Origin of the sequence: Glutamicibacter sp. NPDC088483, assembly GCF_044753145.1 — a bacterium.
Classification (GTDB): Bacteria; Actinomycetota; Actinomycetes; order Actinomycetales; family Micrococcaceae; genus Glutamicibacter.
The window spans coordinates 344,677-398,581 of record NZ_JBIVMP010000002.1 but is presented as its reverse complement, the minus strand read 5'-3'; the positions used below and the strand labels follow the sequence as shown (position 1 = coordinate 398,581).

The following is a 53,905-nucleotide window of genomic DNA, read 5'->3' as shown; positions in this document are numbered from 1 at the left end:
TCAGGGCATCCACGAACCAACTAGTAGGAGTCAAACATCATGAAGGTCATCAGCCTAACCACCACCAACTACAAGCGCGCCAAGCACGTCGAGATCAAGCCAGACCCGGACAGCAACCTGGTCATCGTTGCTGGCAAGAACGGCCAGGGCAAGTCCAGCGTTTTGGACAGCATCGCTGCAGCCTTAGGCGGCGCCAACTCCAAGACCACCCCGAAGCCGATCCGCGACGGTGAGGACCGTGCCGAGATTGTTCTCGAAACCGAGGAACTGACCGTCACCCGGGTCTTCACCCCATCCGGTTCCCGCCTGACGCTTACCTCGAAGGACGGGGCCAAGTACCCGAAGGCACAGGCGAAGCTCGACGAATTGGTCGGGAACCTGTCCATGGATCCCCTCGCGTTCACTTTGCTGGATGACAAGAAGCAGTTGGCCCAGTTGCTGGACCTCGTGGATCTGCCGTTCAATCCTGACCAGCTGGAAGCCGAACGCAAGCAGGTGTTCGAAGAACGCACTGCGGTGAACCGGCGGGTAAAGGAATTCGAATCCGCACTCGCCCAGTTCGGCGAGCTCCCAGCAGATCTGCCATCCGCGGAAGTTTCCGTTTCCGGGTTGCTCAGCGAATACCACGAGGCACGAAACGAGAACGAAGTTCTTCAGCGGAGCCAGCAGTTCGTCGAATCTTTGCAAGCGCAGATCGAGCAGCTGGAAGAACAGCTGGCCAAGGCCAAGAACGATCTATCTGAAGCACTGGCAAGCGTGGACCCGAACGCCAAGCCAATCGACCTCACTGCGATCCAAGCCCAGATCGATGGTGCGGAGGAAACGAACCGGCTTGTGCGCAAGGCTCACGAACGCGGTGCACTGTCCTTCCAGTTCGAGGCGGCCAAGGGTCAAGCAAACCAGCTCACCGCGAAGCTCGACCAGATCGCCAAGACCAAAGCCGACGGACTCGCATCAGCACAATTCCCGGTCGACGGGCTGGGCTTCACGGAGGAAGGAGTCACCTACCAGGGCGTCCCATTCAAGCAAGCATCCAGTGCAGAACAGATCCGCGTGAGCATGGCCATGGCCATCGCGTTGAACCCGAAGCTGAAAGTCATCCGCATCCAAGACGGATCCCTTTTGGATTCAGACAGCCTCGCACTGATCGAGGAAACCGCGCAGGAGCACGGTTACCAGATCTGGCTCGAAGTAGTCGGAGACGACATCGAAGACGCATACACCATCATCGACGGAGAGGTGGCCTAACCATGGCTGGCGAAACTCAGATCACTGTAATTGGGAACCTGACCGCGGATCCCGAACTGCGCTTCACCCCAGCCGGCGCGGCGGTTGCGAACTTCACGATCGCTTCGACCCCGCGGGAGTTTGACCGGCAGGCCAACGAGTGGAAGGACGGCGAAGCCCTGTTCCTCCGGGTTAGCGTCTGGCGTGAAGCCGCGGAGAACGTCGCCGAATCGCTCACCAAGGGCACACGGGTCATCGCCCAGGGCCGCCTGCGTTCACGTTCTTATGACACCAAGGAAGGGGAACGGCGCACCGTCATGGAACTGGAGGTCGACGAGATCGGCCCGTCACTGCGCTTCGCTTCGGCCAAGGTCACCCGAACTCAGCGGGGCAACGGTGAAGGCGCCGCCGGCCGCGCACCAAACAGCAGCTCGGGGGCCGGCTGGAACAACAGCACCGGTGGCGGGGGATGGGGCAACCCACCCGCCAACGAACCACCGTTCTAATCCCATGGCAACGCTAATCGTCTGCCCACGCTGTAAACGACCTGCAGTAAACCATTCAATCCCGCATTGCAGGAAGCGTTTATGCGGGTGGCTTGTCTGCAAGAAGTGCTCTCTCACCTATGAGATCCCGCCAAAGCAGTAACCCTCAGTAAACACCCCGGGTGGCCTGGCCAGCAGTCGGACCAGGCCACCCCGCACCACACCACACCACACCAATCTTCAGGAGAAAAAATGCCTATCGTCACCGTCTACACCACCGAGAACTGCCAGCAATGCCGAGGAACCAAGCGCGTCCTGGACAAAGCCGGGGTCGAATACGAAACCGTCCAAGCCGATGCAGCCGACAAGGTCCAGCTTGCAGATGCGATCCGCGAACGAGCAGCCGAACTCGGTGTGTCAGCGACTATGCCGTACGTGACCGTTTACGACATCCACAACACGCTGATCGCTGACTGGTTCGGCTTCCAGCCCGGCAAGATCACCGACTACGCATTGGTACGAGACGCGGAGGATGCTGCGTAATGAGTGTCTTTCATGCAGTGTGGCCGGTCTTGGATACGGATATCCCGTACGAGGACTTGAAAGCCGAAGCTATAGAGGATCTGCCGAAAGTAGCACGACGGCACGGAGTCATCACCATTGGTTCACCTACCGTGATGATTCGCCTGGGCAGGGAAGTTCCAGGTGCTGGCGAGGCTGAGTTCGTTGTTTTTGCTGAATCTTCCGTCGTTGAATTCAAACCAGTCCAAGTTGTCGAAGCGAGCGCGGTTCGTTCGTGTGAGCGGTGCGGTTTGGAAGGTGCGAAGCGTTCGGGCGTAGACGAGTGGTATTGCAAGGACTGCAAAAAGTTCGCTCGGGCTGACGGCTGGTTGGAGAACGCATCATGAGCGCGTGCAAGAAGTCGTGCTGCTGGTCGCCATGGGATGTATGTGCGAAGAAGAAAGAATGCGGTTGCCACACGAGCGACCAACCGATCTACCAGCGACTAACCCAATCCGAAATCGACCGGGCCAACTCGGTACTGCAGCTGAAAGGACAAAGACGATGACCATCCAAGGCCAGCTGAGCATCTTTGACCTGCTGGAATCCCGACCAAAGGTCGACGTCACTCACTTGATGCAGGAGACCAGCGGGGCTGGGACGTTCTTCAATCCTGGAACGCCCGAAGCGCTCCAAGAAGCGCTCGAAGCTTTCCGTGTTGATCATCAAAGTCGCGGGTTCAGATGGAAAACCTATGTCGGGTGGTCTACCTACTACGAATCATCAGGCGCCGGATCGGCGCATCACTCGGCGATGTATCACTCTGGGCTTCGCTGCCATCACAGTGTGGGGGACTGGTGCTCATGCGTGAGGTGGTACATCACTCGCATGTACTGCGACGGGTGCAAATGGTGGTCAGGAATCCATGTGAACACGAACGACGCAGTACACGAGTACTTGGATCACTGTTGGCCAGGGTGGCGCGACCTGCCCGTAATGGAGGGCAAGCAAGTCGGGTACGAAACCAAATTCGAGTTCCCGCAAGACTACCCGAAGAAGTTCATGGTCACCGGCGCGCCGATGCTCGACTGTCGGGGCAACAGCCGACACGCTACGCGAGACATTCCAGGCGCGAACGAGTTCGGCGGCTACCGGGTGTCAATCACTCGGGATTGCCAGATCCACAACCAAAAGGGGGAGAAGTGAACCTGAATCATGAACTACGCAGATATGAATCCAAGCCAAAGGCAAGCCAGCTATCGAATTCTCGGCGCTCTTGCCCGCAAGGTAGCCGACTTGGATCGATCCGGCGCAGGTCAGCACAACATCCTTGCACTGACTTTTGCTTATTCGCAGGTCGAATCACTGATCGAGCAGGAACAGATCGACTTGTTCGACAGTTATCCGCCCGAAACCGACTGAGCTGCGATAGCGAGCTGAGCCAGAGCAATCGCGTTTGCTGGCATAGAAGCCGCCAGACTACCTCGCGTTTCCTTCCAAAAATCCGAGGAACGTTCCCGCCAGCTCTTCCGGAGATCTTCGTCAGTACTTGCACCTGCGGCGGCATTCGTTGCAATCCACAGGTTATAGAGGGCCTCAGAAAAATCGGCACCGGCAACAAACTCTTCGTCGTCGATGAACCGACGCAGCACCTGAACTGTCCGATAGACATGTCCGCGGATATCGGCATTCAATGTTGTATCTCGGCGCAGGAGCTCAACGACTTCGTCCAGGGCGTTACGCACAGTCGATACAGTAGCGTTCAGCGAAGAGTAATTCATGGTGCTTATGAACGATTCGACGCCTTCCACGGAGTCCCTCAGATGGTCTGTGAATGGTTTCGAAGTGTCAGTTCCGCCCCAGTTATATGGGAAATTCAAAACTGCCTGGCCAGCCAGCATCATCGCACGTCTATGGACGGCAACCTTCTTGCCTTGTGTTTCTGCTATATCGAGAATCTTGTTGCAGTCGGTGATATGTCGCATCGCGTCAATATGATGCTGCATGCCAGCATTTCCCATGTCTCTTGCGTGGTAAGGCGTTTGCCCCTTTTTCCACGAATCAAAAAGTTCAATAAGAGCAGTGGCCGGATTATGCATAACACTACGATAGCCAATGACCTTCGGTGGTGGTGAATATGACCTCGCAGGCACATCCGCACCGTTCGCCAAGGCCGCACTGCCCGGACCCTCATTGTGAGAAAGTCTGGGCGCCAGACAAACGCACAGCCAAACAGCTACGTGCAGAAATTATCGCCGAAAAAGGAACAACCGCCGCACATGTTCGATACTACGAACACGCCGGCGGCTGGCACTGGACACGACAAACCAGGATGGGCAAGGAGGACAAATGAGCGCCAAAGATGAACGGCCCTGGATCAAGCTCTCCATCGACTATCTCGACAACCCGAAAATCGACGGACTCAGCGACCAAGCAATCCTCCTGCACCTCGCCCTCATGCTCCGAGCAGCCCAACAACGCTCCGGAGGCAAAGTATCAGCACGCATCGCAGAGCAACGCGGAAAGGCCGCACTGAAGGAACTCACCGACGGGAAACTACTCGTCAAGGAAGACCCCAAAACCTACCGAATCCATGACTATGAGAAGCACCAAACCGTCCACGAACTATCCAAAAAACGAGCCATTTCAGGAGCTCGCGGAGGGCACACGAAGAACCACAAAAACAAGGGCATTTTTGCTACAGATTGCACCTACTGCCAAGAAGACCAAGCAGAACCACAGAACGACCAAGTCATCCCAGAAGAACCACCATTCTGACCACCTAGCAAAAGTAGCAAAATCCTAGCAAATGCCACCCTGGCTAGACACAAAACCCCAAGTCGCCAAGTAGCAAACACAGTGGCAGAACTTAAGAAGTTAAGAACCTACATACGTAGGTGGCAAAACCAACGGACACTCTTGGTTCAGTTTTAAAAGAAATGGCTAAAGAAAAGCAGCATTCGTTCAGGAACGTAACGCACGCGAACGCAACGATGCTGATGCAAAATCCACCAAGGAGAAACCATGATCCTCACCCAAAGCCAAGGCGAACGACTCACCCGCATGATCGCCGCCATGCGACCAGACTTCGACAGCAACGGCATCGCCCGCATCCTTCAAAAAGCCAACCAAACCGACGGGCTCCCAGCCCACGACATGGGCCACGCAATCCGAGCCGCAGCCCACTACACCACCCAGCTCGCCCCAGACGGATCACATGCCAAGCACACGCCGGCCATGTACCCAGCCACCGGGCAACACTGGGACCAAACCGCGCCCGCCGGCTCCCGGCACAAGCGCCACCAGGAACCACCCTGCGAAGAACACCCGACCTACGATGCTCGCACCTGCGCCTGCTGCTGGGCAGACATCAAACTCGGTGAACGACCTGAAGAAATGCTTGGGAAGCGGATCGGCAAGCAAGGCAAGCCCAACGCGTTCGGCGCACAAGCCGTCAAGCAAGCACTCCAAGCACTCAAAAGCCCCGAGAGCGATGTCCAAGCATCCGAAACAACCCGGGGCGTAGCCCCATTCTAATTCTCTTTGCGCCAACCATTGCATCCAGCAATAGCAGAAACTACTACGAACAGTACAAAAACGTGGTTACGGCTGACGCATACCATCCGGGCGGGTGTTTCCCCGTTCAACCTCCTGAAAGGCTCTCAAAATGGATTCTGTGCCCTCCGGCGTATTCCGGTTAGAACTTCCCAAGCTCGCTGACTGGCTCAACCTCAATGTGAATCTCCATTGGGCGCCTCGGAACAGGCGTGCCCAGGCTTGGCGTCACGGAGCGCACATTTACGCACGGCAAGCGAAGCTGCCGAAAGGGTTGCAGCGGGTCCAAGTTGACGCGTACGTGTGGAAGAAGACCCGGGTGCGGTATGACCCGCACAACCTCATGCCGACGTTGAAGCCTGTGATTGATGGGCTGGTCACGGACTATGGGCTTATCCCTGACGATTCCAGCGAGTATCTGGCCGGCCCATTCATCCACCACGGCGGGTACGGGACCGAAAAGCTCGTGCTGGTCATTCAACCGGTGGAAGCTTAATTTGCTGGTTGTGGTTGCAACCAATGATTGCTAGTGTTGCAACTGTCGATAAGTAAACAAGCTCCCGCTGATAGTAAGCCAGGCGGGGGAGGGGGAAGCATCATGTACAAGAAATCTTTGGTCGCCGTCACGGCCGCCATCGTCACGCTGACCGGTTGCGCACCCGCTGGCCGGGTAGCGGACACCGTACCAGTCACTGCCGACGAGGTGAAGGCTGAACAGTACGGCACCAGCCCAGCGTTTGAACGCGACCTGCGCGGCTGTCTGGAAGCGCACCCGATCCCCGCGGATCACGCACCAGACCACCCAGCCTCGGCGCCACTCGCGGAATGCGTCGCCCGGGTATACGAAGCCCACGCTGGCGGTGCGAAATGAGCTTGAACCTGGGCACCCCGCGCAAGCGTGCTGAGCTTCCGAACGCGTTGCATGGTTGCACGTCTAACCCTTGCGGCTCGGTTGTCTGCCAGACTGTGCGTGACCGTGACGAACTCCTGTCCCGCCTCGAACAGGCTGAGGCGATTGTCAACCAGTTGACCCCAACCCACCTCAAGATGATCCGCTGCGCCCTGGACGGTGATCCGGCATGACCGTCGTTGGACTCTCAGCGCAGGCCATCGCCTACGGAGGGAAAGACCACCCGTGGGACCCGTCAGACCTGCAGCGCTGCTTGAACTACATCGACTCATGGAACATCGACACCCCAACGCTAAGCAAACGCATGGCAGGCAGGTCCGTGGCTTGGGATCGACTGCTCCCAGAGTGGGACAAGCTCGTGTCACTGTTCCGGCAGGAAATCGAAAATCAAGGGACGTGGTGGAGTGCGCCGCGCACCTATCAAGAGATGAAACGCATTCTTGCCGACGGCGTAGCCTGCGATTCGTGCGATTCGACAGGGCGTGGAACTGAATGCGCCAAGTGCAAGGGCACTGGCCGGCGATCAGGTGGCCGATGCAGGGCTGAACGTTGCTACGGCGGCGCTGACTTCTGTGGCAGCTGCCGAGGACATGGATACACCGACCGTATGGCACGAACCAACCAAGGAGAAAACAAATGAGCAAACTACCCGGCAACCCGCACGTTTTCGAAGGCCCGCAGATCGCGTCGCCTGAGACGATCGAGAATGACTTTATCGGTGAGGAAGGTGTCACCGCTGAAACGATGATGCTTTCGGAGCTGACACATAACACCGAAGCCACTCTCGCCCTGGCATACGAGCAGCGCACCGCCAACCTTCTGAAGGTCTTGGAACTCCAAGGGCGCATGCAGGGCGTTACCCAAGCTTTCAACCTGAGCGCGTTCGACGTTGCCGAACGCCTCGGGATCGAACCGAAACCAGTAAGCAGGCCATTCTAATGACTAACCAGGCCCCGCTAAACCCGGACGTGTTCCCATCATCAAATGGGACTAACGCGATAATGAGACTGCTTCCGGATCGCCGGGCGTGAGGCAGCCCAAATGATTAGTCTAATTAGAGCGGATAACAGGCAAGCCAATCAGATCGATGATATCCGGGAATGGAATGCCAAAGTCTTTGAGGCGCAATTTGGCTTCGTCTCTCGCAGAGACGCTCATCCCGAACCACAACTTGCTAAGGGAGTCGTTGATGCTGTTGAAATCCGATATATCGTAGTCATCCCGGTCAATTGTCATCATGGCTACGCGGTCAGCAAGTTCGACAAACTTTTGCGGTGCGCTGATCCTTTTCCCTCGATTTGCGTCATTCCCTCTATTTACGGCTGCACGTGACACGCGAGGGTCTCTCACCCTCACGGAATCTTCAATTGCAGAAAGTCGAGTCAGTATCTGCCGATTCATCTCGCCCTGGGCCGATTCTGGGTCCGTAGAACCGGTGACCGTCTCGAAAGACTTGTACTGGCTCAAGGGTGTGATTGGCCTGTAATCATGTTTCATGGTTTCAATCGCCATGCCAGCAATGGTCTTGATCGTCTTGTCGACAGAAGCTGGATCCTGCAGCTCATAGGAGATTACTCGCAAGTCCGCAATATCGAATGGGATCGGTTGGCCCTGCTCGATCATGTGGATAACGGGTTTATTCCATCCGTGAGCTATAGCGAGCTCGTAGAACACGTTGGCGTTGTGGTCGGTAAGGTCGGCGACGATCAGATCGGCAGCATCTATTCGTTTGATGATGTCGTGTCCAATGGAATCGGGGGACAACGACCCATCGCCCCGGGTTACCTCCCAGCGGTCGTCAGGCAGGGCTTTCTTGATGATGTAATCCAGTGCCAGAGTCGCCTTGCGATTCTTTTCGGACCCAACCGATCCGATTGGTGAAATAACAAATACTTGCTTAGTCGTGGCAACGTCATCCGGCTGCGCCGCAGGAACTTTCTTAGTAACCATTAAATCCAATTTTCACGAGGGGTTTGCGATGAACTTTGAGCATAAACCAATTGCCCAATCAACACGTAGATATTGCAAGTGAATGAAACAAATGCAAGGAGGTAACTAGTGACTTTGAGTATCACCGCGGAGAATCTGGGCAAAGCGATCAAACGCTACAAAGGCGACCCCACCTACGCCCCAGGACAAGAACGCGACGGGAAACTAATCTGCGGAGCCAAGAGACGCGGGAAGGACGAAGCGTGCGGATCCTCTCCAGTACCAGGCGGTGTCCGATGCGGCCGACATGGGGGTAACAGCCCCAAGGCGAAGGCAGCAGCAGAAGAAAGGATCGCGGAACAAGAATTGACCCACGCCATAGGCACGCTCGGCATCACCGAGAAATACCCGGACATCGACCCCGCCCAAGCCCTCCTGCAAGAGATCAGGATCAGCCACGCACACGTCCAATGGCTCCGAACCAAAGTTTCCGAAGTCGAACCCAACGAGCTTGTATGGGGCATAACAAAGACTGAAGTTGGTATCGGCGCCCAAGGGCCAGTGGACATGACCGTCCAAGAAGCAGGATTCAACACCTGGTACACGCTCTACACCAAAGAACGCGAACACTTCGCCAAGCTCACCACCATGGCCTTGAAAGCCGGTATTGAACAGCGGCGTATCGAACTCGAAGAGCAGAAAGCAGAACTCGTTGTTGTCGCGCTGAAACAGATCTTCTCCGCCCTCAACCTGTCGAAGATTCAAGCGGACATGCTCCCCACCATCGTCCCCAACGCCCTACGCCAACTCACCGGAGGAACACCATGACCCTCACCCGCGAAGCCAAATACCTATCCGGCGCAGACCTCGGCAAAACCATCGAATTTCTCGGCAAGGAACCGGGAGATGGGCTGACCTACCGCACCACGGGAACCATTAGAGCCATTGAGCACGAAGACGACTGTGTCAGCATCGACACCGGCAGCGGATGCCGGCTAATCCGATCAGGCGACCCCGTCACCATCACCGGCACCGACACCCCACCAGGCTTGAACCTCCACCGATCAGTGATCGACCAGAACGAATAGGATTAGAGCATGGTTCTTAGTGAAGGTTTCGAATGCACGGTGCCCAGCGATGACGCAGTAAAAGGTTCTGTAGTCAATTGCGTTGGAACCGCTCCAGATAATTACTTAGTAATGGGAGACGTTGCAACCTGGGTTGCTGGCGTGGCCGGGATACTGACCGCTTTGTTGACTATTGGGTTGCTGATCGCTGCCATCAGGGCATGGCGTGTCGCCAAGGGTACCTTGGAGAGGATGGAAAAGGACGCAAAAGCTGCAGACGAAAGGTTGCACACCGAGATACGAGAACTCTGGGAAGCTGAGGAACGACGCGCTAGACATATGATCTTGTTCGAATTCTTAGATTCAATGTTCGATATTCTCAAAAAATACGGAACCTATGAACAGCTGGTGGCTCGGAGAAGCATGGCCGAGCACCGTGCTGTCAAATTTGATGTCCTATGGTCTAAGGCTTCGGTTCGTGTGAAGCTAGACGGCCTTATTCGGCTCAGTTTCGAATTGGCCGAATCGGAGCTTGAAGCAGGTCAGGCTCTCGCAGAATTCAATCGTTCATCGAAAGAAGGACTGGGGAATCAAGGGGAATTCGTTGACGCATCAGCTGCATCAGGCATCTACATGAGTGCTAGCCGCAGGAAGGAAGAATTGTTCGGAGGTTTGAGGTCTATAACAGCACGCCTACGATCGGAAGATATCGATATCTCTGAATTTCAAAGTGAGATCGACAGCTTGGTTCTTGATATTGCTCAGGCTCACCCTGAGCTAGCCGCTATCTCATCGATTTTGGAGGCCGACAATGACTGAATGCCTAGTCTGCGAGTATGGCACCGCGGCCGGCCTGTACCTCTGCAATCACTGTGATGCCCGGTTCCGCGCTGTCTTGGATCGTGTGCCAGCGACGTTGCGGACGGCGGGGGAGACGTTGGCGAATCAGGGGGTGCAACCCCGCATCGGGTCCGCTGGCACCAGCGCCCCTGGTGCGCCCCTGAATTTGGACATGGCCGAACGGCTCGGGGAGAACGAGCGTCGGCTTGCCGAGTTGGCGCACTGGGTGAACGGCCGGGAGGAACCGAACCGCTTGCGGATCTTCACGAAGACGTTCAACGCTGCCGAATACCTGCGAGCTATGGCGCACCTCATGCGCAAACGCGAGTACGTCGCAGACCTCTACCAAGAGTTGCGTGACCTTGAACGACGCGTCATCTCAGCAGCTGACCGGCCAATCCAGAAACGCCCACTAGGGGAGTGCGGGGCGCTGCTCATGGACGACGCCACCAACATGATCAGCCGCTGCGAGGGTGTTGTCGAAGGCCACGAAACCGCCACCACCGGCCGCTGCAAAGCATGCCACCGCGAACACGACCTCACCGACCGCATCACCGAACGGTTCGCACAAGCCTGGCATGTCCGCGGCCCTCTCCTGCAAATCGTGAAAGCCCTCAACGCCGCCGGCTACACACTGAAATACGGCACAGCGAAACTCTGGGTCCACCGCGGCAAACTCGCACCGAAATGCGACCTAGCAACACGCCAGGAGGGCCACACCCCAGCCGAGGTGCTAGCTGTCTTGCAAGCGGGTGCAAGTGGCAAGCGCAATAGTAGCAATCAGAAGTTGCAAATCTCATGAACTGTAACTAGGGTAAGACCCAAGATCGAAGAACTGTGACCAGTGAAGATCTGCGCAGCAGGCGGAACCACTTATCGACAATAAGAACGCCGAGAGCAGAGCCACGCACCCCCCAAGGCGTGAGCAGTCTGCCATGACCGGCACCACCCGCACGCACAACCAAATAGCCGGGCACACGAGGCCCGGAGCGCTACCGGGTATGTCCCCGCCAGCTCACGACTGAGTAGCGCACGAGGGGTTCCTGCTAACCCGCACGACTCCAACAGTCGCGACGGACGCTAAGGGCTGGCATGATCCGAAACTTGAAAGAGTTCGAACGGGGATCCAGACCTGCCCCACCCATACTTGACGGCGGCCAACAAGCCGACAACACCACACGACGCACAGAACAGTGCCCCGCCACACCGGGTGGGCGCAACGGGGCACTGCTGATGCGAAACTACAGCGGACCAGCCGCCGTCAATGAAACGCCAGTCACAGATTTCCAACAATCTGCCGGTAAAGCGCTAACATAGCGTGAGCAACAATCAAGTGTAGGAGGAAAAATGTTGACCAACGACATTGACATCCGACTAGCGCTTGACGAGCGACTTCAACGCAAACACGGAAATGATCCGAATGTTCTCATTCGCCATGAACTCGGCGTTGATATGGGGAACCGTCGTGTTGATCTCGCTGTTTTGAACGGGCACCTAGCAGGATGGGAAATCAAAAGCGACAGGGACACCCTGCTGCGTCTTCCTGAACAAGCTGATGCATTCTCGAAGGTCATGGACTACCTGACAATCGTGACGACTGCAAAATACTTGGACCGTTGTGCTGAGATGCTGCCGAAAACGTGGGGCTTGCAAGAAGCGATCAAGGGGCCCCGAGGTGTTCGAATCGTCAACCGCAGAGCCCCCAGATTGAACCGACACACTGACTCTTTTGCAATAGCTCAACTTCTGTGGCGCGAAGAGGCCCTCGAAGAACTGAAGCTACGTGGTGAAGCTCGTGGGCTTAGTTCGAAACCGAGATACACGATCTGGCAGCGACTATCAGAAGTAGTTCCTAAAAAAGAACTGCGCTCTATCGTCTTGAGTCGCCTCAAGCGCCGCCAAGAGTGGACAGGCGGTCACTTACCAGCTCCATGTGGTGGTTCTGAGCGTATGAGATCCACTGTGTAGCAGTACCTGGACCTGGCGGATTCGCAATAGAGCTGTCACCCCATGAAAAGTTTGCTCCGGAAAAATCTGGATGTGCAACGATATTTTTGCAAACGTCGTAGAACGTCGAATGCCTGCCCTCGGAATCCTTGGGCTCGCGCCAGATCACCCACTGGTCGGCTATCGTGTACCTAAGATACGGCAGAGGCCCCTGGAACCCAGGTCCGTCAGACTGTTCTGGTGAACGGGTGCCGTAGTCGGCGTACTCGATATCCGGATACTTCTGATGCATTTGATTCCAAATTGCAGCATCGTTGCGATCAATATAGTGGTATGACTGCTTCTGCACGTCAGAGATTTGCTCCGGCGATGCTCCAGAAGCGAGAATCACTGATTCCCAAGGGCCATTGTTCACGACCCATTGCAGCGAGACATCAGCCAATCGAGTCATCGAATGAATGTCTGCCCCATGAATGCTCCCTAAATCGACCATGATTGCGATGTCCGCAGGTGATAAGTCATGGAATCTGCACCAGTCTCGAAGACTCTGATCATTGGCGGCAGGGTCGGGGTCAAGCTCCGCTCCTCGGATTCGCAGTATTAGATTCTCCGCACCTACTGCAGTGACAGCATCAGAAAGTTGTTCCGCAGTATCATCCAGATGAATCACGGCGTGAAATTCTACGGTTGTGCGGGAGAACTCTGAGGCTAGCCAGGTGAAAGGCAGTAGGCCGCTCGATTCTTCTTTTTCACCAGGCCGAAGCGCTCCCAGGTCGATCGCGTAAAGTTCGCGATCTTTGGAAGCACGAAGTAATGCATCACGGAACTTGGCCAGGTCTCGAGTAACACCGTTCGCAGCTACGAGTTCGAAGAGTGGTTCAATACGGGAGCGTTTTTTGTCACTCACATTCTTCCACGCGTCATACTCACCGGATTTGCCCCTGAGAATTGGGTAGTACATCAGTTCTCCTAGTTGATAAACGACCAACACGTAATTGTCGGTTCAACTTCATCCTATGTGACTTAGCCGACAAACTGGAGGTGCATCGTGTCCGCCGCATACGATTGGGCGGAGTACGCGGCCCGTGCATTCGAAGTGCCAGAGCATGACTGGGCAACTCCGGGAGCTCTCGCGAAAGCGATCGAACCGACCACCCTGCAGACCCCAGCCCTGGACTTGATCGACGAGTACTTGGTGAAGGTTGAAGCGGGGGAGATTGATCGTCTGATCATCAACCTGCCGCCCCAGGAAGGAAAGTCCACCCGGGTCACGACGATTGGGCCGCTGTGGTTTCTCACCCGTAAACCTGACCGTCGTATTGCCATCGTTTCCTACGCCCAGGACTTGGCTGACGAGTTCGGGCGGAACATCCGTAACCACATCGCATCCAATGACGGTGACGACGAAACCCTGGACCTCGGTCTGCGAGTAGCCAAAGACAACGGTGCTGCGCGACGTTGGAAACTCGACGGGAAAAAGGGCGGCGTCCGTTCAGTCGGTATCCGTGGCGGTCTGACCGGCCGTGCCGTTGATGCGCTGTTTATTGACGACCCCATCAGCAACCTTGAGCAGGCTTACTCGAAAACCTATCGTGAGCAAGCGTGGGGATTCTGGCAGTCAGTCGGCATCACCCGACTCGCACCCGGCGCACCAGTCATCCTCGTTCTCACCCGTTGGCACGCTGACGACCTAGCCGGCCGCCTGCTTGCTGGTGTAGACGCTGACCGTTGGACCGTGCTTAACATTCCTGCCGAAGCCGTGGAGAACGACCCGCTCGGACGTAAACCCGGTGACTGGCTCGAATCAGCCCGACAGCGTACCCCACACCAATGGGAACAGATCAAAGTCTCCGTCGGCCCCAAGGTGTGGCAATCCCTCTACCAAGGCAACCCAACCCTGGACGACGGCGGCGTACTACCCACCGAATGGGCCCGCTACGAACAACCTATGTGGATCGAACACGCAGACGGCCGGCACACAGTGCCCGGCATCGACCGTGACGACCACGAGCTCATACAGTCTTGGGACCTCGCGTTCAAGGGCGAGAACACATCGGACTACGTTGTAGGCCAAGTCTGGTTGCGCGTCGGTAACGTCGCCTACCTGCTCGACCAAGTCCGCCGGCGGATGAACTTCAACGAGACGTGCGACGCTATCGAAGCCATGACAGCGAAGTGGCCCGAAGCAACCGCCAAACTCGTTGAGGACAAAGCCAATGGGCCAGCGGTCATGAACGCACTGCAGAAAACAGTGATCGGGCTGATCCCAGTCGAACCAGTCGGCTCGAAATACGCTCGCGTGTCAGCTGTCAGCCCGTTGGCGTTCTCCAAGAACATCGTGCTCCCAGCAACCAGCTTGTGCCCATGGGTGGAACATTTCACCCAAGAAGCCCTGTCCTTCCCTGCAGGAGCAAACGATGACCAGCTGGACACCATGTCCCAAGCAGTGAATCAGTTGCTCCTGCACCGCATCGACGGTCAAGGGGACGACATTGTGCAGCCGGAAGAATACGACGTCGTGGAAGAGCAAGGCTACTACTTGTCTCCCTTCTAAAGAATTGAGGTGTCGCCCATGGGCTTGCGCACTTGGCTTGGATTCGCCCAAGAATCAGGCACCACCATTACTGAGACTGTCCCAGCCGGTACGGTCGACACGCTCGAACACAAAATCGAAACTTTGACCGAGTCCATGGCCCAGCTGTCATTGGCACGGGAGGATGCTGGTTGGGAACGGATCCTGCAGGACGGGCAACGTGAACTCACTGCAGAGGCGCGCCGTCGCAACGCTGAGCTGTGCCGCGTGTTCGCCATCGCTAACCCGCTGATCAAGCGTGGCCTAGAGCTGCGTGGCGCGTACGTTTTCGGGCAGGGCGTTGGAACCACCGCTACCGGCGAGAAAGTCAACGACCTTGTACAGGCTTGGTTGGATGATCCTGAAGTACGTGAGGTGTTCGCCGGATCCGAAGCGCAGGCACGCAACGAACTCGCTTTGGGCACTGATGGCAACGTGTTCTTCGCCCTGTTCACCAACCCGCTCACGGGCCGGGTGAAGCCGCGTGTGATCCCGTTCGAGGAAATCCAAGAGCAGATCACCGACCCGGAAGACTCTTTGAGCGTCCGCTACTACAAGCGGGTCTGGAACCGACGCGACGCAGCGGGTGGGGAGCATGAGGTAACGACTTACCACCCGCGGTACGACTACCGCCCACAGATGCGCCAACGCCGGTACGGGGCCACCCCAAACAGTGCCGGCCACGACATCATCTGGGATGCGCCGATCTACCACATCAAGGTCAACGCCCTCACCGGCTGGCAATACGGCATCGGCGATGCCTTCGCGGCCCTGCCGTGGGCTCGCGGGTACAAGGAGTTCCTTGAAGCGTGGGCGATCATGATGAACGCCCTGTCGAAGATCGTTTGGCAACGTGTCGGCAAGGGTGGGAAGCGCACTGCGGCCAATGCACGCCGTGAATTGGAGAAGATTCCGGGCATGGCACCCGGCGGCGGCGTGAACGCCACTGACGACAGCAAGCTTGAAGCGGTGCCGAAGACCGGCGCCACCATCGACTCTGACTCTGCGAAACCATTGGCTGCCATGGTCGCTACCGCGTTGGGTATCCCAGTCACCATGCTCCTTGCGGATCCTGGCCAGACTGGTGCACGCGCCGTGGCAGAGACACTGGACTTCCCGACCACGCTGACCATGCAAGGTCGCCAGGAAGTTTGGCGTGAAGCTCGCCGGCAGATCCTCGGCTACGTCATCGACCAGGCCGTGATCGCACCCCGGGGTGTGTTGCGTGGCCAAGGCAGGACGGTGCGTGACGGCGACCGACTCCAAACGGTGCTCACCAATGAGGATGACCGGACGCTCACCATCGCGTTCCCGGACATCACCAAGGTTGACCCGAAGACCATGATGGACGCTTTGGAGAAGGCCGACGGGCACATCCCGCCACTGCTGTTGGCTGAGATGATCATGCGCGCCCTGGGCGTGCGTGACGTTGACGAGTGGCTGGAAGAGCTGACCGATGATGAAGGCAACTTCCTCGACCCTCTCGTGGCGGCCGGGCAGGCCGCGGCTGACGCATACCGGGCTGGACAAGAATAGGCGGTGATGTTGGTGGCTGTCACAGATGAAACCCTGCTGATAGCCGCCGACACCCGCCGGCGCCTCCAACGGATGACCGACGAACAAGCCGTCGCACTCACCAAAGCGTGGGTGGATGCCTGGGACACGCTCACACCGTTGTTCAACGAAGCGTTGCTGGACTTGCTGCAGGGCGCGCCTGACCGGTTGCCCCGTGCAGTAGTCGCACGCAACCGGAAACTACAGGCAGCGCTCAGGCAGGCCCGCACGGTGCTGAACGAGCTCACCCGCGGCGCTAACGAAGTCATAGAGAACAGTTTGGCTGACGCAGTGCTGGACGCAGTGCAATCGCATGAAGCAGTCCTGCGCTCCCAACTGCCCCCGGCAACGGCGGGTGTCAGCTTCGAATTGGACGCACCAGCCCCAGACGCGCTGGATGCGATCGTTCTGCGAACAACCCAGCAGATCCACTCGGCAACACGGCCACTGGCCGGCTGGGTGGTCGATGCAATGCGCAACGAGCTGGTCCGCGGCATCGTCGTGGGGGACAACCCCCGCGAAGTCGCCCGCAAACTAATCCGCGCTACCGAGGGTCACTTCAACGGCGGACTAGCCAGGGCTACACGGATCGCACGAACCGAAATGCTCGATGCCCACCGGAACGGGTCGCTCACCTCCGCGAAGCACAACAAGGACCTGCTGACCGGCTGGAAATGGCAATGCACCCTAGACCGGCGCACCTGCCCGTCCTGCCTGTCCAAGCACGGCACCCTGTACCCGGTAGACCAGTTCGGTCCCGAAGACCACCAGAATGGCCGGTGCGCACGCATCGACGTCACCAAGACCTGGAAAGAACTCGGGTTCGACATTGACGAACCCGCAGACGCTTTCCCCGACGCCCGCAAATGGTTCGACGGACTCACCGAAGACAGCCAACTAGCCATCATGGGCCCAACCCGGCTGCAGCTGCTCAACGACGGCAAGATCGGCTGGGAAGACCTCGCCACGCTCCGCACCGCAGACGGCTGGCGAGACTCCTACATCCAGACACCGGTGAAAGACCTACTAGGTGCCATCGCTGGCTGACGGGTAATAATCCACCGTCCCGCACCACTTGCACACCACGGACATCGAACCCCCCGTAGGACGCAAGAAAACGCGTCCTACCTTCCACTCATGGCCAGGGCAAGCGCCCGGCTCGCCCGGGGTGTCGTTGGCGTCATCCCTTGTCATATCTGCCATCCCACGCTTTCGTGATGTATGGATTTAGGTCTTTCGCCAGGCCAATGACTTTGGCGATGAATTCGTCGAGATCACCGATCCTAATGGAATCGTTCATCTCGAAGGTCACAGGGTGAGAGGAATTAGCGTGATGCTTTCGCTTCATCAGTGATGCACGACCATCACTGAAGAACATCCATTCACTGTGGATAAACATGTTTCGCCAGCCGCCAAGTTCTTGGAGACGGTCGCACAATACGCCAAACTCGTCGTCCTGTGGAAAACACTTGCGTAGTTCTTTTACGAATTGTTCCCCTGAGCGAGACCAACCGCCATTGCTTACGGCGTTACGCGCCTTATTGGTTATGACCTCGGAAGCCAAGCTTTCCAGCAAAGCAAACTCAAAAACTATGGTGCCGACAGCCTTTCGGAATGAATCTGGTGCCTCGGTAAGAACTTCGGTGTTTTCCATGGACACCAGTTTAGGAGATCCACCAGATGAAACACATCCGCGAATCCGCGACAGCTACCCGGCGCGGCCCCGGCCGTATCCTTCTGACTCTGATCAGCCCCGGCCAAGGATCCAGTGGCGACTACACGCCGGAGGTACTGGCGACTGCCGCCACAGAGCGTGCATTCCCGCGTGGCACCTTGGGCATGATCGACCACGACACCCCCACCGAGATGATGGAACGCCCCGAAGGTTCCCTCCGGAACCTCGCGATCGTCCTTGAAGAAGACGCATACGTTGGCGAAGGCGGGGCACTGCAGGCAGAAGCCAAAGTCGCTTCCGCGTGGCGTGACCTCGTAGACGACTTCCACGAGCACATCGGTGCCAGCATCTTCGCCAGCGCTGAAATCAGCGTGAACGAGACCGGACAGAAGATCGTGGAACGAATCATTCCCAACCCGTTCAACCGCGCCGACCTCGTGACCGTGGCGGGCCGTGGAGGAAAGATCGATCAAGTTCTCGAAGCCGCTCGGGTCATCGAATCCCGCTCCATCGTTGCCGAAGCCACCGCGAGTGACGTGCGCATGTGGTTGCAATCCACCGTGCGCAACCAGACGGAGGAATGGTCTTACGTAGTCGATCACGATGAAACCTACGTCTACTACGAAATTCACGGAGACCGGATCATCCGACGCTCATACACGCTCAACGGAGTGAACGTGACGCTGGGCGATGACCTCACTGAAGTACGGCTGAACAAGTCGTACGAACCTGTGGTGGCTCAGACCGCCGCAGAATCCAAGAACTCCCCGCCGGACCCGGCTGGGGTAATCGAAAATCAGGAGGAAGCCACCATGGCAACCATTGATGACAAGGAACTCGCCGACCTTCGCGAGACCGCCAGCCGGGCCACCACGGCCGAAGCTGAACTGAAAGCAGAGAAGGAAGCCCGAGCCAAGGAAGCCGCCGAGCGTGCAACCGAAGCCCACGACAACCGTGTGAAAGAAGCTAAGCGCATCGTCGCTGAAGCTTTCGGTGAAGACGCGCCCGCGTTGTACACCCGTCTGGCCGAGTCCGCAGCAACTCCGGAGGACTTCGACGCGGACGCGTTCCGCACCGAAGTCACCGAAGCGGCCGCACTGCGCGAAGCCAACAACGGGGCCGGCAACCCACGCGGCCTCGGTGCAACCCCAATCACCGAGTCGAAGACCACTGTCTCCGACGAAGACATCATCAACGCACTCTAAGGAGGCAACACCGTGGCAAAGAACCAGCGTTACACCAACGCACTACACATCACCGTCACCGCGCCCCGCGATATCAAGTCCGGTGACCCCGTACAGGTCGGCCAGATCAGCGGCGTAGCCCAGATCGACGCCAAGTCCGGCGAACAGGTCACCATCTGGCTTGACGGCTCCTGGGACATCCCAGTAACCGGCGCACTGGCCAGCGAAGGCCTACCCGTATACATCACCTCGGCAGGCGCACTCAACGCCTCCGCGACCGGCAACACCCCATGGGGCGTAGCGCTGGCCACCAAGACTGCCGCGGCCGCACCCGTCGAGGTCGTCCCATTCGGCTACAGCGCCCCGGCACCAGCCGGAGCCTAGGAAAGGAAGTCAACCATGACTCATGACATTGCACAGGAAGGCTTCCGCCGCGCCACCTCCCACGAGGAACGCGTCCACGAAGCCGCCAAGCTGTTCGGCCAGGGCCGTACTGGCGCCAGTCCCTTCGCTCAGGCACGCCTGCTCGAAGCATTCACCACCAGCGACTTCCCGGTCCTGCTAGGCGACGCGTTCACCAAGAAGGCTGTCGCTGCGCAGAAGGCCGCGGTCAAGGAATTCGAGCCGATCCTCACCAACGTGACCGTTGATGACTTCAACCGTCACAAGCTGATCGATCTGTGGGGCGGCGACGAATTCGAGACCGTGAAGGAACTGGAAGAGTACAAGTCCGGTTCCCTGAACGAGACCGAGCTGGACCACGGTGCGGGCAAGCACGGTAAGGCTTACGGTCTGTCGTGGGAGCTGTACCGCTCCCGCAACTTCACTGCCCTCGCCAACTTCCCAGCCAAGCTGGGTAACGGCTCCGTCAAGGGCCAGAACAGTCGTGTAGCTGACCTGCTGGTCGATGCTACCGCTGGCAACTGGAACACGGGCTTCTTCGGCACCGTCGATACCAAGCCATTCAGCCCAGACAACCTGGACGCAGCCATCAAGGCACTCGGCCAGACCGAGGATCACCGCGGTGACCTCGTGGACGTGTCCAACCTTGTGCTCGTTCACAGCTCGGGTCTCCGCTCCGAGGTTCTGCGCGTCCTGAACGCGTACGAACTGGAAATGCAGGTTACCGACGGTTCCAAGACCTCGAAGACCCGCGTGCAGAACCCATTCAAGGGTGTCGTCACTCCGCTGGAATCCCGTGCAGTTGGTAAGCGTCTTGGCGCTAATCAGGGTACTGGTTGGGCGCTCGTGCCAGCCAACACTTCGGATCTGCCGGCGATCATCCGCACCCTGGTTTCGGGTGAAGAAGCAGTGGACATCCGTGTGAAGAACGATCAGGGCAACCGTGTTGGCGGTGGCGCTGTTCCATTCGATCAGGGTTCGTTCCCAGACGACGGCATCTGGTTCCGTGGACGCGACGTCTACGGCATCGACAAGGGCTTCACCGCAGGCGTTTACGCCTCAGCTGGCGCTTAGCCCAAACAACGATTAGAGGGAGGGGTGTTCGTGGACTACGAAACACCAATAAAGCATGTTCGTGTGTTGATCGCTGACATGGGCACCCCACCCCTAATCGATGACCAGACCCTGCAGACCTATTTGGAGATGCAGGGCTGGGAAGACGGCGCACGATGGGCTGTCTACCGGGCAGCTGCTGACGCTCTTGACGCTATCGCGACGAGTGAAGTCCTAACTGCGAAAAAGATCAGGACGCAAGACCTCAGCACAGACGGGCCAGCAGTATCTGCTGAACTGCGCAAACAAGCTACCGGCCTACGTCAACGCGCAGATGACGAAGACCCAGACTTTGGTGGCGTCTTCGAAATCATCGACACCGGCCATAGCCGTCTCGAAGCTGAGGAATGGAGGGTCTTCTGATGCCATTCCCCGGAACCAAAATCATTCCAGACGGCTGGTCTGAGCATCACCGGCCAGTCGCCGCGGGCGGCATGACCGCTGATTGTGTCATCGACCGTGTCACCGATGGCCCTGCACCATTCCCTCTGCCTGAAGGCTGGACAGGACGCACTCAACTCTGGTCGGGCAAGGCCCGCATCCAAGAGCTGAAGCGAGAACAAGCCGCAAACCTTGCAGGCCAGCCCACCGAGTCACGCCAATACCTGATCCAACTCCCATACGACGGCACGCTGCCTGAACTTCATGCGGGGGAGCGCGGCGACATCGTCACCAGCGCTGGCACTGAGTACACACTCAAGCAACGCATGACCGGCTCTGAACTCTGGGCACACGACTTCATCGCATGGGAAAACCAAACCCAGCAAAACCCTTAGCGTTTCCCGATCAGCATGAAGCTCCACACAACCACCGTGAGCAGGGCGATCAGGCCGACCCAGAGCAGCCATGACAAAGGCACATTTACGGTGGCGTACCCGGCGATACCGAGAATTACGCCGATGACTCCGATAGCCCAGAGCAGTACGCGAACTTGTTTCTGATTCATGGGCACAGCTTATCGAAGGGTGAAGTCATCATAAGCTTTGACGCATCAGAATTCCTCACCCTAGGCAAAAATTTGGGCAACGTGTCCAAGAGTACCGGGGCGTTGGCGAAGATCGTGGTGAAGAAAACTGCGAAGGATATCGAGAAGTCCGCCAAGACCCTCGCCCCCGTGGATACGGGCAACTTGAAGAACTCGATCACAACAAGCGACCTGCGCAACGTCACCCAGGATTCCCCGTCAGCTGAGGTGCGCGCATCAGCAAACTACGCCCAGTATTTGGAATTCGGCACTAGCGTGATGCCAGCCCAGCCATTCATGGGTCCGGCAGCTGAAAAGCACGGGCCAGAATTCATGGCAGCTATGGCCGAGATCATCGAGAAAGCAATGGATTCGTAAATGCGCGCAACACAATTCCACGCCGAACTCATGGCCGCCCTCAGAGCTATCACTGCTTTAGGTGGCCGTGTCTATGACGGCTATGTCCCTGCCAAGCTACCCACTGACGGTGCAGGGTACGTCCTGCCGTATGTGCTCGTGTTTTCCGGTCTGACCGCGGACATTGGCGACCCTGATCTCACCGGCAAAGCAGACACCCTCGTGCACGACTGGTCACCACAAACGAACTGCGTCGGGCCCACACCCGGTCACTCCCGCATGTGCGCGGAAATGGTTCAGGATGCCCTCACTAACCTGCGCGTTGGAAACAACTGGCTCAAACCAGACGAGGACGGCTTCCGTGTTGCTGTGCCGCTCAAAGACGACCAGGCCACCCCAGCCCGGTTTTTCCTGCCGCTCTCGTGGCGGCTCACCACCACCTAAAGGAGGCCCACCGTGGCTACCCCTAAACAGGTCACCGAGCCAGCCACCCCCGCGGTGGTAGCGAACGTGACCGAACCAGCACGGACCTACGATCCACGCAAAAAGGTCAAGGTCTACGACACCAAAACCAAGCAGGTAGTGCGCCGGCCAGTACCAGAAACGTGGCTCGACGGACGCTTCCCAAACCTCGCACCAGTCCCATCCTCGAAAGAAGGTAAGTAGCTATGTCCGCCAAGGGTCCAAAGATGCTCAACATGAACAACCGCGCCCTGTGGTGGGTACCAACCATCGCTAACAAGAACGCACCAACGGTCGCCGAGGTCACTGCTGGTATCCAGCTGACCTGCCTCGTGACCGTAGCGAACTACCAGTTCGGCATCACCGGCACCGCCGTGATTACCGACCCATCGCCGTGCGACTCCATCGAAGCCGGCGCCCCGGGCATGGACACCGTCGAGGCTGGCTTCGACATGTTCCGTTTCAAGGACGCTGTCGAAGACATCGCGTGGACTACGTTCACCGACAAGGGCATCGGCGGATACCTCGTGGAACGCATCGGCCAGGTCGCTGACGGTGAAGACCCATCCGAGGTGCCACTGTCCACTGGTGACGAAGTAGCCGTGATGGAGGTCCTGACCTTGTCGCCACGCACTCTGTCGCCGGCGACCGCGGGTTACGAGAAGTTCAACCAGTCGTTCGCTCCGCAGTCCTTCGCACCTCGCGCCGTGGTCGCTGCCGCGTAACCAAAGACCAGTCCGGGCAGGGGTGCTTGACTCCCGCTCCTGCCCGGACTCTAAACACCATCAGGGGTCACCACAAACATTAGGAGTCAACCGTGGCAACACCAGTCTCTTCAGGAACTGTCACCCGCGACCAGCTCGTGGAAGCAGTCAAAGCCTTGGGCCTCAACCCTGAGAACACCGTGCAGGTCAACATGAAGACGGACCACATCCGTGTCATCGAATATGTGCGCGATGAAAACGGTGCCCGGATCCTCAACGAAGCGTTCGAAGGCTTCGACCGCCGATGCTACACCCTGCAAGTCAAGTAACACCCATCCTTTAGGAGTCAATCATCATGTCCGAAAACATTGAACCAAACAGCGAGCTAGACCTCGACGAGTGGCTGGCCATGGGCGAACGAACCGTGCACAACGTCAACCTGTACAACCGCTTCGATCTGATCGCCGAGATCGACGCACTCGAAGCGCAGAAAGTCCCAGTCGAAGAGGTGCCCGAGGGCGACGAAGCACTCGGCGGGAACAGCAGCCCGAACGCCGGGCTCGATGCTGAAATCGATGAACTGAAAATGCGCATCCATGCGTCGAAGAGGATCTTCCGAGTCACCTCACTCACCGACGCTGAAATTGCCGGCATCCGCGAAACCGTCCTCACCGAGTGCTCCGAGGAAATCGACAAGCAAGCAGAGCTGGGCAAAAAGGAAGCCCGCAAGACCGCAGCGCGCATGGAAGTGAAGAACCCGGCCGACGTAAACGCCCTAGTTCGATTGAACGTCAACGAGTTCACTCGGAAATTCATTGAGCGTGAATCTCGGCTCCGCATCATCGCAGCATCCACCACACTCATGAACAAGGGGCAACTGGTCAGCCTAGACCTAGAGCAGGCCCGCACCCTCTACGAAAAGCTCGGCGAAGCACAAATGCGGTTGCTTGCCGACGCGAACGCACGCGCCACCCAGGACATCCCCGAGGTGACCGTCCCAAAATCGTAGAAGCCCTCGGAACCCCGCGCTGGGCCCACCTGCTCGACCTGGTGGAAACAGCGCGGGACTGCCGCATCCCCGTCACCGTGCTCCTGGGCGTACGGGAAGACGACGGGACGTACTGCGACCAAGACAAAATCATGCAGATCGCATACACGAAATACCTGAAAACGATCTGCTCCGGCTGCGGCCTACCCGCGCACATCACCCGCGGGGACGACAACGTCGGACGGTTCGAAGTGCACGACGACACCATGTGCCACGGCTGCGAAGCGTTGGAAACGTTCACGTCCAACAAGAACCGCACCACATGGCCGGGCCAAAAACTCCACCTGAAAGACACCCATCTTGACGGATAACTAAATAAAGGCGGTGCCCAGCGGTGGACAAAAAGCTGAGAGTTCTTGTTAGCGCCGAAATCGGTGCGTTCATCAAGGACATGGACCGGGTTTCCGCAAAAGCCAAGGAAACCGCCAAAAAGACCGAAGACGCGGGCGCACAGTCACAGTCCGGGATAGGCCGTCTGGCAGATGTTGCGAACCAGCACGAAAAGGCGTGGGGCCAAGTCGCCAACACCATGGTCGGCGCTGGCACCGCCATAACCGGCGGGCTTGTCCTGTCAGCCAAAGCAGCAATGGACTGGCAGTCCCAATTCGCTGGTGTCCGCAAGACCATCGACGACACCGAAGAAGGCTACGCGGAGCTCTCCGACGGGCTACGCGACCTCGCCAAGGAACTGCCGTCCACGCACGCTGAGATCGCAGGCGTGGCCGAGGCCGCCGGGCAGCTGGGCGTAGCCCGCGACGACGTTCTAGGCTTCACCGCCACCATGATCGACCTAGGCGAAACCACCAACCTGACCGCGGAAGACGCTGCCACGTACATCGCCCAGATCTCCAACGTCATGGGCACCATGGAACGCGAAGGCGCGCAAGGCGTGGAACGCTTCGGCTCCGCACTAGTCGCTCTCGGCAACGATGGTGCATCCACTGAAGCAGAAATCCTGTCCATGGCCCAACGCATCGCTGGCGCCGCCGCATCGCTGGGCGCTTCCGAAGCTGACGTACTGGCACTGTCCAACACCCTGGCATCCATGGGTGTCCGATCAGAGCTCGGCGGTGGTGTCGCCACCCGTGTCCTGCTGAAGATGCGCACCGCAGTCGACGAAAGCGGAGAATCCCTCGAAGCATTCGCCGGCGTAGCAGGCACCTCAGCCGAGGAATTCGCTTCAAAGTTCAGCAGCTCCCCAATGGAAGCCCTGCAGGACGTCGCCGAAGGCATCGCCCGCACCAACGACGCCGGCGGAAACCTGACAGCCACGCTAAAGGACATGGGCATCAAGGGCACCGAGGAAATGCAGGTCATGTTGGCCCTCGCCAACTCTGGCGACCTGCTCACCGAATCTCTGGAACTCGGTTCGAAAGCGTGGGAGGAAAACTCGGCTCTGGCCGACGAAGCCGCGCAACGCTACGCCACCGCTGAATCGAAGGTCAAAGTCGCTTGGAACAACATCAAGGACGCAGGCATCGACGCGGGAGCTGTACTGCTCCCTGTCATTGCAAGCATGGCCGAAGGTGTAGCTGACCTTGTTGGCTGGTTCACCGACCTGCCAGCACCAGTCCAAGGCGCAGTCACCATCCTTGCCACCGTCGCAGGTGTTGGAGCACTCGCAGCGGGCGCGTTCATGAAGATCGTGCCAGGCGTAGTGGAAACGGTGACCGGGCTGCGCGACCTGATCAAGGAAGGCCCGAAGTCAGTCGGGTCGATGTCCAAGATGGAGAAGGGTGCACTCGGTGTTGCAGCGGCGTACACCGCGATAGCTGCCGCAGCGGCTCTTGCTTCAGACTCGCGCCGAAAGTTCGACAAGCAGATCGAGTCCTCGGAGATCGTCAACGCTTTGGACGGCATCGCCGGCAAGAGCGACGAAGCATACGCGGCGCTCGACAAAGTGTTCAACGGCAGCGTTGTCACTGGTGGTGGCTCCGGAATCGGTGGTGCACCAACAGCGGTCAACGACCTCGCAACTGCGATGGACCGGCTGTTCAACACCTCCGGGTTCGACAACTTCAATGATTTCCTAGGAACTTGGCTCCCCGGTGTGGAGTCCGGATCCGAGGTTGTCCGCGAGAACATGCGCGAGATGGATGCCGCCCTCGTTGAGCTAACCAGTGGTGGAAAGATCGACGACGCGGCAGCAGGGTTCGGACGAGTCATGGCAGCGGCCACCGAACGCGGTGCTGATGTCAAAGACGTAATGGACATGTTCCCGCAGTATCGGGACGCTGCCTACGAAGCGCTAACCGCTAACGATGAGACGCAGGTATCGCAGGAACGTCTTGTCGAAGCGATGCTCAAAGGCCTGCCAGCTGGTGAGGCCGCAGCTGAAGGCACGAATACTGCCAAGACCGCGTACGAGAACGCGGCTAAGACCGCGCAGGAAGCGGCCGATGCTGTCGACGAATGGTACGACTCGCTAGTCAACTCCGGCATGGTCATCATTGGTGAGAACGAAGCGATCCGGCGACTGCAGGAATCAATCAACTCGGCAACGATGACCATCAAGGAAAACGGTGAGGTCGTCGACAAGAACGGCGAAGCATTCGACCGAACCTCAGACAAGTACCTTGCCAGCTCGTCGGCCCTCGACGGTATCGCATCCAGCACGCTCGCGGTCATCGACCCGATGCGTGAAGCCGGTGCGACCACCGCTGAAATGTCCGAAGAACTCGCGCACGGCCGGGAGAACTTCATCAAGCAGGCAACTGCAATGGGGTACAGCAAAGAAGCAGCTGCAGCCTACGCAGACCAGCTAGGCCTGTTACCTGGCAGCGTGTACGTGCAGTTCAACTCCAACACTGATTTGTTGGCGGGGAAACTCACTGAGATTCACGAACTGGTGCAGTCCACACCGGACGGCAACGTCACCATCACGGAGAACTCGCCTGAAGTACGGGCGGCGCTGGAAACGCTCGGGTACATCCTTACCGAACTGCCCGATGGGCGTATCGAAGTCTCCGAAACCGGCACCGACGAAACCGGCAAAAAGATCGACGAGACCGCAGCCAAGAAACGGGTCGCGAAGATCAACGCGCAAGCAATCACCGGCGCCGCAGAAGAAGCACTGAAGAACGCGGCACGCACACGGTTCGCCACAATCGCAGTAAGTACCCGATTCACAGACTCGGGCGCATCAGCGGTACACCGCGGCGGTACAGGCGGGCTGACCGGCAACTATCGCGGCGGGCAAATCAGTTTGCCTGGCTACGAGGACGGCGGGAAGCTCCCACGTACCGGTCTCGGCCGGGACATGATCCTCGGAGTGACATCCGAGGGTCGTCCGATTGCGAACGTGGACGACGAAGAGTGGATCATCCGCAAATCGTCAGCCAACAAGTACAACCGTGTGCTTGGCGCGATCAACGCCGACGACCCATCCGTACAGCACCTAGCCAGCTTCGCCGGCGGGGGACGGGCAAGCTCATTGGCTGCCATGGGCGGCGGGTCCGCCGGCACCGTCATCAACATCGGCGACATCAACGTCAACGGTGCTGGCGACGCTATGCGTGCAGCCCAAGCGGTTGAAGACCGAATCACGAACAAACTAGCGAAGGTGGGGATGAGAATTGGGTGAGCTAGTCACATTAGATGGATTCCCGCTCTCCGGAGTGACTCGCGACGGCATTTGGAAGATCAACAGCTTGCCCGGGTGGAACCAGCGTCCACCAGTGAAACGCAACCGGGAGTCGCGCACCAGCGGTGACGGCAGCTTCAAAACTCCGGTGTTCTACGAGAACAGGCTGATCACGATCAACGGTCGACTGTTCACGAAGAACCACGACTACCTGCACCAGGCCGAGGACATGCTCAATGCCCTCGGCCACCGCGGGGGAGTGAAACTGCTCGTTGAAGGTCACGGCCCCACGCAGTGGGCCACCGTTGACCCACGCGACTCCCCAGACCTGACGGCGGTAACGGGTAACTTCCTGCAGTTCCAGATCCCGTTGGAGGCGATCGACCCGTTCAAGTATGGCGAGTCGTACACGGTGGCGGGTTCTTCCAGTACTCCGGCATCGCTGTTCCACCGTGGCACGGTGCCTGCGTGGCCGGTGGTGACGGTTTCAGCGTCCTCTTCCAGCGGTTATACGCTCACTCTGAATGGGCGGCAGGTGATTGTTACTCGTGCCATTGCGTCAACGGCTCCTCATGAGATCGATTTCAAGACGGGAATTCTTCGCGTCGACGGTTCAGTCGTACGAGGCGGAATTAGCACGGCGAACTTTTCACCGATAAATCCCGGCACTGCGCAGAACATGTCTATCAGCACGGGTTCCGGGTCTTACGGTTCGGTCACCGTGCGTTACAACGACACTTACATTTAGTTACTCGATCGATTCGGCGTTGATCATCTCATTTACGATGTCCACGCCTGAGTCCGTGAGTGCGTAGATCCAATACGGCGGGAATTCGTACTGGCGGCCGAAGATCATCTGGCTGTGCCTCATTCCACCCCCAGGATGGGCCTCTAGATGTCCGTCTTCGATGAGACCTCCGAATACAAATTTGTCCAACGAACTGACAAGCACGTCCTCGTCCAAATGGTTGGCGAAGAAAGTCAGGAGCCGGTACTCGGTTTGGCTATATCGATGTGTCAAAAGACTGAGGTTTCTTTTGTACTGGAGAATCGATGACTTCGGCATTTCACCCGAGTCAAAACGCGCATGGCAAATCGCACACAACACGATCAGGTTATCGAACGTATGTTCCTTAGTTTTTGCCCATGGCTCGATATGAGCGAGCTGTAGTGCTGCGGTTTGACCGCAGGTCGGAATGGCGCATCGGTATCCGGATTCTTCTTTAAGTGCGCGTTGCATTGGACGAGGAATACTTGGTCGATCTTGTGGCATGAGATTGAGACCTTTCGGAAAGGAATTTTAATGAAAAACCTTATCTCAATGGTCAAGGAATCAAAGATATACGGCGTGCAAAACAATGGCCAGCGATGTTTCGTGGTCTCCTACGGCGGATGTTGGATCCCCGGTAGGTCTAAATCGAGGCTCGGGGCGTACTGGATTGCATGGCGAGCCCATCGAGGTGAGATTTAGCTGTGTCTGGTTACCGGGTGTGGAGCGTTTCGTCGAAGACATGGGCCGACCGGGTTGAACTGAAAGTTCAGTCCACGTCGTGGGAGCGGACATTCAACCATAGTGCTAGCGGTTCAACGTCGCTAGTGTTGTCCGATCCTGACGTGGCAGCGGCAGCAGGGCTCAATGATTCCTATCCTGGGCAGCGTGCCATCGTCGTGGACTACGACAACGTCGTGGTCTACGCAGGGATCATCTGGGATGCAGACTACAAGCGCGACACCAGGATGCTAGTGATCGACCACGAGGATATTTGGTCGCTCTGGGATGCACGCCTCATCAGCGAGATTCGTGACGAGAACATCGTGAACTGGGAGAAAACTTACTCCGGGCTCGAATACGACACCATCGTGAAACGGATCATCCAGTTAGCCGTGGCCGGGTCCGGGCGCAGCGTGCCGATGGTTTACGAGGACGACTACAGTGGTGGACGCTCCCGCACCTACAACGGGTACAACATGGACACCGCCCTGTCTGCCATGGAAGAAATCATTGACCTGTCCGATGGTCCTGATGTTGACTTCCGGCCATCGTGGGACGGCGCCGGGGGCATCCGCTTCACGCTGCGCACTGGGGATCTCTCGTTGAACACTATCGAGGTGAACTTCTCGGCTCCGGAAACCCCGGCGCGAGGTTTGTGGATCAAGACCAGTGCCCGCGATGTGGCGACGCAGATGTTTGCAGTCGGTGAAGGTTCAGGCAAGAAGACCGCGAAGAGCCCAGGGATGCTGGTGCGCGAGTCGCAGTCGGCGAACATTGCTGACTATCCGGCGCTGGAACGCGTGGAGCAGTTCAAGAACATCAAGAAGGGCCCGGAACTTTACGACCAGGCGGTGTCCGCGCTGGTCGCCACTAACGGTGCTGTTCGGCAGGCTGGTTTCGAACTGAAACTGGATTCCCCGATCCTTGGGAATCTGTGGGAGTTGCGACCTGGGACGATCGTCCGCTGGTATATCCGCGACGACCCGTACTTCACGGACGGTTGGCGTGAATGGCGAGTACTCAAGTACTCCGGTGATATTGACAGTGACTTTGTGAAGATCGAGTTCCAGCCCAAGGGAGGTTAGCAGTGGCAAGAGTTGTTGACCTCACCGGCGAGAACCTCACCCGGCAGCGGCGTAAGGAACGGAACTACGGAACTAAGACCGACCTTTCGTCCACGACCGTTGAACGTGGTAACACTCACTGGTCCGAGGGTTCGAACGTCAATATTGACGGGTTCCTCGGTGTCGCTGGTACGCAGCGGGTTACTGGCCTGCTTGACGTGACTGGTACGTTGAACGGCTCGGGAGTCACGAACCTTTCTGGGGTTAATAATCTGTCCGGAGTGAACCATCTGACCGGGCCCACTGACGTGGCCGGAAATTTCGAGATTATTTCTGGTGGCCAGTTCAAGGCCGGCGACTCGCTGATCTACCCGGACGGCAGCGCAAAGTTCGGTGCCCTGGGCATCGCATCGGATGGCACCATGCAGGCCGGCCTGTTCGAGCTGCGCCCAGACGGGTCAGCGGACTTCGGAACGTTTGGTATTGATTCTGACGGCACACTGCATGTCCGGAACGACCTGAACGTTGAGTCAGGTGGCCGCATCTTCGCTGGCGATCTGATGATTGAGCCTGCCGTCGGTGGCCAGATCAACTTTGCGGGCGGGTCAATAGCTGTAGGCCAGTTCGGGATGATGATGAATCACAACATTGGCGTGACCTTGCAAGGCCCTGAAATTGACTTGACGGCGCCGGAAACAAATATCTCTGGAGCGCTGACAGTCGGTGGCGTCTCAACGTTCAACGGGCAGATTCTCGCTCAAGCGCTGCCGACCACAAGCAGTTCGAGTTTTGTCCCGAACCTCTATATCGACGGAAACGGCCGAATTTACCGAACTACATGGACCCCCTAAGGAGCCACAACATGCCTCAGCATGACGATACGGAATCAGAACTTCTTGAATGGGTCGAAGTGCTCCAGGAAGAAGTAGCCGTACTTCGGGCAGAGAAAAGATCGCTTCGGCAGCAGGTGCTGGTCGCTGAATCAGTGATTCCGAAATACCAGGAAGCCCTCGAAACGTCGCAGTTTGAACTTTGGAAAACGCAGGCATTACTCAATATCTCAAACCAACCCACCGGATAGCCGGTGGGTTTTCTAGTTAAGGAGGCGGGATGCCTGCAGTTACTGGGTATCTGAAAGACCTGGTCGGAGCTGCCATGGCCAATCGTCAGGGTGTGCTTGTATTCCGCCCGAACGAAGCGATGGTCCAAGCTGCGACTACCACGCCGGGAACAATTCATTCCACGGCCGAGGTCAGAGTCACGCCGGCATCCAATGGCTCATTCAGCGTGAATCTCACAGCGACCACCGTGATGGCCACGGATTGCTTCTACACCCTGCGCATCGAGTGGGTAGACGGAGCAGGCCCAAGCATGGATTTCCCCGGGTGGCAGATCCGCGTCCCCGTGGGCGCCGGCGGATCCCTGGACCAGTTCATTGTCATCGGCCCACCGGACGGCGGTTGGGGCGGATCACTCCCGAATCTGTCACTCGTGCTCATGTCGCTCACCTTCCCGGGCAACCTCCAACGAGGTCAGCTCTGGTGGAAGACCGACCCGGATGATCCGCAGAACTACAACGGCCGCAACACCGGCGAAATCCACCGAGGAGTGTAAACAATGGCCATAGCAAAAAGCTCAGTCTTCGTCGCTGATGTCACAGGCCCCCGCGGCCCTGCAGGTTCAATCCACAAAGGAAGCATCCCTAACGGGTCGAACATCAACACCTGGCATACCCCGGCATATGAGGGTTCGTGGACGTTCTCCGGTTCCGGCGCGGCAACCCTGACCGGTCTTCCGTCGGGCGTTGTGGCTGGCCAGTTGTTCGTCTTGCCTGGACTGGGCGGACAGTTCCTGACCTCGTTCCGTTCCACCGGCTCTCCCGAAGCGTTCTGGTTCCGCGGACGCACAGGCTTGTCTGGCGGTTTCGGCGCATGGATGAATCTGAACTCCACCAACACCATCAAGAACAGCGGCGTCATTGCGGCCGGGGATAACCTCGACTACTGGTTCTTGCCCGAGAAGGCCGGGTTCTGGAGCATCGCTTCGACGACCACGGCCCGTGAAGTCGGCGGCCTGCCTGTCCCGGCTCCGGGCAAGTTGTGGAATGACACCGGCGGTGTCAACACGCAGATGTACTTCTCTTACGGCATCACTGGATACCCGCCGGGCGTGTGGACTCGCCAGCGTCTGGGTTTGGCTACTTCCCAGTGGACTGAGTGGGTCAACCTCATGGCAGGCGGTGGCGGCGGCGGTGGGGCCGCTGACAATGAGCAGTACGCGCTCAAGCACGCTTTCCGCCTGGACGAAGCGCGTAAGCGTCTGGGTTACAAGCTCGGCACGGGAGGCAAAGCAGCGATCGCTTTGCAGTTCGATGACTACAATGCCGCGTTCCGAGACAAGGTGCTCCCAATCCTGCAGGAATTCGACATCCCAGCAACCATGGCCCTGGCCGTGAACTGGGTCGAAGGCAACGTCAACCATGCCCTCGCCGAAGCTGTCCCATGGCCAACCGTGCAGTCCTGGGTTCTCAACGACGGTATCGAACCGCAGGGGCACTCGTGGTCGCACGGACCCGCCTCCACCTATTCGTCCTTGAAGAAGGAGATCATCGACTCCGCCGACCACATGGAAAAGCAGATGCCTTCCACTGTCATCGACGGCTGGTCAATGCCCGGAACCGGTGGCGAAGCAGACCCCTATGGCGGGTACAACGGCCAGTCGATCAAGGACTTCACCGAGACCACTGCCGGCAAGATGCTCCTGTCCCGCTACGCGTTCGTTGGTGCCCGCAAGGGCGGCTACATGCAGCCTGGCGGCGGGTACGATCTGATCGGCCAAGCTCACGGCGGAATCGGCGAATCCAGCAGCGCGCAAGAATTCCGGGACATCGTTGAAGAAGCGATCGAGCATGGATACGCGCTCACAGGCCTGCACCACCCGGGATGGCTGGACACCCCGGGATACCGCACCACGGCCGAACTTCGGGCAGACATTCAGTGGCTGGCCCAGCAGCGTGACGCAGGGCGAATCATCATTCTGACCCGCCGTGCACTATTCACCGTTGACCCATCGGAGGACTACCGCAACAACCTCCTGCCCGGTGGCTTCAACGGTGCGCTGAAAGGTTGGGACGGCTGGTCTCTGAACAGCGCAGGCAACCCATCGAGCAGTGGCTCAGCAGCGCTTACTTATCCTCTGACGATGCTTCCTGTGGCGTGGTCTCGCGGGAGCATCCGCGAATTCCATGCGGTAGTGAAAGCCAGTGCCAGTAGCGTTGTCCGACTGACCGTAACGGGCGGGGCGACAAACGTCAGCAAGGACTACACGATCCCGGCAGGTTCGTGGGTGGAAATCCGAAAGTTCTTCGCGGTACCCAAGGTCGGCGGTTCCACTTTGAACTTCTCGCTGACCCGAGTGTCCGGAGGCACCGTGGAAGTCCAGCAGATCAACGCATACGCAGCCTAAGGAGGAAACCACAGTGAAACGTACCAATACCGTCTCCAATGCGCTGAACACTGGCAATGCCATGTTGGATCCAGGAGATGGGCTTCCACTGATCCCTATCCCATTGGACGGCCAGTTCCCTGGCCGTCCCGGCCCTGCCGGCCCTGGTGTTCCCGAAGGTGGTACTGCTGGGCAGACCATCGAAAAGACCAGTAACGGAAGCACTCAATGGGTAACTCTCACGAAGTCGAAATTCGGCCTCGGGAGTGTCGACAACACGTCTGACCTGGACAAGCCGATCAGTTCCGCGACCCAGACTGCGTTGGATGCCAAAGCATCGAACATTGGGCTGGCCAGCAAAGCCGATCTGATTGGCGGAAAAGTCCCTGTAGGTCAGATTCCCGTTGAGGCAACCGTGACCGACTCTAATGTGTCGGCCCAAGTGGATGCCCCGCTAACCGGTGCAGCAATAGATCAGCGGATCAATGCGCAGGTCGCACCGCAAGTTGAGCAGATCACCGCTGACTATATTGCTGGCGACCAGGCGGTCATTGATGCTGCCGCCGCAGCGGTGGATGCGAATCCCAAGATCGCTTCGATCGAAGCCGCGTTGCCGTGGAAGGGCAACCTCGCTGACGGGACGGACTTCAATACCGTCCGCACCCCCGGTATCTATGGTGTCGCCAGCTCAACGAGTGCAGCCACAATGGTGAACTGCCCTTTCCCATACAGAGGCCTGCTGAAGGTGTGGAAGTCTGCGGCAGCGGTTACCGAGCACGAGTACGCTGCGTCCGGATCTGGTGGCCGCCCGGAGGCCGCCTCACGCATCACCACCTCCGCTACCACCTGGACTGGGCCTTGGGAAGACCGTCGGGACGCCAAAGGCATCCTGCCTGCGGGGACCTCCTTGGACACGTTCCGAGGCGCTGGCACGCACATGCTGATCGCGACGACCGCAGCGGACTATCCCGGCCTGCCAGCAGATGTGACGTTCCCGTTCTACGGGGTACTGAAAGTCGCGGCGCTCAGCATAGGAACGCTTTTGGCGTCGCAGGAGTTGAAGGTTTATTTAGCAGATGGGGAGTACCGGGTACTCCTTCGTGTCACGAAGGGGTCAATTTTCCCCGCGTGGCAAGAGCAAGGAAAAGTGCCGGCGCCAGCCACTGGGGCGGTGGACGCTGGGCTTGCTAACGATCTGCTCGTCCAGGACTGGTCGCGGCGCATGCGGGGACGGCGAAAGGTCACGACTGCTACCCTTGCACTCCGGTTCGACCATGGTCTGGCTAACTTTGATTCGAAGATCCGTGCTGAGCTTGAGTCGCGGGGGTACAAGTACTCGCTGGCATTGTGCTCGGGCCAGTGGGATCGCACCGAAAACGTTGGTGTCACACCGGCAATGGTCAACGGCTGGGTTACCGGTGGGCTGGCGGAGATCTGGAACCATTCGAAGGACCACGGGTCAGGAGACAATTCCGAAGCCCAGTGGAAGGCGGCGATCCTCGACGGGCTGACCGAACTGCGGGCCCAGCTTCCCGCAGCGCAGATCGACGGGTTCGCACCCCCAGGCTCAGCGGGGACAGACTTCGGCGGGTTCGTCACTGGTGCAACCGCGGAGGAGTTCTTCGCCACTGAGGGCGGTAAATTCATCCTCAGCAACCACGCGGTGAGTGCTGGCTATATCAGTGGCAGTACCCGTTGGCAGGATGGCACCGTGCGGCAGGGGCTGGCTCATTACACGCTGGACTCGTACACGCTTGCACAGGTTCAAAGCCTCGTTCAGAGTGTCGAATCGAACAAGCGAGCGATCCAGTTCATGCTTCACCCGTCCCTGCTGGACACTGCCGGGTACATCACAACCGCGGAGTTCATATCGATTCTGGACTACGTACAAGCCGAAGTTACTGCGGGCCGGTTGGAAGTAGTCAGCCCCTACGAGCAGTTGCTCACCGACGCAGTTTAGGAACGATCACCACGAAGCGCTCACAGGGGGCGCATTTTTTATGCCCTCTGTGAGCGGAAACCCCAAGATTAGAGGTAAATAATGCCCAGACTTCTAAGGTGCTCCAATGATTGAGTCGATCCCATGGGCGGCGATTGGCGGGCTAACACCAGGCGGTCTCGTTACGGTGATCGTGTGGATGGTGCTCACCGGTCGGATTGTCCCGAAGTCCACTTATGACGTGATGGTGAAAGCACGCGATGACTGGCAAGCAACCGCGACAAAGAAGCAAGAGATCATCCACACGCTCGCTGAGACAGTCCGCGACCAGCAAGTGATTGGTGAGACTACAGCCAAGATCATGTCAGCCGTTCAGGACGCGAACAAAGCTGGTGATTCCAGGTGATTTGGAAGCGCAGGAAGCAAGCCGAGCTGGAGGCGAAGGAAGCTCTGGCAGCGAAGATTCAAGCTGACATTGATTTGTCGGCGGCGCACGAGACTAAGCGCGAAGTTGGCGAGCAGACGAAGCGACTACGCCAAATCAACTCAGAGAACCATTTCAGTGAAGGACTGCACAGGTCTTTCCGTGGAAGGACCGCATGACAATCCAACCCTGGACAGGAATGTTGATCGGCTTGGCGATGCTCCAGACCCTAGTGATCATGATCGGCTGGCATGGGGTCACGCAGGGAGCGTGGTCGAGGTTTCCTGCTGGCCGTGTACTGATGGGATTGCTGGCTATCATGTGGGCGATCCTCACTCTCGCGACTGCTTCAAGCTTTTTCCCTGCATTCGCTGGCAGGCCGTGGGTGTACCTCGCGCTTTACTTGATCCTCAACATTGCTTTGACTGCACTCGGCATCACGATCATCCGAGAACAGCGAAAACACAAACGAGAACGCAACAAGGACTAGCAACCGCTGGTCCTTTTCTTTTGCCCAGGCGCGAACGGTGTCTGGGTTTTTCTATGCCCGAAAGGTGGCCATTGTGGCTATTTATCCCGGCGCTAAACAGCGCCTTATCCCCAAGTGGAACAAGGTGAAGATCGCCCGTCACCGTCGCATGAACCTGCACGTCGCAGTTTCTAATGCGGAATCGCTGTACGGCATGTTCTCCCGCTCCAACTCGGCTTGCAGTCACTTCTATGTGGCTAAGGACGGCACCGTTGAACAGTACATCGACACTCAGTACCGTTCCGCGTCGGACATGAACGGCAATGACTCCACCATTTCCGTAGAAACCGCTGGCGGTGTAACTAAACCTGACAGCGAGCCATGGACAGACGCGCAGGAAGAAGCGCTCGCCAAGCTGTGGAAGTGGGCACGCGACACCCACGACATCAAGAACCAAGTCGCCAAGAATACCCAGACCAATGACAACTCGGCTGGCCTGTCGTGGCACCGCCTCGGCGTTGAAGGTAACTTCGCTGGGCGCAAGGGCATACTCACAACCTCGTACAAGCCCGGTGGCATTAAGTACTCGTCGGCACGCGGGAAGATCTGCCCCGGCGACGCGAAGATTCTACAGATCCCCGGCATCTGGTCGGCAGCTAACGGGGACATTGGTGAAGCTAAGCCCGTAGCGTCCAAGCCAGCAAAAGCAAAGCCCAAGCCGGCTAAGGTTGCCGACCAGTCTCCAACCAACGTTCCGAACCGTTCCACGAACTTCCCGGACAACTACGCCGATCTGAAGATCAACGGCAACTTCCTGTCCTGGGAAATCGGCGCGCTGCAGATCCTTTTGGAGAACGTCGTGAGCGGTCTCAACAAGCAGTGGGATGGCAAGTTCGAGAAGCTGACCATCACCGACACCATGACGCTGATGCAGCGCAACGGCTACTACCTCAAGACCCCGTTCGCCGCTCGCGGTGTCGCCAAGGGCGTTCCGCTGGCGAAGGACGGTATCGACGGCTACTGGTTCTGGGTCGAGTTCCAGCGGATGCTCGGTGACGACGAAGGTAACCGCGGCAAGGTCTACTACGACCTAGACGAGTACAAGCTTGACGGCAAGCCTGAAGAGGAAACCGGCAAGGCCATCCAGCGATGGCTAAACGACAACAACTAGGAGGAGCCACATGGGAAAGTACGAAGCACAAGGAACCGGCCTAAGCGATCCGGCAAGCCGAAAGAAGCTCTACACCGCAGCCATCGTGGTAGCCGCGCTCATCGTGGCCACGCTGGTTACCCTGCGGATCATCACTCTCGATGATGTGCAGAGCTTCATCACACTCACCGTCTCCGTCGTGGGAATCCTCGGCGGCGTGGTTGGCTTAGTCGCCGCCTCACTGGCACGAGCGAACGTAGACCCGCCGAAGTAAACGAAACCGCCCCAACCATTAACTCTGAGTAATGGTTGGGGCGGTTTTCTGCGTTAAGTTACAGGCTTCCCAGAACGGCCTTCTGCGCCCCACTTAGGTGCCGCGCCAAACTCGTAGTGCCCTGTGCCATAAGTCGGTTTAACGTTCAGTTCGGATTCTTGGACCTGAAAATCAAACCCATACTTTGCCGTCACATCTGACACGACGTCTTTAAACCAAGGAGCTGCGTCGGGAGACACGACCACGCGTTCGATAAGTTGGCTTAGATCGGCACCGAATCTAAGGCCGCGAATGGGACGATCCTTCGCTCGCTCTAACTGGTAATGGATCAATCTGATTTCTTTTTCATGGTCAAAACTCGTGCGCTTGTATGAGTATCGAGCATGTAGATTGAAAGCGTCTTCGTGTGGAAGCGGAGTGCGAAGTAAATCGTGATAACTGACAGCCATCACGGTTGAGAGATCTTGTTTTTCAGGTTCGTCAGATCCAACAGCGGCCAGTTCTTCTATCGTTGACTCGATTGCGATGGAATTGCCAGTAATCCCATACAGTTTCCACATGGCCGAAGACTCGAAGTCGTTCGCATGCCAGCAGTTTACAAATACTCTGTCACGATCTGCAGCAGCCGCCTCCTCCAGGCCTTCGGCCATTCGTCGGTCCATATCCGGCGTCCCATTTTCAAATACACCTTTGAATCTCGAAACGTCACGCTGAAGATCGTATACGCCTGTTGCGCCTTCCCATCTATCCTCAAATGAGGAAATCGGCGATAAGTACAAGCTCTCGGTGCGCAGGAGATCCAGATATTTGGCCAGGTCCATGTAACGCCAGATTCGTTGGTCTTTTGCATAGGTCATCATTTTGTCAATAGCGACTCCCATCGTGCTAGGACCGCAAAAAAACTAGTGCCAATGGATACTCAATACTCGTCATGCTTGTCCTCTTCATACGGATGATTAGCAGAAGCTCAGCTTCTGTGGGTGTCTATTATCATCGTAAAGACAAAAACTGTCTGAGACTATATCTAGACGTTTCAGCGTTGCTGGAAGCCATGCTTACTAATCCAGTATTTCCCATCTGCAACTTCGCGATGGTACGTCATCCCAGCGTTCACGTCTCCTTCGCATGCTGCTTGAAAATCTGGAGGGTTGAAACTGAAATCATACTGGCCATCTTGGTATTGCTCGATGGATTCAAGCTTCCTGCCGTTTTGTACGCGTTGAGCTATTCGCTCTAACGTGCGGCGATGTTTTTGAACGCCTGGCCAACCGACAACCTGATAAGCGGGGAACGTCTTGTAGAGGTGCGAACCGGAATCATAGGGTTCTAATTTGCGCTTGGAGCGTTTACCCCAATTGAATATACCCATAGCCGGAACATTAGCCGACGATACCCTGAACCTAAATTTTTCGTCACGGGAACGATAATCGCGTCTGGACACCACAACATTTTCGATGCTTAGTAACTGCGACTAGAATTCGCCTTGTGGAAGTGACAGTGAACAACCTGCAAAACGGCGAACCCGGCGCCGTGTCAGTCATCGGTGATGACTACAAAACAGGCCGAGACCAAGCCTTCGAACTAGTACCCGAAGCCGCCGTGTGCCTCAGCGTTTTGGTGGACCGCGACTAAGGAAATGCCCCAACCTCAAACGAGGGTGGGGCATTTTCTGCGTTAAACAGGCAACCCGTCAGCACTTGGGGGATGCTGACGGGTTTCACCAGCACGAATTCGCCCTTGGGGGAAGCAAACACGGTGCCTGACTGGTGATCTTTTGGGATTGGCATGAGCCATAAAACACTCTAGTGTCGGGCGCCGAGGAAAAACAATGACTCGATGATAAATAACTACAGTCCAGGGCTCTGAAACCTCTGGGCGTTAAAGGTTTAACCCCGTACTCTGAGCATAGGTTTCACGCCGGACATACGCTTTTGGGGGAAGCCGGTGTCCTTAGGGCCATGGATGGGGGTCCATGGCCCGGCGCAAAACTCGCAGTCAGCCTCACCGAAATGAACTTCGGTGGGGCTGACCCAATTTAATAGAGTAAGTGCCTGGCGCCTGAAGACGCTGAATGGCTCAGCATCATGGTGGGTCGGGAGCAGCAGGGGAGTTGTGGCGGTTCTGTGGCGGTTGGCCTGCAGTAGACCATTGATTCGGGCTTGAAATGACTGTACTGAGACAATTCCGACCATCAGCGAAAAACAAGGTTTTGCCCCGGATTTCCGCATCAATACAGGCCACAGCACCTATACCTCTTAATACTTGTCGGACTACGCACGCTAAATCCGTGCGCTAGTTCCAAGCCCGCAACCGGAAACGGTTGCGGGCTTGTCGCTTAACTACCTATCTGGGCTCTGACTTCGATAAGGTGGACTGGCACCAAAAACCCAAAGCAGAAGAGGAAGCACATGTCGGGTTCGGATATTGCAGGGCTCATCGCCGCCGGCGCGTTTGTTGTACTAGTTGTGCTGCTGGCAGTGCCGATCATTAAGTTGGGCAAGGTGTTCGACGAGCTGCGCAAATCGATCAAGGACCTGGCTGACGGAACCACTCCGCTGATCGGCGAAGTCGCCAACACCGTGGCGACCACCAACGACCAGCTCAAGAAGGTCGATGCCATCACCAGCAACGTTTCTGACACCACCGCCAATGTGTCCGCGCTGTCCTCGCTGGTAGCAGCCACCGTTGGCAAACCGCTGATCAAGGTTGCCGCGTTCACCGAAGGCGTGAAGGTCGCGATGAACACCAAGCCAAGCGGCAAGGCTCGCCGCAGCCGCTAAGCAAGCAACGCTGTTTGATCGAACACGTATCGGCGCGCTGAATAGGATACGGCCAACTGGTGGCCGCCAAGGAGACTAGAATGAAAAAGCTCTTGTGGGTTTCGATTGGAGTGGGCGTTGGCGTGCTCGCGTCCAAGAAATACGCTGAAGTTTCATCCGGGGCGGCGCTAAACCGCCAGGTCGGCAAGTACACCGACCGCGCCTCGGAATATTGGGAAGCCTTCCGCCAAGGAATGAGCTCCCGCGAAGAAGAATTACGTTCCGCCTTGGGCGTGGACGCCGCTAAGTGAAGGGATCATCCGTAACACGATGAAAACGCAGGAAATTGCCCGTCGTTGGGTCGACTTTTTCGTCTCGAAGGGCCATACGGCGGTACCTAGTGCCTCGCTGGTCTCGGCCGACCCTTCGCTGTTGTTCACGGTGGCCGGCATGGTCCCGTTCATCCCTTACCTCACCGCGCGCGAAGAGCCCCCGTACTCCCGTGCGACCTCCGTGCAGAAGTGCATCCGCACCGGCGATATCGAAGAAGTGGGCAAGACCGCGCGTCACGGCACCTTCTTCCAGATGTGCGGCAACTTCTCCTTCGGCGACTACTTCAAGAACGAAGCCATCCACTTCGCCTGGGAGCTGCTGACCAGCTCCGTCGAAGACGGCGGCTACGGCCTGGACAAGGAACGCCTGTGGGTCACCGTCTACGAAGACGGAGACGAGAAGGACCTTGAAGCCCGCCGCATCTGGGAAGAAGAGATCGGCATGCCTACCGAGCGCGTCGTAGGCACCGGCAAGGAAGACAACTACTGGAATACCGGCCAGCCCGGCCCCGGCGGTCCATGCTCCGAGATCTACTACGACCGCGGCCCCGCCTACGGTGTCGAGGGCGGCCCAGCGGTCGACGAGACCCGCTACGTGGAAATCTGGAACCTCGTGTTCATGCAGTACCGACTCTCCGCGGTACGTTCCAAGACCGACTTCGATGTGGCCGGCGAACTGCCCAAGCGCAACATCGATACCGGTCTGGGCCTGGAACGACTAGCCATGATCCTGCAGGGCGTCGAGAACATGTACGAGACCGACCAGGTCCGTCCGGTGCTCGACAAGGCCGCCGAGCTTGCCGGCGTCGCCTACACCTCCACCGAGGATCCAGCCGACCCGAACCACGCCACCGACGTGCGCCTGCGCATGATCGCGGACCACATCCGCTCCTCGCTGATGCTGATCTCCGACCAGGTCACCCCGGGCAATGAAGGCCGCGGCTATGTGCTGCGCCGGCTGATCCGCCGCGCCGTGCGCGCAATGCGCCTGATGGGCGTGGACACCGAGGTGCTCCCTGAGCTGCTCCCGGTATCGCGCGACGCCATGAAGGGCGTCTACCCCGAGGTGGAGGCCGATTTCGAGCGCATTGCCCGCATCGCCTACGCCGAAGAGCGCGCTTTCCGCCGCACCATCGCTTCGGGCACCACCCGCCTGGACGAGGCACTGGGCCACGCCAAGGAGGAAGGCAAGAACCTCTCGGGCGATGACGCCTTCACCCTGCACGACACCTTCGGCTTCCCGATCGACCTCACCTTGGAGATCGCCGCCGAAGCTGGCCTGTCCGTTGACGAGTCGCGTTTCCGCGAACTGATGAACGAGCAGCGCACCCGCGCCCAGAAGGACGCCAAGGCCAAGAAGGCCGGCCACGCCGACCTGTCGGTGTACACCCAGCTGGCCGAGGCCGGCAACGTGCACTTCACCGGCTATGACACCCTCGAAGGCGAATCCTCCATCCGCGGCATCATCCGCGATGGCCAGGTTGTGCCATTCGCCGAGCAGGGCCAGGAAATCGACCTGGTGCTGAACGAAACCCCGTTCTATGCCGAGTCCGGCGGCCAGGCAGGCGACAGCGGCCTGATCACCGGCGACGGCTTCGTGCTGGAAGTCACCGACGTGCAGGCCCCGGTCAAGGGCCTGAACGTGCACAAGGTCATCGTGCGCGAAGGCGAATTGCCAGCCGAAGCACTGGTTCGCACCCAGGTCGACGCGGTGCGCCGCCGCTCCGGCGAGCAGGCGCACTCCGCCACCCACCTGGTGCACGCCGCGCTGCGCGAGCTGCTTGGCCCAACGGCCACCCAGGCCGGTTCCTTCAACAAGGCCGGCTACCTGCGCTTCGACTTCTCCTGGGCCGAGGCGCTATCCGCCGCGGCACGCAGCGAAGTCGAGGAGGTAGTGAACCTGGCCATCGCCTCGAACTACCAGGTCGTCACCAATGAGATGGCACTGTCCGAGGCGAAGAAGCTGGGCGCCATGAGCCTGTTCGGGGAGAAGTACTCCAACGACGTGCGCGTGGTCGAGATGAACGGCGACTGGTCGCGCGAGCTGTGCGGCGGTACCCACGTGGACACCACCGCGCGCATCGGCCAGCTGACCTTGCTCTCGGAGGCTTCGGTCGGTTCGGGCAATCGCCGCGTCGAGGCCCTGGTCGGCATGGAAGCCTTCCGCCACGGAGCCGCCGAGCGCGCCCTGGTTTCCGAGCTCTCGGGCCTGTTCCGCGTTCCATCCAGCCAGGTGTCCGAGCGCGTCAACGACACCGTTGCCAAGCTGAAGGCCGCCGAGAAGCAGATCGCCGAGCTCAAGAGCCAGGCCATGCTGGCCCAGTCCGCAGCGCTGCTGCAGAAGGTCGCCACCATCGGCAGCACCCGACTGCTGGCCCACAACGCCGGGCAGATCGACTCGGCTGACGCCCTGCGCACCATGGCACTGGACCTGCGCGCCAAGCTGGGTTCCGAAGCCGCAGTCATCGTGCTGATCGGCGTGGCCAACGGCCGCCCGCTGGTGCTGGCTGTGACCAACGACGAGGCCCGCGCCAACGGCTTCAAGGCCGGCGCGCTGGTGCGCACCGCTACCGGCGTGCTCGGCGGCGGAGGCGGCGGCAAGGACGATATGGCACAGGGCGGTGGCCAGGACGCATCGAAGATCGATGACGCACTGGCTGCAATCCAGGCGGCACTGGCCAATGGCTAATGCCGCTCTCGGCGTCGACGTGGGCCTGGCCCGCGTCGGCGTCGCCGCATCTGATCCCTCCGGAATCCTCGCCACTCCGGTGATGACCCTGCGCCGGGATGCGAAGAAGAACTCGGATCTGCGGATGCTTCTGCGCATCATTGCCGATCGCGGCGTCACCGAGGTATTCATCGGGGAGCCGAAATCACTGGCTGGAAACGCGACCGAATCCACTAAAATGGCACGTGACTACGCGATTGCCTTGGCCCAGGAAGCTGCAAGCGCTAATATCGAGCTTGAGGTTTTCATGGTCGACGAACGCCTGAGCACCGTGAACGCGCATCGCTCGTTGCACGCCTCGGGCAAGAAGATGGAAGATCACCGCAAGGTGGTCGACCAGGTCGCGGCCACTGAGATCTTGCAGCAAGTGCTGGAAATGCGACGCAACAATGTGCGCGTACAAGCCAGCCGGATTGTGCTGCGCTAGCCCACAACCGCTAGGGCACCACAAAGACCCGAGAGATGAGAGTTGATGCGAGAAGAAGCCCGCCATGAACGGCAACGCGAAACGCATCGCGCGCTATACGAACGCTTTGCCGCCGGCACTGGCTTGCCGATCGAACAACCCTCAGAACCGGAACTGACCGGCACCGGGCATTACCGCCAATCGCTGGCGGCGGCCGAGGACAGCTGGCAGGAGCCCGCAGACCAGGAAGCCCCGGACGGGGAAGGAACCGACACCAGGTTCCTCCCCGCCCAGTCAGCCGCCGCCTCCGATGCGCCAGCATTTGCCGGGCACGAGGATGCCGCCCAGGAGCACTACTCGCACGAGGCCGACGCCGCGCAGCAGGCCGCGGTGCTCAGCGTCGATCCCCACGATGACCAAGCTGCCCAGGCCGCCGCCGCCGGCAAGGCCCAGCGGCGCAAGCGCACCAAGCGCAAGCGCAACCTGGTCATGCTGGCCACCGTGCTGATCTTCGCACTGGTGGTCGCCGGTTCGGTCTACTTCGTCAAGTCCGTGCTCAAGCAGTTCAACCCGGACGACTATCCAGGCCCAGGCGGCGCCGCGGTGGAATTCACCGTGGAAGATGGCTGGGGCTTGAAGATCATTTCGCGCAAGCTCGAAGAGCTCGATGTCGTCTCCAGCGACGGCCTGTTCACCGACGCCGTCGCGGACTCCGAAGCGCAGAGCAAGCTGATCCACCCCGGCACCTACCTGCTCAAGAAGCAGATGCCAGCGGCCGACGCGGCAGATATCCTCGTGAACCAGCGTCCAGACAAGGTCTTCTACATCGGGCTGAAGGCCAATATGCGCCTGGACGCGGCGATCAAGGAGATTGCCAAGGGCTCGGGCCTGGCGGAAAAGGATCTGCAGGAGCTGGCCAAGAAGCCGCAGCAATTCGGCCTGCCTGCCTCGGTGCCGAGCCTCGAAGGCTGGCTGCACCCGGGGGAGTACCGCTTCCCGCTGAACGCCGACGCCGAAGAAGTCCTGGGCGAACTGGTCAAGGCCACCAAGGCTTCCCTGGAGCAGGCCGGCATCACCGACCTCGAAGAGGGCTACCGCACCCTGAAGGTCGCCTCGATCCTGCAGGCCGAGGCACGCACCCCGGACTACGCCACGGTCGCCGGCGCGATCGAGAACCGCCTGGACCCGGGCAACCGCGAAACCCACGGGCTGCTGCAGGTCGACTCCTCGGTGATCTACGGGCTGGACCGCTACTCGCTGCAGTTCAGCGCCCAGGAGAAGCAGGACGCGTCGAACAAGTACAACACCTATGTGCACACCGGCCTGCCGCCAACCCCCTTGGGCTCGCCGGCGAATTCTGCGATCGAGGCTGCTGCCCATCCGGAAAGCAACGGCTACTACTACTGGGTGACGGTCAACATCGAAACCGGTGAAACCAAGTTCGCCTCGACCTACGCTGAGCACCGGCAGAACCAGGCGGAATTCCGCGCCTGGTGCAACCAGAATCCAGGAGTCTGCTAGCGCGGATTCCCGTGCTTGCCAGTCGCGCTGCTGCCGCTGTGCGGGCAGCCACAAGCAGAAAGTCCATGAAGCCATGAAGCAGGCAGCCGTTCTCGGCCACCCCATCAGCCACTCCAAGTCGCCGGTGCTGCACCGCGCCGCCTACCAGCTGCTCGGCGTGCCGATCAGCTACAGCGCGATCGATCTGGAACCGGGGGATGCTGCCGGGCACGCGGCCGCGCTGCGCGCAGGAAACTGGGCGGGCTGCTCGGTCACCATGCCGCTGAAGGATGCGTTCGTGCCGCAGATGGACGAGCTATCCGCCCGCGTGCAACGCCTTGGTGCGCTGAACACCGTGGTGGTCCGCGAAGACGGCACCCTCTACGGGGAAAACACCGACATCGACGGCCTGGTCCAGGCCCTGGCGGATTTCGGGCTCGCCCGCAGCGCGCAAGCGATGGTCCTGGGTTCGGGCAACACCGCGCTGGCCGCCATCGAGGCCGCCGCAGAAGTCGGCGCCCGGCAGCTGACGCTGGTCGTGCGCGCAGCCCCCCGTGCCGCCCGCGCTGTCGAATTGGCCCGGGAGCTCGGGATGGAAACGTTCGTCCACGAGATTTCGGAGATCGGCCAGGAGCTGGCCGCCACGCTCAACGAGATTCCGCTGGTCTTCTCCACCCTGCCGCCGCACGCGGCCGATGACTGGGTGCCGGCGATCGGCGCAGGCACCGGAATCCTGCTGGATGTCGCCTACGATCCGTGGCCTTCGGCCTTGGCCCGGTCTTGGCAGGGAACCGTGATTAGCGGGCTGCACATGCTGGTGCACCAGGCGGTGGAACAAGTGCGGCTCTTCAGCGCCGGTGCATGGGAGGAATCGCGTCGCATGGACGTCACAAATGCGATGTATGACTCTTTGGGTCTGGCCCGACACCAGTAATCAGTTCGTGCCATGGCAAAATAGATGACATGTTGCGTTGGTTGACCGCGGGCGAATCGCATGGCCCGGCACTTGTTGGAATTCTCGAAGGACTACCCGCCGGAGTATCGGTGGATAGCGAAGCAGTGCGAGAGGCACTGGCGCGCCGACGCCTCGGCTATGGCCGCGGCGCGCGCATGAAGTTTGAAAAGGACCAGGTCACCTTCCTTGGCGGTGTCCGCCATGGCAAGACCCAGGGCGGCCCGGTAGCCATTGAAATCGGCAACACCGAATGGCCCAAGTGGGAACGCGTGATGAACGCTGATCCGGTGGACCTGGATGAACTGGCCTCGATGGCGCGCAATGCGCCACTGACCCGGCCGCGTCCGGGGCACGCCGATTTCACCGGCATGCAGAAGTACGGCTTCGAGGACGCCCGCCCGATCCTGGAGCGCGCCAGCGCCCGCGAAACCGCGGCCCGTGTCGCCTTGGGCACCGTGGCTTCCCGTTTCCTGAACGACTTGGGCATCCAGCTCGTTTCGCACACCACCGCCGTCGGCTCCGTGGCTGCACCAGCCGATGCGCCGCTTCCCACGGCCGCCGACGTTGCGGCGCTGGATAACGACCCGCTGCGCTGCTTCCACCAGGAAACCAGCGAGGCGATGGTCGCCGAAGTCGATGACGCGCACAAGGCAGGGGAGACCCTGGGCGGCGTTGTCGAGGTCCTGGCCTACAACCTGCCTCCGGGCATCGGCTCCTACGTGCACTGGGACCGCCGCCTGGACGCACGCCTGGCCGCGGCCCTGATGGGCATCCAGGCAATCAAGGGAGTGGAGGTCGGCGACGGCTTCGCCACGGCCGCCCGCCGCGGCTCGGCCGCCCACGACGAGATCGTGCACGCCGAAGACGGCAGCATCAAGCGCAACTCGAACCGCGCCGGCGGCATCGAGGGCGGCATGAGCATCGGCGAGGTGCTGCGCGTGCGCGCCGGCATGAAGCCGATCGCCACCGTGCCCCGCGCCCTGCGCACCGTGGACACCGCCACCGGCGAGGACACCACCGCGCACCACCAGCGTTCGGATGTCTGTGCGGTGCCGGCAGCCGGCGTCGTGGCAGAAGCAATGGTCGCCCTGGTGCTCGCCCAGTCCCTGCTGGAGAAGTTCGGCGGCGACTCGGTGGCCGAAACCAAGCGCAATATCGAGTCCTACCTGGCGAACATCCCGGGCAACCTGGGTTCGACCGGCGTCTAGGAAGCGCGCTTCAATGATCTACCTCATTGGTCCGATGGCCAGTGGCAAGTCCACCGTGGGCAAGTCACTGGCCACGGCCCTTTCTACGAGCTTTGCGGATTCGGACGCGGCCATCGTCGCCCACCACGGAACCATCGCGCAGATCTTCGCCGAGCACGGCGAAGCGCATTTCCGCGACCTGGAAGTCCAGGCGCTGTGCCGGCTGCGCACCGGCGTGGTCGCCACCGGGGGAGGCGCAGTGCTGCGCGAAGAGAACCAGCAGCTGCTTTCGCGCGGGACGGTGATCTACCTGGAGCTGGGTGAACAGGCCGCAGCCGAGCGCATCAAGGGCGACGGGCACCGCCCGCTGCTGGCTGGTGACCAAGCCCTCAACAGCTGGATCTCCGTTTACGAAAAACGCCGCCCCATCTACGAAATGCTCGCTGACGTGCACGTTCTGGTGGATGGAAAGTCCGTTCCGCAAATTATCGACGAGCTTTTGCCGCAGCTGGACGCCCTGTGATTAGCCTCACGAGATGCAACTTCTGGCCGAACGCACGCGTACGCTAGAAAAATCACCACCATCAGGAGGAACTAGACTGATGCCTATCGCACCGACCACTCTGAAGGTCACCGGAAGCACCCCAGGGGAGTCATACCCTGTCATGGTCGGCAACGGCCTGCTGGGCCACTTGCCCGAACTGCTTGGCCCCGCGGTCAAGAAGGTCCTGGTCATCCACCCGCGGGCCCTGCGCGCCACCGGCGACGTCGTGCGCGACGAACTGGCGAAGTCCGGCCTGGAAGCATTGACCGCAGAGATTCCGGACGCCGAAGAGGGCAAGCACATCCAAGTCGCCTCCTTCTGCTGGGAAGTGCTGGGCAAGAACGATTTCACCCGTTCCGATGCCGTGATCTCCGTGGGCGGCGGCGCCGTCACCGACGTCGCAGGTTTTGTCGCAGCCACCTGGCTGCGCGGCGTGAAGGTCATCCATATCCCTACCTCGCTGCTGGCCATGGTCGACGCTGCCGTAGGCGGCAAGACCGGGATCAACACCGCCGAAGGCAAGAACCTGGTTGGCGCCTTCCACCCGCCAGCAGGCGTGCTCGCCGATCTGGACGCGCTGGCCACCTTGCCGAAGAACGAGCTGGTGACCGGCATGGCCGAGATCGTCAAGTGCGGATTCATCGCCGACGAGCGCATCCTGGAACTGATCGAAGAAGATCCAGCCGATGCCATCGACCCGGCCAGCGACCGCTTGCGCGAACTGGTCGAGCGCACCATCGCGGTGAAGGTCGACGTGGTTTCCCGCGACCTGAAGGAAGCCGGCGACCGCGAATTCCTGAACTACGGCCACACCCTGGCCCACGCCATCGAGCTGTCCGAACGCTACCAGATGCGCCATGGTGCCGCCGTGTCCATCGGGCTGGCCTTCGCCGCCGAATTGGGCCGCTCGGTTGGCTACACCTCCGACGCGGTGGCCGATCGCCACGTCGCGATCCTCAAGTCCCTTGGCCTGCCGACCACCTACCGCAATGACCGCTGGGCTGCACTGCTCGATGGCATGAAGCGTGACAAGAAGGCCCGCGGCAGCCAGCTGCGCTTCGTCGTGCTGGAAGAAATCGGCAAGCCGCGCATCTACGAAGTCCCCGATAACTCGCTGCTCTTCGCCGCCTACCAGGAAATCGGAGAGTAACTACATGGTCGACTACACCGCATACGCCATTGACGTCGCATCGGTAAACCGCGAAGGTGTCGGCACCGCCGTAGAGGGCGTGCTGATCGACCCCCAAACGCTGAAGCCCTACATCGCCGACGAGGCCGCGGCCGAGCAGCAGCTGCTGGTCGGTTCCCCTACCGACCAGGTCATGGTGCTGCTGGCGCGTGGGGAGCTGGTGAAAGCCGGCGAGCTGATCGCGGAATCGCGTTTCGTGGATCCAACCAACGCCCACCTGCGCGTGCTGGACACCGAGCTGACCCGCATGCAGGGCGACTTCGATCGCGCGATCAACCGCCTGCGCAAGCTGGCCGAGGAATTCGCCGGCACGGCATACGAGCCGCTGATCCACCACCACGCTGGCCTGTCCTTCTTCGCGAAGGGCGATTTCAAGGCGGCGGCAACCCGTTTCCGCAAGGCACTGGATCTGCGCATCGCGCTGGACGACGACGCGTACCTGGTCAACGCCGCAAGCACCTGCATGCAAATTGCCGAGGAGCGCGCCGCGCAGTAATGCGCGCCACCGTGTGAAACCCTTTGTACCGCATGGTGCGTAGGGTAAACTTGGAGATGGATTTTTGATAATGCCGGCGCTAGCTGGCGAAAATAGAGGATTGAGGAACCGTGGCGGATACAACTGACATCAAGAATGGACAGGTCATCAAGATCGATGGCCAGCTTTGGACCATCATTGACTTCCAGCACGTCAAGCCAGGCAAGGGCGGCGCATTCGTTCGCACCAAGATGCGCAACGTCATGTCCGGCAAGGTCTTGGACAAGACCTACAACGCTGGCACCAAGATCGAGCTGGCCACCGTTGACCGCCGCGACTACCAGTACCTCTACCAGGATGGCGAAGACTACGTCTTCATGAACCTGGAAGATTACGACCAGATCACCGTGTCCGGCACCACCGTTGGCGATGCAGCAGGCTTCCTGCTGGAGAACCAGGAACTGACCATCGCCATGTACGATGGCAGCCCGCTGTACCTGGAACTGCCAGCTTCGGTCATCCTGGAAATCACCTACACCGAGCCAGGCCTGCAGGGCGACCGCTCGTCGGCTGGCACCAAGCCGGCAACCCTGGAAACCGGCAAGGAAATCCAGGTTCCGCTGTTCGTTGAGCAGAACACCAAGGTCAAGGTCGACACCCGCACCGGCGACTACCTGGGTCGTGTCAACTAGTGAGAGCCCGCGCCAAAGCCCGTCGCCGAGCCCTTGAGTTCCTGTTCGAAGCCGAAGCCCGCGATGTCAATCCGCTGGCCGTAGCCATCGCACGACGGGAAAACTCGGATATCGTACTCAACGAGTACTCGCTGACGATCATCGAAGGCGTTACCGCACACCTGGACCGCATTGACGAAGTTCTCGAGAGCTACGTCAAGGACTGGACCATCGAGCGCATGCCAGCGGTTGACCGCAGCGCACTGCGCATCGGCGTGTGGGAGCTGCTTTACAACGACGACGTTCCCGATGCAGTAGCCGTGGCTGAAGCCGTGGTGAACGTCCGGGAATTGTCCACCGATGAATCGCCGGAGTTCGTCAATGGCGTTTTGGGTCGCATCCAGAGCGTCAAGGACACCCTGGTCGACTAATTCGATCCTCATCATTCCGAGCCCGGGCCGGAACCCCTTTCATGGGGTTCCGGCCCGGGCTTTTTTGCGTTCAGCCGTTGCCCGTTGCGGCTCGGCCCGCGCAGGATCACGGCGAAGCAGGCGGAGCGGGCTACCTGCACGGCGACCTGCTGGCCACGGGCTCGAATGCCGGGGGCTGGATGTTTTGCTGCTGGCTAGGCGCTCGGTCCTGCCATCCACGCTCGGACTGCTTGTCCTGCCGCACCATCCGGGTGAAGGGAGCGGGTCTGGCGTACCTGGATCTCCCGGGCTGATCCGGCGGGCAGGAACTCGGGTCCGCCGGGATCCGAGTTCGACGGAGCGGCGCAAATCCTGGATGAGCAGTACGCGCGGCATAGCGGGCCTGCGGATCTGCTGCGCGAATGCCTTGCCCGGGCGTGCGGGCCGATCATGCACGAGGAATCCCGGGCCCACGCCACTTCGCGGGTGTGTCGATCGCAACACATCTGCGCGCGGGGCCAAGGCCAAGCGCAGGGATCTGCGTGGTTCTGCCGGTCGCACGAAGCCGCCGGCCGATCGCTGTGACCGATTCCATGCCCTATTCAGTGTCATGCATAGGTTTCCGCTAGGGAATCAGCTCCCGCTCGTGATAATTTGAGTTAGCAATATTCCTTTAAATCCCGTCCCGTGAGGCGGAGAAGGGAGAGGTGCACAGCATGAATGAAAATTCAGTGCCAGATGCTGCCCGCACGGTATTAACCGGCGACGACATCGAACGTGTACTCACTCGCGTAGCCTTCGAGATCATCGAGGCCAATAAGGGCACCGACGACCTGGTGCTCCTAGGCATTCCCAGCCGCGGTTTCCCGCTGGCACAGCGGCTGGCAGCGCGAATCGCGGCTACCGCCCCGGGCAACCTGGACCCGGCATCCCTGGTAGGCCAGCTCGATATCACCATGTACCGTGATGATCTGCGCCACTCCACTACCCGCACCCCGTCGCCGACGCGCCTGCCAGCAGGCGGCATCGAAGGCAAGGTCGTGGTCCTGGTTGACGACGTCCTGTACTCCGGACGCACCATCCGCGCCGCCCTGGATGCCCTGGCAGACTGGGGCCGCCCCCGCATCGTGCGGCTGGCCGTTCTGGTTGACCGCGGGCATCGGGAACTGCCGATCCGCGCCGATCATGTGGGCAAGAACCTGCCGACAGCCAAGAGCGAAAAGGTGCGCGTGCACTTGGCGGAAATCGATGGGAAAAACGAAGTCGTGATCGAGGGCGCCGCGTGAAACACCTGCTATCCACCGCGGACCTGACCCGCGAAGAAGCCATCGCCATCCTTGATATTGCCGAAGAGATGCGCGAGTCCTCGACCCGTGCCATCAAGAAGCTTCCGGCCCTGCGCGGTCGCACCGTGGTGAACCTCTTCTTCGAGGACTCCACCCGCACCCGGATTTCCTTCGAGGCCGCCGCCAAGCGATTGAGCGCGGACGTCATCAATTTCTCGGCCAAGGGCTCGAGCGTTTCCAAGGGCGAGTCCCTGAAGGATACCGCCCAGACCCTGTTGGCCATTGGTGCCGACGCAGTGGTCATCCGCCACCCGGATTCCGGCGCCCCGGCCCGGCTAGCGGCCACGGACTGGATTGGCCTGCCCATCGTCAATGCAGGCGACGGCACGCACGAGCATCCCACCCAGGCGCTGCTGGACGCATTCACCCTGCGCCGCCAGGTGGCATTGCGCGATGGCACCAGCCCGGCAGGCCGCGGCCTGGACGGACTGAAGGTCGCGATCGTCGGGGATATCCTGCATTCGCGCGTGGCCCGCTCCAACCTGTGGCTGCTGAACACCCTCGGTGCCGAAGTGACGATGGTGGCCCCTCCGACCCTGCTGCCTTTCGGCGCCGGCTCCTGGCCCTGCGCCATCAGCTACGACCTGGACGCAGTGATCGCCTCGGGCGTTGACGCGCTGATGATGCTGCGCGTGCAGGGCGAGCGGATGAACGCCGCCTACTTCCCGAACCCCCGCGAATACTCGCGCTACTGGGGACTGGACGATGCGCGCCTGGCGCAATTGGACGCCTCGGGCGCCGAAACCCTGATCATGCACCCGGGCCCGATGAACCGCGGCCTGGAAATCTCCTCGGCTGCCGCGGATTCGCCGCGCTCCACCGTGCTCGACCAGGTCACCAATGGCGTGGCCGTGCGCATGGCCAGCCTCTACATGCTCCTCTCCGGCGACCTGATCTGAAGGAAGAAACCATGAACTACTTGATCCAGCAGGCCTCCATCCTCGGCGGCGAACCGGTCGACGTGCTGATCGCCGACGGCAAGATCGCCCAGCTGGGCAGCATTGCTGCCGCCGGCGATGCCCAGGTCATCGACGCGCGGAATCTCGTGCTCCTGCCCGGGCTCGTCGA

General features: G+C 59.4%; 68 protein-coding genes (1 of these 68 cut by a window edge). 60 read left to right on the top strand and 8 right to left on the bottom strand.

What is annotated here, in order from left to right; translation table 11 throughout:
• Positions 1-39 precede the first annotated feature (39 nt).
• From ACIP6G_RS06140 to ACIP6G_RS06115, 6 genes are all read left to right on the top strand, one after another.
• The gene (locus ACIP6G_RS06140) at positions 40-1,248 is read left to right on the top strand and encodes an AAA family ATPase (RefSeq protein ID WP_400289214.1); all 1,209 of its coding nucleotides are present in this window, start codon (positions 40-42) and stop codon (positions 1,246-1,248) included.
• A gap of 2 nt (positions 1,249-1,250) precedes the next feature.
• Positions 1,251-1,733: a single-stranded DNA-binding protein gene (locus ACIP6G_RS06135; RefSeq protein ID WP_400289212.1), complete on the top strand. Its 483-nt coding sequence runs from the start codon at positions 1,251-1,253 to the stop codon at positions 1,731-1,733.
• A gap of 231 nt (positions 1,734-1,964) precedes the next feature.
• Entirely contained in the window at positions 1,965-2,255 is a 291-nt protein-coding gene (locus ACIP6G_RS06130) for a glutaredoxin family protein (RefSeq protein ID WP_400289210.1), read from the top strand.
• A complete protein-coding gene (locus ACIP6G_RS06125; RefSeq protein WP_400289208.1) occupies positions 2,255-2,620 on the top strand; it encodes a hypothetical protein in 366 nt (121 codons plus the stop codon). The genes ACIP6G_RS06130 and ACIP6G_RS06125 overlap by 1 nt, the downstream gene beginning before the upstream one ends.
• A 157-nt stretch (positions 2,621-2,777) precedes the next feature.
• Entirely contained in the window at positions 2,778-3,419 is a 642-nt protein-coding gene (locus tag ACIP6G_RS06120; protein ID WP_400289206.1) for a DUF6349 family protein, read from the top strand.
• A gap of 9 nt (positions 3,420-3,428) precedes the next feature.
• Positions 3,429-3,635, top strand: coding sequence for a hypothetical protein (locus ACIP6G_RS06115; RefSeq protein ID WP_400289204.1), 207 nt, complete (start codon positions 3,429-3,431; stop codon positions 3,633-3,635).
• Here ACIP6G_RS06115 and ACIP6G_RS06110 read toward each other — a convergent pair.
• A complete protein-coding gene (locus ACIP6G_RS06110) occupies positions 3,614-4,312 on the bottom strand; it encodes a hypothetical protein (RefSeq protein ID WP_400289202.1) in 699 nt (232 codons plus the stop codon). The genes ACIP6G_RS06115 and ACIP6G_RS06110 overlap by 22 nt on opposite strands.
• A 250-nt stretch (positions 4,313-4,562) precedes the next feature.
• On the opposite strand from ACIP6G_RS06110, the gene ACIP6G_RS06105 reads away from it, so the two are divergent.
• The 6 genes from ACIP6G_RS06105 (at position 4,563) to ACIP6G_RS06080 (ending at position 7,617) form a co-directional block, all read left to right on the top strand.
• A complete protein-coding gene (locus tag ACIP6G_RS06105; RefSeq protein ID WP_400289200.1) occupies positions 4,563-4,991 on the top strand; it encodes a hypothetical protein in 429 nt (142 codons plus the stop codon).
• Positions 4,992-5,237: 246 nt separating this feature from the next.
• Positions 5,238-5,750 (top strand): hypothetical protein, encoded by a 513-nt coding sequence (locus tag ACIP6G_RS06100; RefSeq protein WP_400289198.1) that lies wholly within the window; start codon positions 5,238-5,240, stop codon positions 5,748-5,750.
• Between the two features lie 130 nt (positions 5,751-5,880).
• Positions 5,881-6,264, top strand: a complete 384-nt coding sequence (locus ACIP6G_RS06095; RefSeq protein ID WP_400289197.1) for a hypothetical protein — start codon at positions 5,881-5,883, stop codon at positions 6,262-6,264.
• A 102-nt stretch (positions 6,265-6,366) separates the two neighbouring features.
• On the top strand, positions 6,367-6,639 hold the full coding sequence (locus ACIP6G_RS06090; RefSeq protein ID WP_400289194.1) for a hypothetical protein: 273 nt from the start codon (positions 6,367-6,369) through the stop codon (positions 6,637-6,639).
• Positions 6,636-6,851, top strand: a complete 216-nt coding sequence (locus tag ACIP6G_RS06085; protein ID WP_400289193.1) for a hypothetical protein — start codon at positions 6,636-6,638, stop codon at positions 6,849-6,851. The genes ACIP6G_RS06090 and ACIP6G_RS06085 overlap by 4 nt, the downstream gene beginning before the upstream one ends.
• A gap of 463 nt (positions 6,852-7,314) precedes the next feature.
• A complete protein-coding gene (locus ACIP6G_RS06080; RefSeq protein WP_400289191.1) occupies positions 7,315-7,617 on the top strand; it encodes a hypothetical protein in 303 nt (100 codons plus the stop codon).
• Between the two features lie 111 nt (positions 7,618-7,728).
• On the opposite strand, the gene ACIP6G_RS06075 is transcribed toward ACIP6G_RS06080, so the two are convergent.
• A complete protein-coding gene (locus tag ACIP6G_RS06075; protein ID WP_400289190.1) occupies positions 7,729-8,628 on the bottom strand; it encodes a hypothetical protein in 900 nt (299 codons plus the stop codon).
• Positions 8,629-8,736: 108 nt separating this feature from the next.
• Here ACIP6G_RS06075 and ACIP6G_RS06070 point away from each other — a divergent pair, with 108 nt between their 5' ends.
• The 5 genes from ACIP6G_RS06070 to ACIP6G_RS06050 all read left to right on the top strand — a co-directional run bounded on the left by ACIP6G_RS06070 (position 8,737) and on the right by ACIP6G_RS06050 (position 12,482).
• Positions 8,737-9,435, top strand: coding sequence for a hypothetical protein (locus ACIP6G_RS06070; protein WP_400289188.1), 699 nt, complete (start codon positions 8,737-8,739; stop codon positions 9,433-9,435).
• Positions 9,432-9,695, top strand: coding sequence for a hypothetical protein (locus ACIP6G_RS06065; protein ID WP_400289186.1), 264 nt, complete (start codon positions 9,432-9,434; stop codon positions 9,693-9,695). The genes ACIP6G_RS06070 and ACIP6G_RS06065 overlap by 4 nt, the downstream gene beginning before the upstream one ends.
• A 9-nt stretch (positions 9,696-9,704) precedes the next feature.
• Positions 9,705-10,493 carry a hypothetical protein gene (locus ACIP6G_RS06060; protein ID WP_400289185.1) on the top strand — a complete coding sequence of 263 codons (789 nt, stop codon included), beginning with the start codon at positions 9,705-9,707 and terminating at the stop codon, positions 10,491-10,493.
• Between the two features lie 193 nt (positions 10,494-10,686).
• Entirely contained in the window at positions 10,687-11,316 is a 630-nt protein-coding gene (locus ACIP6G_RS06055) for a hypothetical protein (RefSeq protein ID WP_400289182.1), read from the top strand.
• A gap of 545 nt (positions 11,317-11,861) precedes the next feature.
• Positions 11,862-12,482, top strand: a complete 621-nt coding sequence (locus ACIP6G_RS06050) for a sce7726 family protein (protein WP_400289181.1) — start codon at positions 11,862-11,864, stop codon at positions 12,480-12,482.
• Here the strand turns inward: ACIP6G_RS06050 and ACIP6G_RS06045 are convergent.
• Positions 12,403-13,422, bottom strand: a complete 1,020-nt coding sequence (locus tag ACIP6G_RS06045) for a hypothetical protein (protein WP_400289180.1) — start codon at positions 13,420-13,422, stop codon at positions 12,403-12,405. The two genes, ACIP6G_RS06050 and ACIP6G_RS06045, sit on opposite strands and share 80 nt — an antisense overlap.
• An 87-nt stretch (positions 13,423-13,509) precedes the next feature.
• Here ACIP6G_RS06045 and terL point away from each other — a divergent pair, with 87 nt between their 5' ends.
• The 3 genes from terL to ACIP6G_RS06030 are packed head-to-tail and all read left to right on the top strand — an operon-like array spanning position 13,510 to position 17,634.
• Positions 13,510-15,015, top strand: a complete 1,506-nt coding sequence (gene terL / locus ACIP6G_RS06040; protein WP_400289178.1) for a phage terminase large subunit — start codon at positions 13,510-13,512, stop codon at positions 15,013-15,015.
• A gap of 18 nt (positions 15,016-15,033) precedes the next feature.
• Positions 15,034-16,569, top strand: coding sequence for a hypothetical protein (locus ACIP6G_RS06035; protein ID WP_400289177.1), 1,536 nt, complete (start codon positions 15,034-15,036; stop codon positions 16,567-16,569).
• A 12-nt stretch (positions 16,570-16,581) separates the two neighbouring features.
• A complete protein-coding gene (locus ACIP6G_RS06030; RefSeq protein ID WP_400289176.1) occupies positions 16,582-17,634 on the top strand; it encodes a phage minor head protein in 1,053 nt (350 codons plus the stop codon).
• A 133-nt stretch (positions 17,635-17,767) separates the two neighbouring features.
• Here the strand turns inward: ACIP6G_RS06030 and ACIP6G_RS06025 are convergent, their stop codons facing one another.
• Positions 17,768-18,241, bottom strand: a complete 474-nt coding sequence (locus ACIP6G_RS06025; RefSeq protein WP_400289175.1) for a hypothetical protein — start codon at positions 18,239-18,241, stop codon at positions 17,768-17,770.
• A 26-nt stretch (positions 18,242-18,267) separates the two neighbouring features.
• Between ACIP6G_RS06025 and ACIP6G_RS06020 the strand changes: the two genes are divergently transcribed.
• From ACIP6G_RS06020 to ACIP6G_RS06000, 5 genes are all read left to right on the top strand, one after another.
• The gene (locus tag ACIP6G_RS06020) at positions 18,268-19,467 is read left to right on the top strand and encodes a hypothetical protein (protein WP_400289173.1); all 1,200 of its coding nucleotides are present in this window, start codon (positions 18,268-18,270) and stop codon (positions 19,465-19,467) included.
• Positions 19,468-19,479: 12 nt separating this feature from the next.
• Complete coding sequence (locus ACIP6G_RS06015; protein WP_400289172.1) at positions 19,480-19,830, top strand: capsid cement protein; 351 nt, start codon at positions 19,480-19,482, stop codon at positions 19,828-19,830.
• A gap of 15 nt (positions 19,831-19,845) precedes the next feature.
• Positions 19,846-20,922, top strand: coding sequence for a hypothetical protein (locus tag ACIP6G_RS06010; RefSeq protein WP_400289170.1), 1,077 nt, complete (start codon positions 19,846-19,848; stop codon positions 20,920-20,922).
• A 78-nt stretch (positions 20,923-21,000) separates the two neighbouring features.
• A complete protein-coding gene (locus ACIP6G_RS06005; RefSeq protein WP_400289168.1) occupies positions 21,001-21,324 on the top strand; it encodes a hypothetical protein in 324 nt (107 codons plus the stop codon).
• Positions 21,324-21,737 carry a DUF6093 family protein gene (locus ACIP6G_RS06000; RefSeq protein WP_400289166.1) on the top strand — a complete coding sequence of 138 codons (414 nt, stop codon included), beginning with the start codon at positions 21,324-21,326 and terminating at the stop codon, positions 21,735-21,737. Before ACIP6G_RS06005 ends, ACIP6G_RS06000 begins: the two co-directional genes overlap by 1 nt.
• Here the strand turns inward: ACIP6G_RS06000 and ACIP6G_RS05995 are convergent.
• Positions 21,734-21,907 carry a hypothetical protein gene (locus tag ACIP6G_RS05995; RefSeq protein WP_400289165.1) on the bottom strand — a complete coding sequence of 58 codons (174 nt, stop codon included), beginning with the start codon at positions 21,905-21,907 and terminating at the stop codon, positions 21,734-21,736. The two genes, ACIP6G_RS06000 and ACIP6G_RS05995, sit on opposite strands and share 4 nt — an antisense overlap.
• Between ACIP6G_RS05995 and ACIP6G_RS05990 the strand changes: the two genes are divergently transcribed.
• The 9 genes from ACIP6G_RS05990 (at position 21,893) to ACIP6G_RS05950 (ending at position 28,827) form a co-directional block, all read left to right on the top strand.
• The gene (locus ACIP6G_RS05990) at positions 21,893-22,303 is read left to right on the top strand and encodes an HK97-gp10 family putative phage morphogenesis protein (RefSeq protein ID WP_400289162.1); all 411 of its coding nucleotides are present in this window, start codon (positions 21,893-21,895) and stop codon (positions 22,301-22,303) included. The genes ACIP6G_RS05995 and ACIP6G_RS05990 overlap by 15 nt on opposite strands.
• Positions 22,304-22,726, top strand: coding sequence for a hypothetical protein (locus ACIP6G_RS05985; RefSeq protein WP_400289160.1), 423 nt, complete (start codon positions 22,304-22,306; stop codon positions 22,724-22,726).
• Positions 22,727-22,738: 12 nt separating this feature from the next.
• Positions 22,739-22,948 (top strand): hypothetical protein, encoded by a 210-nt coding sequence (locus tag ACIP6G_RS05980; protein ID WP_400289158.1) that lies wholly within the window; start codon positions 22,739-22,741, stop codon positions 22,946-22,948.
• A 2-nt stretch (positions 22,949-22,950) separates the two neighbouring features.
• Positions 22,951-23,469, top strand: coding sequence for a hypothetical protein (locus ACIP6G_RS05975; protein WP_400289157.1), 519 nt, complete (start codon positions 22,951-22,953; stop codon positions 23,467-23,469).
• A 92-nt stretch (positions 23,470-23,561) separates the two neighbouring features.
• On the top strand, positions 23,562-23,777 hold the full coding sequence (locus ACIP6G_RS05970) for a hypothetical protein (RefSeq protein WP_400289155.1): 216 nt from the start codon (positions 23,562-23,564) through the stop codon (positions 23,775-23,777).
• A 26-nt stretch (positions 23,778-23,803) separates the two neighbouring features.
• Complete coding sequence (locus ACIP6G_RS05965) at positions 23,804-24,457, top strand: hypothetical protein (protein ID WP_400289152.1); 654 nt, start codon at positions 23,804-23,806, stop codon at positions 24,455-24,457.
• 131 nt (positions 24,458-24,588) lie between these two features.
• Positions 24,589-24,807: a hypothetical protein gene (locus tag ACIP6G_RS05960; RefSeq protein WP_146112890.1), complete on the top strand. Its 219-nt coding sequence runs from the start codon at positions 24,589-24,591 to the stop codon at positions 24,805-24,807.
• A 23-nt stretch (positions 24,808-24,830) separates the two neighbouring features.
• The gene (locus ACIP6G_RS05955; protein ID WP_400289150.1) at positions 24,831-28,079 is read left to right on the top strand and encodes a phage tail tape measure protein; all 3,249 of its coding nucleotides are present in this window, start codon (positions 24,831-24,833) and stop codon (positions 28,077-28,079) included.
• On the top strand, positions 28,072-28,827 hold the full coding sequence (locus ACIP6G_RS05950) for a phage distal tail protein (protein WP_400289148.1): 756 nt from the start codon (positions 28,072-28,074) through the stop codon (positions 28,825-28,827). The genes ACIP6G_RS05955 and ACIP6G_RS05950 overlap by 8 nt, the downstream gene beginning before the upstream one ends.
• Here the strand turns inward: ACIP6G_RS05950 and ACIP6G_RS05945 are convergent, their stop codons facing one another.
• A complete protein-coding gene (locus ACIP6G_RS05945; protein WP_400289146.1) occupies positions 28,828-29,319 on the bottom strand; it encodes an HNH endonuclease in 492 nt (163 codons plus the stop codon). It lies immediately after the preceding gene.
• Between the two features lie 374 nt (positions 29,320-29,693).
• Between ACIP6G_RS05945 and ACIP6G_RS05940 the strand changes: the two genes are divergently transcribed.
• The 10 genes from ACIP6G_RS05940 to ACIP6G_RS05895 all read left to right on the top strand — a co-directional run bounded on the left by ACIP6G_RS05940 (position 29,694) and on the right by ACIP6G_RS05895 (position 38,335).
• Positions 29,694-30,656, top strand: a complete 963-nt coding sequence (locus ACIP6G_RS05940; protein WP_400289145.1) for a hypothetical protein — start codon at positions 29,694-29,696, stop codon at positions 30,654-30,656.
• A gap of 2 nt (positions 30,657-30,658) precedes the next feature.
• Complete coding sequence (locus ACIP6G_RS05935) at positions 30,659-31,486, top strand: hypothetical protein (RefSeq protein ID WP_400289143.1); 828 nt, start codon at positions 30,659-30,661, stop codon at positions 31,484-31,486.
• 11 nt (positions 31,487-31,497) lie between these two features.
• Complete coding sequence (locus ACIP6G_RS05930; protein WP_400289141.1) at positions 31,498-31,716, top strand: hypothetical protein; 219 nt, start codon at positions 31,498-31,500, stop codon at positions 31,714-31,716.
• A gap of 29 nt (positions 31,717-31,745) precedes the next feature.
• On the top strand, positions 31,746-32,249 hold the full coding sequence (locus ACIP6G_RS05925; protein WP_400289139.1) for a hypothetical protein: 504 nt from the start codon (positions 31,746-31,748) through the stop codon (positions 32,247-32,249).
• Between the two features lie 3 nt (positions 32,250-32,252).
• A complete protein-coding gene (locus tag ACIP6G_RS05920) occupies positions 32,253-34,100 on the top strand; it encodes a polysaccharide deacetylase family protein (protein ID WP_400289137.1) in 1,848 nt (615 codons plus the stop codon).
• A gap of 13 nt (positions 34,101-34,113) precedes the next feature.
• A complete protein-coding gene (locus ACIP6G_RS05915) occupies positions 34,114-36,039 on the top strand; it encodes a pyocin knob domain-containing protein (protein WP_400289135.1) in 1,926 nt (641 codons plus the stop codon).
• A gap of 106 nt (positions 36,040-36,145) precedes the next feature.
• Complete coding sequence (locus ACIP6G_RS05910) at positions 36,146-36,424, top strand: hypothetical protein (protein ID WP_400289134.1); 279 nt, start codon at positions 36,146-36,148, stop codon at positions 36,422-36,424.
• Positions 36,425-36,617: 193 nt separating this feature from the next.
• Positions 36,618-36,932 carry a hypothetical protein gene (locus ACIP6G_RS05905; RefSeq protein ID WP_400289132.1) on the top strand — a complete coding sequence of 105 codons (315 nt, stop codon included), beginning with the start codon at positions 36,618-36,620 and terminating at the stop codon, positions 36,930-36,932.
• 73 nt (positions 36,933-37,005) lie between these two features.
• Positions 37,006-38,082: an N-acetylmuramoyl-L-alanine amidase gene (locus ACIP6G_RS05900; protein WP_400289130.1), complete on the top strand. Its 1,077-nt coding sequence runs from the start codon at positions 37,006-37,008 to the stop codon at positions 38,080-38,082.
• A gap of 10 nt (positions 38,083-38,092) precedes the next feature.
• Positions 38,093-38,335 (top strand): hypothetical protein, encoded by a 243-nt coding sequence (locus ACIP6G_RS05895; protein ID WP_400289128.1) that lies wholly within the window; start codon positions 38,093-38,095, stop codon positions 38,333-38,335.
• Positions 38,336-38,388: 53 nt separating this feature from the next.
• Here ACIP6G_RS05895 and ACIP6G_RS05890 read toward each other — a convergent pair whose 3' ends face one another.
• A complete protein-coding gene (locus tag ACIP6G_RS05890; protein ID WP_400289125.1) occupies positions 38,389-39,195 on the bottom strand; it encodes a hypothetical protein in 807 nt (268 codons plus the stop codon).
• Between the two features lie 173 nt (positions 39,196-39,368).
• Positions 39,369-39,704 carry a hypothetical protein gene (locus ACIP6G_RS05885; RefSeq protein ID WP_400289122.1) on the bottom strand — a complete coding sequence of 112 codons (336 nt, stop codon included), beginning with the start codon at positions 39,702-39,704 and terminating at the stop codon, positions 39,369-39,371.
• Positions 39,705-39,832: 128 nt separating this feature from the next.
• Between ACIP6G_RS05885 and ACIP6G_RS05880 the strand changes: the two genes are divergently transcribed.
• The 16 genes from ACIP6G_RS05880 to ACIP6G_RS05805 form a co-directional block, all read left to right on the top strand.
• Positions 39,833-39,967 (top strand): hypothetical protein, encoded by a 135-nt coding sequence (locus ACIP6G_RS05880; RefSeq protein ID WP_400289120.1) that lies wholly within the window; start codon positions 39,833-39,835, stop codon positions 39,965-39,967.
• Positions 39,968-40,743: 776 nt separating this feature from the next.
• Positions 40,744-41,115 (top strand): DUF948 domain-containing protein, encoded by a 372-nt coding sequence (locus tag ACIP6G_RS05875; RefSeq protein WP_400289118.1) that lies wholly within the window; start codon positions 40,744-40,746, stop codon positions 41,113-41,115.
• 80 nt (positions 41,116-41,195) lie between these two features.
• On the top strand, positions 41,196-41,405 hold the full coding sequence (locus ACIP6G_RS05870) for a hypothetical protein (RefSeq protein WP_105658293.1): 210 nt from the start codon (positions 41,196-41,198) through the stop codon (positions 41,403-41,405).
• A 19-nt stretch (positions 41,406-41,424) separates the two neighbouring features.
• The gene (gene alaS, locus ACIP6G_RS05865; protein WP_400289115.1) at positions 41,425-44,115 is read left to right on the top strand and encodes an alanine--tRNA ligase; all 2,691 of its coding nucleotides are present in this window, start codon (positions 41,425-41,427) and stop codon (positions 44,113-44,115) included.
• Positions 44,108-44,581, top strand: a complete 474-nt coding sequence (gene ruvX / locus ACIP6G_RS05860) for a Holliday junction resolvase RuvX (RefSeq protein WP_219844133.1) — start codon at positions 44,108-44,110, stop codon at positions 44,579-44,581. The genes alaS and ruvX overlap by 8 nt, the downstream gene beginning before the upstream one ends.
• Positions 44,582-44,626: 45 nt before the next feature.
• Positions 44,627-46,081 carry an endolytic transglycosylase MltG gene (mltG, locus tag ACIP6G_RS05855; protein WP_400289113.1) on the top strand — a complete coding sequence of 485 codons (1,455 nt, stop codon included), beginning with the start codon at positions 44,627-44,629 and terminating at the stop codon, positions 46,079-46,081.
• A gap of 73 nt (positions 46,082-46,154) precedes the next feature.
• Positions 46,155-46,994, top strand: a complete 840-nt coding sequence (locus ACIP6G_RS05850) for a shikimate dehydrogenase family protein (RefSeq protein ID WP_400289111.1) — start codon at positions 46,155-46,157, stop codon at positions 46,992-46,994.
• 29 nt (positions 46,995-47,023) lie between these two features.
• On the top strand, positions 47,024-48,223 hold the full coding sequence (aroC, locus tag ACIP6G_RS05845; protein WP_133833335.1) for a chorismate synthase: 1,200 nt from the start codon (positions 47,024-47,026) through the stop codon (positions 48,221-48,223).
• A 13-nt stretch (positions 48,224-48,236) separates the two neighbouring features.
• Positions 48,237-48,725, top strand: coding sequence for a shikimate kinase (locus tag ACIP6G_RS05840; protein ID WP_105658299.1), 489 nt, complete (start codon positions 48,237-48,239; stop codon positions 48,723-48,725).
• A gap of 79 nt (positions 48,726-48,804) precedes the next feature.
• Positions 48,805-49,896, top strand: coding sequence for a 3-dehydroquinate synthase (gene aroB / locus ACIP6G_RS05835; RefSeq protein ID WP_105661293.1), 1,092 nt, complete (start codon positions 48,805-48,807; stop codon positions 49,894-49,896).
• A gap of 4 nt (positions 49,897-49,900) precedes the next feature.
• Entirely contained in the window at positions 49,901-50,431 is a 531-nt protein-coding gene (locus tag ACIP6G_RS05830; RefSeq protein ID WP_105658301.1) for a tol-pal system YbgF family protein, read from the top strand.
• Between the two features lie 110 nt (positions 50,432-50,541).
• On the top strand, positions 50,542-51,102 hold the full coding sequence (gene efp / locus ACIP6G_RS05825) for an elongation factor P (protein WP_013349066.1): 561 nt from the start codon (positions 50,542-50,544) through the stop codon (positions 51,100-51,102).
• A complete protein-coding gene (nusB, locus tag ACIP6G_RS05820) occupies positions 51,102-51,512 on the top strand; it encodes a transcription antitermination factor NusB (protein ID WP_105658302.1) in 411 nt (136 codons plus the stop codon). Before efp ends, nusB begins: the two co-directional genes overlap by 1 nt.
• Before the next feature lie 695 nt (positions 51,513-52,207).
• Positions 52,208-52,777, top strand: a complete 570-nt coding sequence (pyrR, locus tag ACIP6G_RS05815; protein WP_105658359.1) for a bifunctional pyr operon transcriptional regulator/uracil phosphoribosyltransferase PyrR — start codon at positions 52,208-52,210, stop codon at positions 52,775-52,777.
• Positions 52,774-53,736, top strand: a complete 963-nt coding sequence (locus ACIP6G_RS05810; protein ID WP_105658303.1) for an aspartate carbamoyltransferase catalytic subunit — start codon at positions 52,774-52,776, stop codon at positions 53,734-53,736. Before pyrR ends, ACIP6G_RS05810 begins: the two co-directional genes overlap by 4 nt.
• Positions 53,737-53,747: 11 nt before the next feature.
• Positions 53,748-53,905, top strand: partial view of a dihydroorotase gene (locus ACIP6G_RS05805; RefSeq protein WP_400289106.1) — the 5' portion only. The gene runs 1,147 nt beyond the window's last position; the window shows 158 of its 1,305 coding nt (coding positions 1-158); its start codon is at positions 53,748-53,750; the stop codon falls past the right edge of the window.

Excerpts from the sequence above, each read along its gene's own strand:
- ACIP6G_RS06140 (WP_400289214.1), top strand. The coding sequence starts at position 40 with ATGAAGGTCATCAGCCTAACCACCACCAACTACAAGCGCGCCAAGCAC.
- ACIP6G_RS06120 (WP_400289206.1), top strand. The coding sequence starts at position 2,778 with ATGACCATCCAAGGCCAGCTGAGCATCTTTGACCTGCTGGAATCCCGA.
- ACIP6G_RS06005 (WP_400289168.1), top strand. The coding sequence starts at position 21,001 with ATGGGCACCCCACCCCTAATCGATGACCAGACCCTGCAGACCTATTTG.
- aroC (WP_133833335.1), top strand. The coding sequence starts at position 47,024 with ATGTTGCGTTGGTTGACCGCGGGCGAATCGCATGGCCCGGCACTTGTT.
- ACIP6G_RS05885 (WP_400289122.1), bottom strand. The coding sequence starts at position 39,704 with ATGGGTATATTCAATTGGGGTAAACGCTCCAAGCGCAAATTAGAACCC.
- ACIP6G_RS06010 (WP_400289170.1), top strand. The coding sequence starts at position 19,846 with ATGACTCATGACATTGCACAGGAAGGCTTCCGCCGCGCCACCTCCCAC.
- ACIP6G_RS06060 (WP_400289185.1), top strand. The coding sequence starts at position 9,705 with ATGGTTCTTAGTGAAGGTTTCGAATGCACGGTGCCCAGCGATGACGCA.
- ACIP6G_RS05920 (WP_400289137.1), top strand. The coding sequence starts at position 32,253 with ATGGCCATAGCAAAAAGCTCAGTCTTCGTCGCTGATGTCACAGGCCCC.
- ACIP6G_RS05905 (WP_400289132.1), top strand. The coding sequence starts at position 36,618 with ATGACAATCCAACCCTGGACAGGAATGTTGATCGGCTTGGCGATGCTC.
- ACIP6G_RS05890 (WP_400289125.1), bottom strand. The coding sequence starts at position 39,195 with ATGATGACCTATGCAAAAGACCAACGAATCTGGCGTTACATGGACCTG.
- ACIP6G_RS06045 (WP_400289180.1), bottom strand. The coding sequence starts at position 13,422 with ATGTACTACCCAATTCTCAGGGGCAAATCCGGTGAGTATGACGCGTGG.
- ACIP6G_RS05995 (WP_400289165.1), bottom strand. The coding sequence starts at position 21,907 with ATGAATCAGAAACAAGTTCGCGTACTGCTCTGGGCTATCGGAGTCATC.
- ACIP6G_RS06090 (WP_400289194.1), top strand. The coding sequence starts at position 6,367 with ATGTACAAGAAATCTTTGGTCGCCGTCACGGCCGCCATCGTCACGCTG.
- ACIP6G_RS05975 (WP_400289157.1), top strand. The coding sequence starts at position 22,951 with ATGTCCGCCAAGGGTCCAAAGATGCTCAACATGAACAACCGCGCCCTG.
- ACIP6G_RS05985 (WP_400289160.1), top strand. The coding sequence starts at position 22,304 with ATGCGCGCAACACAATTCCACGCCGAACTCATGGCCGCCCTCAGAGCT.
- ACIP6G_RS06075 (WP_400289190.1), bottom strand. The coding sequence starts at position 8,628 with ATGGTTACTAAGAAAGTTCCTGCGGCGCAGCCGGATGACGTTGCCACG.
- ACIP6G_RS06130 (WP_400289210.1), top strand. The coding sequence starts at position 1,965 with ATGCCTATCGTCACCGTCTACACCACCGAGAACTGCCAGCAATGCCGA.
- alaS (WP_400289115.1), top strand. The coding sequence starts at position 41,425 with ATGAAAACGCAGGAAATTGCCCGTCGTTGGGTCGACTTTTTCGTCTCG.
- ACIP6G_RS06000 (WP_400289166.1), top strand. The coding sequence starts at position 21,324 with ATGCCATTCCCCGGAACCAAAATCATTCCAGACGGCTGGTCTGAGCAT.
- ACIP6G_RS05895 (WP_400289128.1), top strand. The coding sequence starts at position 38,093 with ATGGGAAAGTACGAAGCACAAGGAACCGGCCTAAGCGATCCGGCAAGC.
- ACIP6G_RS05960 (WP_146112890.1), top strand. The coding sequence starts at position 24,589 with ATGCAGATCGCATACACGAAATACCTGAAAACGATCTGCTCCGGCTGC.
- mltG (WP_400289113.1), top strand. The coding sequence starts at position 44,627 with ATGCGAGAAGAAGCCCGCCATGAACGGCAACGCGAAACGCATCGCGCG.
- ACIP6G_RS06080 (WP_400289191.1), top strand. The coding sequence starts at position 7,315 with ATGAGCAAACTACCCGGCAACCCGCACGTTTTCGAAGGCCCGCAGATC.
- ACIP6G_RS06065 (WP_400289186.1), top strand. The coding sequence starts at position 9,432 with ATGACCCTCACCCGCGAAGCCAAATACCTATCCGGCGCAGACCTCGGC.
- ACIP6G_RS06050 (WP_400289181.1), top strand. The coding sequence starts at position 11,862 with ATGTTGACCAACGACATTGACATCCGACTAGCGCTTGACGAGCGACTT.
- ACIP6G_RS06035 (WP_400289177.1), top strand. The coding sequence starts at position 15,034 with ATGGGCTTGCGCACTTGGCTTGGATTCGCCCAAGAATCAGGCACCACC.
- ACIP6G_RS06020 (WP_400289173.1), top strand. The coding sequence starts at position 18,268 with ATGAAACACATCCGCGAATCCGCGACAGCTACCCGGCGCGGCCCCGGC.
- ACIP6G_RS05910 (WP_400289134.1), top strand. The coding sequence starts at position 36,146 with ATGATTGAGTCGATCCCATGGGCGGCGATTGGCGGGCTAACACCAGGC.
- ACIP6G_RS05850 (WP_400289111.1), top strand. The coding sequence starts at position 46,155 with ATGAAGCAGGCAGCCGTTCTCGGCCACCCCATCAGCCACTCCAAGTCG.
- ACIP6G_RS06125 (WP_400289208.1), top strand. The coding sequence starts at position 2,255 with ATGAGTGTCTTTCATGCAGTGTGGCCGGTCTTGGATACGGATATCCCG.
- ACIP6G_RS06135 (WP_400289212.1), top strand. The coding sequence starts at position 1,251 with ATGGCTGGCGAAACTCAGATCACTGTAATTGGGAACCTGACCGCGGAT.
- ACIP6G_RS06100 (WP_400289198.1), top strand. The coding sequence starts at position 5,238 with ATGATCCTCACCCAAAGCCAAGGCGAACGACTCACCCGCATGATCGCC.
- ACIP6G_RS06115 (WP_400289204.1), top strand. The coding sequence starts at position 3,429 with ATGAACTACGCAGATATGAATCCAAGCCAAAGGCAAGCCAGCTATCGA.
- ACIP6G_RS06110 (WP_400289202.1), bottom strand. The coding sequence starts at position 4,312 with ATGCATAATCCGGCCACTGCTCTTATTGAACTTTTTGATTCGTGGAAA.
- ACIP6G_RS05930 (WP_400289141.1), top strand. The coding sequence starts at position 31,498 with ATGCCTCAGCATGACGATACGGAATCAGAACTTCTTGAATGGGTCGAA.
- ACIP6G_RS06105 (WP_400289200.1), top strand. The coding sequence starts at position 4,563 with ATGAGCGCCAAAGATGAACGGCCCTGGATCAAGCTCTCCATCGACTAT.
- ACIP6G_RS06085 (WP_400289193.1), top strand. The coding sequence starts at position 6,636 with ATGAGCTTGAACCTGGGCACCCCGCGCAAGCGTGCTGAGCTTCCGAAC.
- ruvX (WP_219844133.1), top strand. The coding sequence starts at position 44,108 with ATGGCTAATGCCGCTCTCGGCGTCGACGTGGGCCTGGCCCGCGTCGGC.
- pyrR (WP_105658359.1), top strand. The coding sequence starts at position 52,208 with ATGAATGAAAATTCAGTGCCAGATGCTGCCCGCACGGTATTAACCGGC.
- ACIP6G_RS05925 (WP_400289139.1), top strand. The coding sequence starts at position 31,746 with ATGCCTGCAGTTACTGGGTATCTGAAAGACCTGGTCGGAGCTGCCATG.
- ACIP6G_RS05830 (WP_105658301.1), top strand. The coding sequence starts at position 49,901 with ATGGTCGACTACACCGCATACGCCATTGACGTCGCATCGGTAAACCGC.
- ACIP6G_RS05840 (WP_105658299.1), top strand. The coding sequence starts at position 48,237 with ATGATCTACCTCATTGGTCCGATGGCCAGTGGCAAGTCCACCGTGGGC.
- ACIP6G_RS05965 (WP_400289152.1), top strand. The coding sequence starts at position 23,804 with ATGTCCGAAAACATTGAACCAAACAGCGAGCTAGACCTCGACGAGTGG.
- ACIP6G_RS06025 (WP_400289175.1), bottom strand. The coding sequence starts at position 18,241 with ATGGAAAACACCGAAGTTCTTACCGAGGCACCAGATTCATTCCGAAAG.
- ACIP6G_RS05945 (WP_400289146.1), bottom strand. The coding sequence starts at position 29,319 with ATGCAACGCGCACTTAAAGAAGAATCCGGATACCGATGCGCCATTCCG.
- ACIP6G_RS06055 (WP_400289182.1), top strand. The coding sequence starts at position 10,687 with ATGGCCGAACGGCTCGGGGAGAACGAGCGTCGGCTTGCCGAGTTGGCG.
- aroB (WP_105661293.1), top strand. The coding sequence starts at position 48,805 with ATGCCTATCGCACCGACCACTCTGAAGGTCACCGGAAGCACCCCAGGG.
- ACIP6G_RS05870 (WP_105658293.1), top strand. The coding sequence starts at position 41,196 with ATGAAAAAGCTCTTGTGGGTTTCGATTGGAGTGGGCGTTGGCGTGCTC.
- ACIP6G_RS06095 (WP_400289197.1), top strand. The coding sequence starts at position 5,881 with ATGGATTCTGTGCCCTCCGGCGTATTCCGGTTAGAACTTCCCAAGCTC.
- ACIP6G_RS05875 (WP_400289118.1), top strand. The coding sequence starts at position 40,744 with ATGTCGGGTTCGGATATTGCAGGGCTCATCGCCGCCGGCGCGTTTGTT.